The sequence below is a fragment of the Salinivibrio sp. AR640 genome (assembly GCF_001995405.1).
Lineage (GTDB): Bacteria > Pseudomonadota > Gammaproteobacteria > Enterobacterales > Vibrionaceae > Salinivibrio > Salinivibrio costicola.
Genome location: NZ_MUFD01000004.1, coordinates 115,343 through 172,001, shown reverse-complemented (window position 1 = coordinate 172,001; position 56,659 = coordinate 115,343). Strand labels below are relative to the sequence as shown.

The following is a 56,659-nucleotide window of genomic DNA, read 5'->3' as shown; positions in this document are numbered from 1 at the left end:
AATCCAGTCCATGAGTCCTCTTGGGGAAGAAAAGGTAGCCACGGATGGTGGCTAGGCATTCACATTATGATCACTAAGCCTGATAATAGCGGCTACGAGCCCCAAAAGGCGACCTCAGTCAGCAGAGAATCATGGATAGAACAGCTAATGCGATTAAAGTCAGCGGAATGAAGCTGACCAACCGACTCGTTGCATTTGTCACCTTAATCGTGGTGTGCGCCATTTTCGTCTTATTTATTGGTGGCGCTATCAGTTTTCGCCAGCTGGGGATCGACTTTATCTCGCATTACGTCGATGGCATGGTCGAGGTGATTGATCAAGAGATGGCGAGCGAGCAACGAGACAATCAGTATTTTTCACGCTGGTTGCCCAAAATGCTCAAAGCCAGTGACGTGACCTCTTTGACCATCTATTCAGAAACCGGGATCTTGTATCAATACGAACAAATCCAATATCAAACGATCGCCACACAACAAGTTATCACGCGAGATATTCCGCTCGACAGTCATCCTGGTTATGCCGTGAAACTCACATTTGTCCCGCCTTATGCCGAGTTTGCGTATTCGATTGGCCCCCTCTTTTCGTTGTCGGCGGCGATTTTGGTGATTGTCCTTGGTTTAGCGTGGGGGATCGGATGGTTGCGGCGGCAACTGTATGGCAGTGAAGTATTGGAACAGCGTGGCCGATTAGTTTTGGCGGGCCGCCTGGATGAGGCACAGCAAGGCGACCCTCGAGAATGGCCTATTCCCGCGAGTGCTGCGTTGAGTCAGCTCATTGAGGAGCTTAAAGAGGCTCGGCAAGAGCGGAGTCGTTTTGACACCTTTATCCGCACTAATACCTTTCTCGATCAGCTGACGGGAGCCGCGAACCGCGTGATGTTTGATAACCGGCTGCATACACTGGCGACCGATGATGCGAGTCAAGGCAGTGTTATTTTAGTCCGTGTCGCCGACTGGGATGAGTTGGTCGCGCAACATGGTCAAGAGGCCGCGGATCACTTGATTCAAGCTATCGGTAACGTGCTCTCTAATGCGACTCAGCGTTTTCCCGATGCCGTGCTTGCGCGTTACTTTGCGTCTGATTTTGCCATCTTATTGGTCAACCAGGCAGGGGATGAAGTGCATCCTTTCTTGGCGCAAATCACCAACGCTTTAGATAAACTGACACCGTCAGAGGCGTTGGATAAAGATAACTGGTTTCATTTGGGCATGACTTCTTTTGGCGCGGGGGAGCGGCGTGGCCGATTAATGGATGAAGCTGAGCGAGCGCTAAAAGCGGCGGAGCTAACAGGACAAAATGGCTGGTCACAGTTTGATAAACAACTCAGCCGTTTGGATAAACGCGGCAGTGTACGTTGGCGAACCTTACTCGAGTCGGTAATGGCGGGTGAAGGCCCCATGCTCTACCGCCAACCCGTGTTTGCACGAGATGGCAAAACCCGTCTCCATTATGAACTTTTGGGTCGAATTAAAGACGAAAAAGGTAAAGTGTTAAAAGCATCGCGCTTTTGGCCCGGGGTCGAGTGGGTCGGCATGGATGTTACTTTCGACAAGGCTACCGTAGGACGTGCGTTATGGTGGCTAAAAACGCGTGATTATATTGATAACTATGCAGTGAATGTTAGTGCATACTCACTATGTCAGCGCGAATTTGTGATTTGGCTGCGTGATGCCTTGCTACAAACTCCACGCAGTACATTAAATCGACTGCTGGTGGAAGTCTCGGAGGGCGCTTTAGTCTCGCACTTTGATGCCGCGCGACCTTGCTTACGAATGATTGCCGCGTTAGGGTGCCGACTTGTCGTTGACCAAGCAGGTAGAACGATAGTGAGCACTCACTACGTAAAAGATATTCAACCGGCTTATATCAAGCTGCATCGTAGCCTGGTCCGCAATATTCACCAACGCCCTGAAAACCAGCTGTATTTGCGCAGTGTGTTGGGCGCTTGTGAAGCAACCAGCACGGAGGTGCTTGCCGTCGGTGTGGAAACGAATGAGGAGTGGTCCGTGGTGAAAGATCTTGGTGTGGCAGGTGGGCAAGGGCGTTTGCTGGGTGCCGAAATGTCACCGCATCCTGCCCAGAAAAAGCGGCGCCGTTGGGGGAAACGATGACGCTTAGGGAAAAAAAAGCACTTCAACAGGGACGTGGATGGTTAGAAGCCGTATTATTAGTCAGTATTTTGTCAGTTCTTGTCGTCATTGCGGTACCTAAGTTCTATGATTATGAAGCCGATGCGAATGTGTCAGCGCTGAAAGGGTTAAAAAGTGGTATTGATAGTGCCTCGACACGGACGTATTCCTTGGCGAAAGCTGAGAAAATCACCGATCAGCCTGCTCAATCACTGACCGTCGACGGTATCGACATAGGCGTAACATATGGCTATCCCCAAATCAGTGCGCTGCCTAAGTTAGTGAGCGCGCTGCAGGACACCACACGTTGGCAGATACGACGGTACCCTGAACAAAACCGCGTTGACTTTATTTGGTTGTTCCATGAGCAGCCAGCGCCCGCGTGTTATTTGATGTATCAGGAGGCAACGGCTTCACAACAAGCGTCCACGACGTTGGTGATCGGTGAATCATGCCAGTCACCCGCGGCAGAAAAACAAAGGGAATGATGCGTTTTTGATGGAAAAATCATCAAAATGACAGCGCATTGAAAAAAAACACAGATCTCATTCAGGTTTAAAGCACCGTATCTTGCTGCTTACCGTGCGCGTTGATACATTTAGCTCAATTTGTCTGATTTCACAGCTTGCAGGATTAACTGACCATCATGTTTAAGAAACTTCGCGGGATGTTTTCCAACGATCTATCGATTGATTTGGGAACCGCCAATACACTGATTTATGTAAAAGAACAGGGCATTGTTCTGGATGAGCCGTCTGTTGTCGCTATTCGTCAAGACCGCGCGGGTTCTGCTAAGAGTGTGGCTGCTGTGGGTCATGATGCGAAGCAAATGCTGGGTAGAACGCCAGGTAATATTGCCGCGATCCGCCCGATGAAAGACGGCGTCATTGCTGACTTTTATGTCACCGAAAAAATGTTACAGCACTTTATTAAGTCTGTGCATGATCATAGCTACATGCGTCCGAGCCCACGAGTGCTAGTGGCGGTGCCTTGTGGTTCTACCCAAGTTGAACGCCGTGCTATTCGCGAATCAGCCGTGGGCGCGGGTGCGCGTGAAGTTTATCTGATTGACGAACCGATGGCCGCGGCGATTGGCGCTGGCCTGCCGGTTTCCGAGGCGACCGGTTCGATGGTGATTGATATCGGTGGTGGTACCACCGAAGTGGCGGTCATCTCGCTTAATGGTGTGGTTTATTCCTCATCAGTGCGTATTGGTGGTGACCGTTTTGACGAGTCCATTATCAATTATGTTCGCCGTAACTATGGCAGCTTGATTGGTGAAGCGACGGCAGAGCGCATTAAGCACGAGATTGGTTCAGCCTATCCGGGCGATGAAGTGCGCGAAATTGAAGTTCGCGGTCGTAACCTTGCTGAAGGTGTGCCACGTAGCTTTACGCTTAACTCCAACGAAATCTTGGAAGCGCTACAAGAGCCGCTGAGCGGTATCGTTTCGGCAGTGATGGTGGCGTTAGAGCAGTGCCCACCAGAGCTTGCGTCCGATATCTCCGAGCGCGGCATGGTGATTACCGGCGGCGGCGCTCTTCTGCGCGATCTCGATCGTTTACTGACCGAAGAAACGGGGATTCCGGTGGTTGTGGCGGAAGATCCACTGACCTGTGTTGCACGTGGTGGGGGTAAAGCGCTTGAGATGATCGATATGCATGGCGGCGATCTTTTTAGCGAAGATTAACGTGACTGTGCCAACAAACAGGTTGTTTTCATTATGAAACCTATGTTTGGCAGAGGACCGTCTCTGCAATTACGCCTGTTTTTCGCGCTTCTACTATCAGTCAGCCTTATGCTGGCTGATAGTCGTCTTGATGCTTTTGCCGGGGTCCGCTATTTCCTCAACACCTTGGTTGCACCGCTTCAGTATGCATCGAATGTGCCTCGTGACACCCTTGATGAATTAGTGATGCAGTTTCGCGCTCATCAACGTGTAGTGGCTGAAAATCGCGCCTTACGCAAACAAGTGTTGCAGCTCGAAAGTGATCAGCTTCTATTGGCACAGACAGAGCGCGAAAATCAACGCTTACGTGAGCTACTCGGATCGTCGTTTATTCGTGATGAACGAAAAATGGTCGCTGAAGTGATGGCGGTCGATTCTGATCCCTATAAACACCAAGTGATGCTCGATAAAGGACGCACCAATGGTGTGTATGAAGGGCAGCCAGTGATCAATGAACACGGGGTCGTCGGACAGGTTGCTTATGTCGGTGCGCATAATAGCCGTGTCTTGTTACTCACTGATCCTACTCATGCGGTGCCAGTTCAAGTGATGCGCAATGATATTCGCGTGATAGCGTCTGGCCGTGGGACCACCGCCTATATCGGTTTGGATAATATTCCGAGTAGCACGGATATTAAAGTGGGCGATAAATTAGTGACATCCGGGCTTGGCGGCGTCTTTCCTGAAGGCTATCCAGTGGGCACGGTGACAGAATTCTCGTTTGATAATAAACGTCCCTTTGCGCAAGTCACCGCGACAACCGCAGTAAAATTCGATCGGTTACGTTATCTTCTTTTAGTCTGGCCAACCCCAGAAAAAGCCGATAATGCGCCCTCCGATCGGCCTATGAGTCAATCGTCATCTGAGCAAGAAAACCCGTCATCTGACTCTGCGCCGTCGTCAGGTAGCGAGGGAGAATCACCATAATGGCAAATGTGACATTTCGTGGCCAATTGGTTATTTGGCTCTCCTTCATGGTTGCGTTGATTTTGCAGGCCGCTCCTTGGCCCGGTGAACTGGCGCCTTTTCGTCCTTCTTGGGTCTTGCTCGTCGCATTTTACTGGGTTCTGGCGTTGCCACATCGAGTGAATGTCGGGACAGCGTTAGTAGTCGGGCTGTTATGGGATCTGATGTTGGGCTCCACCTTGGGCGTTCGGGGAATGACCATGGCCATTTTGATATATATTGTCGCGCTTAATTTTCAATTACTGCGCAATATGTCCTATTGGCACCAAGCGCTTTTACTGTCTTTACTGACCTTAGCTGGAAAATTGATCGAGTTCTGGGCGGAGTATTTAGTCTCTAACGTACAGTTTAATCCTGAACAGCTTTGGGCGGGTGTGCTTAACTTCATACTGTGGCCCTGGGTGTTCTTACTATTGCGCCGGTTACGCCGTCGGTTTGCCATTCGTTAGCGAGGGACTATGCATTGTGATTTATACCTGGCCTCGGGATCGCCTCGACGCCATGAACTGCTCACCGAAATGGGCGTCAACTTTTCCCGTGTCGTCATCGATGTAGAGGAAAAACAAAACGCGAGCGAATCGCCCTATGCCTATGTCTCACGCTTGTCGCAAGATAAAGCGCGAGCCGGCGTGATACAAACAGGTGGGCACATCCCGGTACTTGGCGCGGATACCATTGTGGTTGATGGTGACCAAGTACTGGAAAAGCCGATAGATCAAGCCGATGCAACCCGGATGCTTAAACAGCTGTCTGGGCGAGAGCATCAAGTGATGACGGCCGTGACAGTGGCAAATGCCATCAAGCAAGTCACCACCGTTGTCACCACCAAAGTCTGGTTTTGTTCACTGACGGATAAGATGATTGATGCTTATTGGCAGTCGGGGGAACCCGCGGATAAAGCCGGTGCATACGCGATTCAAGGATTGGGCGGTAAGTTTGTGACCCGTATCGATGGAAGCTATCACGCCGTCGTTGGTTTGCCACTGTATGAAACCGAGCAACTGCTCAAACAATTTTCGGTCTGAGCGCACCAACGAGTGGCGCTAGGCCCCACTTTTGAGACATCGGGGAAACCATGAGTGCGGAACTGTTAATAAACGTCACACCCAGTGAAACGAGGGTGGCGATGGTAGAGGGGGGCAACCTCCAAGAAATTCACATAGAACGTGAAGCGAAACGCGGAATTGTAGGCAATATCTACAAAGGTAAGGTCAGTCGTGTTTTGCCTGGAATGCAGGCAGCCTTTGTCGATATTGGCTTAGAGAAGGCCGCGTTTTTACACGCCTCTGATATTGTTCCTCATACCGAATGCGTATCAGAAAACGAGAAACAGCAATTTCAAGTTCGCGATATCTCCGAACTTGTCCGTCAAGGGCAAGATATTGTGGTGCAGGTGGTGAAAGATCCGCTAGGCACAAAAGGCGCGCGTTTAACCACTGACATTACCTTGCCCTCGCGCTATCTGGTTTTCATGCCTGGCGCTGCCCATGTGGGCGTATCGCAACGGATCGAGAGCGAATATGAGCGCAAACGCCTAAAAAGCATCGTCAGTGAGTATTGTGACGAGCTGGGTGGCTTTATTATTCGCACGGCCGCTGAGGGCGCAACAGATAATGAAATGGCGCAAGATGCCGCCTTTTTAAAGCGATTATGGAACAAGGTATTAGAGCGACGCGCCCGATATAAAACCAAGTCCATGCTGTATGGCGAGCTTGCGTTGGCGCAGCGCATTGTCCGTGACTTTGTTGGCACTGAGTTAGACTTGATTCGGGTCGATTCCAAACAGGCCTATGAAAAGCTACAAGAGTTTACCTCCGAATTTGTGCCTGAATTAGCCGATAAGTTGGCGTATTACGACGGACAAGCGCCCATCTTTGATATGTATGACACGGAAAACGAAATTCAACGATCGTTAGAGCGTAAAGTACAGCTAAAATCGGGCGGCTACCTGATCATCGACCAGACGGAAGCGATGACCACCATCGACATTAATACCGGCGCCTTTGTTGGACGCCGCAACCTCGATGAAACCATTTTTAATACCAACATTGAAGCCACTCGCGCTATTGCACGCCAGCTTCGGATGAGAAATCTGGGCGGGATCATCATTATCGACTTTATCGATATGAGCACGGATGAGCATCGCCGTCGGGTGCTGCACTCGCTTGAGCAGGCATTGAGCCAAGACAGAGTAAAAACCAACATTAATGGCTTTACTCAGTTAGGCTTGGTCGAAATGACCCGTAAGCGGACACGAGAAAGTATCGAACACGTGCTGTGTGGTGGATGTCCAACGTGTGATGGGCGTGGCTCGGTCAAAACCGTGGAAACCGTCTGTTATGAGGTGTTGCGAGAAATCACTCGGGTCAATCGTACCTATGATGCGGATAAGTTTGTTGTCTATGCCGCGCCGGCAGTCATTGAAGCCCTTGCCGGCGAAGACTCTCACCTTGTGGCTGAATTGGAAATATTTATTAGTAAGCAAGTCAAAGTGAAGTCAGAGCCTTTGTATACACAAGAACAGTTTGACGTAGTAATGATGTAAGTCATGGCTTGGGTGAGAAAAAGTGTCAGCTGGTTAATGACCAGCGTGATCAGCATGATAGTCATCACCGCCTTATTGATAGGCGGTTTGCGCTTTCTATTGCCCAATGTTGAGCTTTTGCAAGCGCCGTTGCGGCAATGGGTGTCTGAGCAGACGGGGTTCAGTGCGCAACTTGAGGGCATTGCCGGGCAGTGGCGTAATTTGACCCCTTCACTGACATTAAAAAATGTCTCTCTAGCGACGAGCGATAATGGTTCGGCGCTTTTGACGGCTCAGCATATTGATTTACAGCTTGATGTCTCCGCGACACTGATGCGTTGGCAACCGGTTTTTTCTCATGTAACACTCGATGGCCTGGTGCTGGATACCGGTCAGTTGCCAGAAAAAGACACGGGTACCAATGTGCGTGCCCGGCTTGAAGATCTCTTCCTTGCCCGTTTGGGCCAATTCTCGATACCGAACGCCAAAGTCATCCTGGTGACCCCATCGCTTGAAACAGAAGTATTAACTATCAAGGATCTCTTTTGGCGTAATCAAGCAGGACAACATCAGGTACAAGCGCGAATTGGGGTGAAAGGCACCCAGCTAGAAGCCGTACGTGTTAAAGCCGCTTTTACTGAAACCCAAGGCGTCGACACCCTGACTGGCGATTTTTATCTTGCCAGTGAAGCGATGGATCTCGCGCCGTGGCTCACGCAAACATTGACGCCCTCAGTGACCATTGATGCGGCGCGTTTAGATGCCCAAGCCTGGGTGCGCGTGGAACGCGGCCAACCCCGTGATGCGTTGTTATCGATTGATGATCTCGCGCTCAAATGGCATGACAGCACGGAAGAGGCAAAAACCTGGGCGGTGAAAGATAGCCAAGTCCAACTGACCGCAGAAGGCAAACGTGCGTGGCGCGTGGATACGGACGGAATATGGGTGAAGCAAAATGCCACCACAGCCCCTGCGATTTCTCGGCTGTCATGGCAAGGAACGAACGAGCGTTGGCGTCTCAATGCGGCCGACCTGGATATTGCCTTATTACAGCCTTTACTCGGCTTGGTCAGTCAGTCGGAACAACAGCACCGTATAGCGGCCGCGCTGGCACCGGCGGGCCAGGTTGAATCCCTCGCATTGAGCAAACAACCGACAACGCCGCTACGCTATCAAGCGACACTGACCGAGGTGTCGGCCGAACGCTGGGGGTATTTTCCGGCGTTTCATGGCTTAAATGCTACCCTATCTGGCGAGGGAGGACGTGGTCAGGCACAGCTTGAACTTGGCGCGCAGTCGCTGCCATATGGCGACTTTTTTCAAGCGCCTTTGCCACTTGAACAAGGTCAGCTCACCCTCAATTGGCAACCGACGAGCCAAGGCGTCTCGATTTGGAGCGAAAAGGCAGCGGTCACCGGTGCAGATGTTCACGGAACCGGCGCCTTTCGTCTTGATATTCCCAAGCAGGGGGCGCCATTTCTTGCGCTTTACGCCCATGCCGATGTGACCGATGCCGGACAAACGTGGCGTTATTTGCCAACGCGCGCCCTGCCTGAATCACTGACCGGATATTTATCACGTGCCATTCAAGGAGGCCAAGCCGAGGGTAGTGAAATCCTTTGGTTTGGTGCCCTGGATAGTTTTCCATACCGTGAGCATGATGGCATTTTTCAAGCCAAAGTGCCGCTGCGCAATGGGGCATTTAGCTTTGATACCGCCTGGCCGACGCTGACAGAGCTTGATGCGACACTCTTGTTCGACAACGCAGGCCTGACGATTGAGGGTGATCATGTTCGCTTAAACGATGCCGTCAGTCGTCAGGTTCAGGCAAACATTGTCGACATGACCGAGGCAGACAGTCGCCTTGAACTCAAGGCCTCGCTCTCGGCGACAGGAGACGCGGTGCACCGCTATATGCTGGCCACCCCATTAGTGGATACGGTCGGTGCCGCCTTAACTCATATCAACGTCGACGGATTAGTCAATGCGCAGTTAGGTTTATCGATCCCGCTTGATGGTGAGCAACCTCATGCAAGCGGCAAGGTGGACTTTGCGGGCAATCAAGTCAGGATTCAAACGCCTGCTATGGCCTTGGACAATGTCTCGGGGGCACTGTCGTTTGACGACGATGGCATCACGGCCCAATCGATGAGTGCTCAGTGGCTGGGGCAAGCTATCAACCTAGATCTTACGGGCGAAGCTGCCTCTGCCGGCTATCAGTTGGATGTAGGTATCGAGGCGGATTGGGATATAGTGCCATTGCTGAACCAGTTATCGCTGCCGCTCAAGCCTTACCTTTCTGGAGGCGCACGTTGGCAGGCTGGGCTCGATCTTACCCTTCATGATACGGGGTTTGACTACCAGCTCGGCATTGATGTCGATACGACACCACTGCAATCAACGCTGCCTGCGCCGCTTCACAAACCGCGCTGGCAAAAAGGGCAGGCGCATATAGAAGCAAGCGGTAACCGTGAAGGGTTAACGGGGCGCGTACAGTTGCCAAATGTGAATTATCAAGCACGAATTAATACCCAAGGTGCGACCCCAGAATTTGTGTCCAGTCAGTGGCAAGTTGGCGATAAACAACCCACACTCCTCGCCACTCGCGGTCATCGCTTTGATCTGGCACTTGCACGCTTGGATGTAGACGCGTGGCACGCAGTGTGGAAACACGTGCGGCAAGCATGGCCGGATCGGCAACATCAATACCCTGGCTTACCGATACCGCAACGTGTGAATGTCAAAGTCGATCAACTCTCGGCCGGGAAGCTCGCTTTTCATGACTTATCAGTGGCCGCGCGTCAAAAAGCGAAGGGATGGCATGTGCTGGTCGGCAGTCAAGAGCTCAGCGGACAAGCAAACTGGCCAATAGAAGGTCGTTTAGCGGTCGATATTGATCACTGGCATATCAATCGACAGCCGTCCGACCAGACCCAACCTACCGACGCACCACTCTTTCAGCCTGTGGATCCCCAAGCCACGGCTGCAGACAAAGCCTTACTGGCCGCCATTCCACCATCACGCCTTACGATTGATGATCTTTGGTTAGAAGGGTATCGACTGGGACGTGTCGAGGCCGTTGTCAATAAACACGATCAGCAGCTAACACTGTCGTCACTGACGGTAAAAAGCGGCAATAACCATGCAGCGGTCAATGGGCATTGGCGGATAGATAAACAAGGGCGCCATCAAACCGCATTGACGTTAGCACTGGGTGGCGAAAGTACCTCGGATCTCATGGGACGATTTGGCGTCAGTGGTGGGATCCAAGATGCAAGCTTTACCACCCAAGCCGCACTGAATTATGCCGGTTTACCTTGGCAAGCTGATATATCCAGCCTCAATGGCGAGGTAAATGCGGATATCCAAGACGGTTATATCAGTGGTGTTGGTGGCGCGGGCAAACTGTTAGGGTTATTTAGCTTAGATTCTATTTTGCGTAAAATTCAGCTCGATTTCTCGGGCGTGTTTGACGATGGGCTGGCGTTTGATGACATCACGGGGCGGGCCGTGATCACAAATGGCGTCTTGGTCACCGATAATATCCGCATGGATGGCATTGCCGGTGATATGGTTATCAAAGGTATTGCCAATTTAGTGGAAAACCAAGTCAATGCGGATGTGCGTTTTACGCCGGATATTACCTCAGGGATCCCGGTATTAAGTGCCTTTGCGGTTACGCCGCAAACCGCGCTGTATGTACTCGCGGTGACGACAGCAATTTCTCCGGTGATGGATGTGTTTACCCAAGTACGCTACCAAGTGACAGGTTCGATTGGCACACCAGATATTCGGGAAGTGTCGCGTAACCAAGAAGCGTTAGCCCTTCCCCCCGAAGCGACTGAACGATTGCGCGAGCAGGCAGAAAAAGCCAAGGAGTGAGCATGATGAAAGCCGGTGTTATCCAAATGACATCCAGTGCCGATCCCGCCCATAACATGAAGACACTGCAAGCCAGTTTGCACCGACTTAGTGATCAAGGCGTGAAACTGGTGCTGACCCCAGAAAATGCGTTAGTGTTTGGCGGGAAACATGATTATCAACGTCATGCTGAACGATTGGGCCATGGCCCGTTACAGCAACAGCTTGCCAAGTTGGCGCACCAGTACGACCTTTGGTTAGTGGTGGGCGCTTTTCCCATCCAAAATGACAACGGGCTGCTGAGCAGTACCAGTTTAGTGTTCGATAATGCCGGGCATCTTCGGGGCAGCTACGATAAATTACATTTGTTTGATGTCGAGGTGGCTGATGCGCATGGCCGGTATCGAGAATCAGATTACTTTGCTGCGGGCGACCAACTGTCGACGGTGAATACGCCCTTCGGTTGCCTAGGGTTGAGCATTTGTTACGATCTACGGTTCGCGCCTTTGTACCAAGCGCTACGCGCGCAAGGGGCCGATGTCATCACCGTGCCGGCAGCTTTTACCCGCGTGACCGGTCAAGCGCATTGGGAGCCCCTGCTACGCGCTCGGGCAATTGAAACCCAGTGTTGGATTATTGCCGCAGGCCAGTGTGGCGAGCACAGTAAAGGGCGGCAAACCTGGGGGCACTCGATGATTATTGATCCCTGGGGGCAAGTGGTCACATCCCTGGGGCGTGAACCCGGGGTGACGTGGGCAGAGCTTGATTTTAGTGTCAGTGAATCCATTCGGGGCAAGATGCCCGTACTGTCTCATACCCGGTTGCAAAGCCAACTGAAATAGCGCACCCTCGGCGCGTTATCTTTTTCTTTCGGCTGCCAGCTCGGCGGCCACAACCAAGAGTAAGCGAATGAGTCTGGAACAGGTCGAAGAAACCTTACTGCGCCCGGCGGGCGTGAGTGAGTCGCAGCTTCATGCGACGCTGGCGCACTTAAGCGGTCGCCAGATTGACTATGGCGATATTTTCTTCCAATCCACTTGGCATGAATCGTTAGCGCTGGAAGACAGCATTATTAAAGACGGCTCCTTTAATATCGACCGTGGCGTTGGTGTCAGAGCAATTAGCGGAGAAAAAACCGGCTTCGCGTATTCTGATCAACTTACCATTGATGCGCTGATGCAAAGTGCGACTGCGGCGCGGGGCATTGCACCTGTGGGTGGACACGGTAAGGTCAGCGCCTTTCGTGCCGTCCAAGCGACCCCTTACTATGGGCCCATCGATCCGCTGGGAAGCCTGACGCGTGAGCAGAAAATTGATTTATTAAAAGAAATCGATAGCTATATTCGTGCTAAAGAGCCACGCGTCAAAGAAGTGAATGCCAGTTTAAACGGCTTGTATGAGCAAGTGCTGATTGCAGCGACGGACGGTACCTATGGCGCCGACATTCGTCCTTTGGTGCGCTTATCGGTCTCAGTGTTAGTTGAGCAAGATGGTCGTCGTGAGCGCGGCAGTGCCGGTGGCGGTGGCCGTTATGGTTACGAGGTCTTTTTGCACGAGCAGGCAGGTAAGTCGCGCGCGTTGCAATTTGCTGATGAAGCTATCCGTCTCGCGCTGGTCAACCTTCGTGCAGACGCGGCACCAGCAGGGACGATGCCCGTGGTGTTGGGCGCAGGTTGGCCGGGCGTGTTGCTGCATGAAGCGGTCGGTCACGGGTTAGAAGGGGACTTTAACCGCAAAGAGTCATCGGTATTTACCGGTAGCCTTGGTGAGCAAGTAACCTCTCCTCTGTGTACCATCGTTGATGACGGCACCATGAATGATCGTCGCGGCTCGTTGAGCATCGATGATGAAGGGGTGCCAGGCCAGTACAATGTATTGGTCGAAAATGGCGTACTCAAAGGCTATATGCAAGATAAGCATAATGCCAAACTCATGGGTGTGGCGCCCACCGGGAATGGTCGTCGCGAGTCTTATGCACACTTGCCGATGCCACGCATGACCAATACCTATATGTTAGGTGGAGACAGTACCCCTGAATCGATCATTGCCAGTGTTGAGCGAGGCTTATATGCGCCGAACTTTGGCGGCGGGCAGGTCGATATCACCTCGGGGAAATTTGTATTCTCCACGTCAGAAGCTTATCTGATTGAAAAGGGTGAAATCACTACTCCGGTGAAAGGCGCGACCTTAATTGGCAGTGGTGTTGAAGCCATGCAGCAGGTATCGATGGTGGGCAATGATCTGGCGATTGATCCTGGCGTTGGGGTTTGCGGGAAAGCCGGGCAAAGCGTGCCTGTTGGTGTTGGGCAACCGACATTGAAATTAGATGCGATGACCGTCGGTGGCACCGAATCTTAACCAATCTACGCCAGTGCGAGGCACTGGCGTATTGTTTTATAGGCTTTGGTCGTAAAAGCCTTTGAGATATTGGAAGATCTCGCGATAGGCCTTGGGCGGCTTATTTTGCTGTTGCTCTTTTTGAGCCTGACGTGCCAACTGGCGTAAACGCTGACGGTCAGCATCAGGATACTGTAAGAGCGCATCACTAATCGCACTATCGCCCTGATCGATAATACGATCGCGTAGCTGCTCAATTTTTTGTAGCGCCATGCTATGTTGAGCATGTTTGTTCTGCAACTTATCGAGCGCCGCTTGTATCGGTTCAGGATCGCGCGATCGCATCAATTTGCCCACGTACTGGAGCTGGCGTCGACGGGCTTCGTTTTTTAAACGTTGTGCGTCGAGAATCGCAGAGAGCAAGTTGTTATCAAGCGGGAATTTTTCTAATACCGCGGGTTTGAGTTTAACCAGCGCTTCGCCGAGCGATTGTAAAGCAAGCATATCGCGCTTCATCTCGGACTTGCTAACCCAGATGATTTCTTCCTCTTCCTCCCAGGGAGCGGGTTTATTTTTACGGCCCATGTTCAACCTCAGTGAGAATGTGCAATGACACGTATGTTAACAAGAAACGCGCCCAAACGCGGGCTTTTTTATCATAGCCTCGCTGAGCTCACGATGTCGAACTCGAATGCGAATCAAAAAGGTCAACTATGAGTGTGAAACAACAGGTCGCTGAACAAGAGCAGCAGCTTCGCCAAGCGGTAAGTCGTGCGCTAGATATGGCGTCGGCGCGAAGTGATCAAGCCGAAGTCGCTATCACCAAAAGTACCGGCATCAGTGTAAGCTCGCGAATGGGCGAAGTCGAAAACGTTGAATTTAATCAAGATGGTGCGCTCGGCATCACCGTGTATCGCGATCAGCGTAAAGGCAGCGCCTCCACCACCGATTTATCTGAAAAAGCGATAGCTAAAACGGTCGAAGCCGCGTTAGAAATCGCGAGCTATACCTCGCCCGATCCCTTTGGTGGTCCGGCGCCGAAAGACTTGATGGCGTTCGACTACCCGGATTTGGACTTGTTTTATCCGGATGAGCCCGAACCGGATACCGCCGCGGCATTGGCGATTGAAGCTGAGCAAGCAGCCCTGAATCATGACAGCCGGATCAAGTTCAGTGATGGTGCCAGCTATGACAGTCACTATGGGATCCGAGTATATGGCAATAGCCACGGTATGCTCGGGAGCTATCCGTCAAGTCAACAGGCGCTAAGCTGCTCGGTGATTGCGCAAAGCGAGGGCGGCATGGAGCGTGACATGAGCTACACAGTGGCGCGTGACAAAGCCGATTTATGGACCCCTGCATTTGTCGGGGTTGAAGCGGCCAAACATGCGGTTGCCCGTTTGAACCCGCGCAGTGTTTCGACATGCCAAGTGCCCGTGATGTTCGATCGTAGTGTCGCAACGGGGTTGTTTGGTCATTTGGTCATGGCGATTAGCGGATCGGCACTGTACCGCAAATCCTCGTTCTTATTAGACAAAAAGGACGAGCAGATATTTCCGCATTGGCTCACTATTAATGAATTGCCCCATGTGCGTAAAGGGGCCGCCAGTGCGCCGTTTGATAGCGAAGGGGTGATCACACAAGACAGACGCATTATTGAGCAAGGGATCTTGAAAACCTACCTAGCGACCAGTTATGCCGCCCGTAAGCTAGATATGGCACCCACAGGTCATGCCGGCGGGATTCATAACTGGTACGTGAGCCACACGGGCCAAGATACGGATACCATGCTTAAAACATTAGGAACCGGATTGCTGGTTACCGAACTGATGGGGCAAGGTGTTAACCCAGTCACCGGCGATTACTCACGCGGTGCCGCTGGTTTTTGGGTGGAAAAGGGCGAAATACAGTACCCAGTCAGTGGGATCACCATTGCTGGTAACTTGAATGACATGTTTGCCAATATCGTCGCCATCGGCACTGACATTGAAACCCGTAGTCAGATTCAAACCGGGTCGATCATTATTGATTCAATGAAGGTGGCTGGCGAGTAAGGTGTTTTAGCCACTCGACCACGACCCTCTGCAATCAGGACGTAGCGCTGCAATTAGGACGAGGTAAAAAAGCCGAGGCAAAAAAATAAACCAAGCACGAGCGCTCTCGTGCTTGGTTTTTTTTACTCAGCAGTGCCGCCTATTTTACTCAGCGGTGCCTGTTTTATCCGGCGATAAAAGCGATTAAGACCGCGCCGAGTACCAGACGATAGATAACAAAAGGAAGCATTCCCACGCGCGTGACCAATTTCAAAAACGCGTGGATACAGGCATATGCACTGACAAACGAAACCAACACGCCCACACCGATTGGCGCTAACGCAACCGGCTCAGGACTCGTTGCCAGTTGCAAACCAAGGTAGGAACCCGCCAGAGTGATGATCGGAATCGACATCAAAAACGAGAATCGTGCCGCGGCTTCGCGTGTGTAGCCCAGCATTAAGGCGGCGGTGATGGTCGCGCCAGAGCGAGAGGTCCCTGGGATTAATGCCAGCGCTTGTGCGATACCAATCAACCATGCCCGCGACTGGGTGGTTTGGTATTCGTCATTGGCAAGCCGCGCGTGACGATCGGCCCACCACAATAGGGCGCCAAATATCAAGGTAGTGGCTGCGATCACCCATACCGAGCGTAAGTACAACTCTATCAAGTCTTTTAGGAACAGCCCGGCAAGACAAGCTGGGATAGTCGCTAAGACGATCATCCAAGCTAATTGACTATCGCGGCTGTGTTTTCCTGCTAAGGATGCGAAAAACGCGCCGAGCAAATTCCGGACTTCACGGCGAAAATAGCCGATGACTGCCGCCAACGTGCCCACATGCACGGCCACATCAAACGCTAACCCTTGATCGGCCCAACCAAATAACTGGGAAGGGAGGATCAGGTGCGCGGAGCTGGAAATGGGAAGAAACTCAGTCAGTCCCTGAATCAAGGCTAAAAAGAAGGCTTCGAATAGGCTCATGATGATGATTGATCCTTCAAATAGGCCGGCGTATCAATAGGCCATAGTGGTTGGTGCTGGTCAAATGCCTGCCAAAGTTGAGCGAAGGTACGACCATCTCCCGGCACCGCTTGTGTTGGACACAGTTCGGCGAGCGGCCAAAGGGTAAAAGCAAATTTATAGATATCGTTGCGGGGTAAGGTAGGGCCACTGGGTTGACAGTGATCACCAAAGATGAGTAAGTCGATATCCAAGGTACGATCGCGATACTTAATGTCATCACGCTGACGGCCATGCTGCCGTTCGATATCGCGGATGGCCTGCCAAAAGGTCTCTAATGGCTGGGCGGTATGAAGTTCGGCAATGAGATTATAAAAGTTAGGGCCTTCAAACCCGACCGGCTCGGCTTCAAAAATGCGAGAAAACCGACACTGTGGATCGAGCTGACGCAGAGCGTGAACGGCCGCTTCAATATGAAAATCGCGCTCAATGTTCGAGCCGATACTGACTAATGCTTGTGTCACCGTGTGCCTCGCTCTATAACAACGCCTACAGACTGTGCGGGCGCCACAGCGCCGGGTTTGGCGACGCGGATTTTCACCCAAGGCACGCCAAATTGAGATTGGATCAGGCTCGCAACCTCTTCGGCGACGCGCTCGATGAGCGCGCAGCGGCTGGCTTGAACGTGGGCAATAACGGCGTCACTGACGCTAGCATAATCAAGCGCAAGGGTGACGTCATCCTGTTGGGCCGCAGGGCGATTGTCGTGCGCCATTTCAATATCGAACACCAACTTTTGCTGGATGGTTTGTTCCCAATCGTAAACACCGATAGTGGTGTACACGTCGAGTTGTTCTATGAATACGGAATCCATGTTTTTTCACACTCCGTGACAGGTCGGATACCACTGTGGTAAGAAAGTTCGTATCATTGGATGTGTCCATTGACAGATGGATACGTGATACGTTCCGATCCATGATAGGTTTATCGATGAACGTGGGCGCACTATAGCAACGAATGCGGCACAAACTCTAGGGATTTCACATGACTGCACTGGCCATTGCCATCATCATCGCTGCCTACTTACTCGGCTCTGTTTCTAGTGCCGTCTTGGTTTGTCGTGCCTTTGGCTTACCCGATCCCAGAGATCAGGGGTCTAAAAATCCAGGCGCGACCAATGTCTATCGGCTCGGTGGACGGTTTGCGGCGGTACTGGTGCTGTTATGCGACATGCTCAAAGGCACGATCCCGGTGTGGCTTAGTTACTTAATCGGGATCAATCCTTTTTTACTGGGGCTAATCGCGATTGCTGCATGCCTTGGTCATATTTATCCGGTGTTTTTTCATTTTCGAGGCGGGAAAGGGGTGGCTACCGCGCTCGGCGCAATGGCACCGATCGGGTTAAGTCTCACTGGATTGCTGGTCGCCACCTGGGGGCTAGTCTTGGTCTTAACCGGCTATTCGTCATTAAGCGCGATCGTCACTGCGATTGTCGCCCCGCTGTTTACCTGGTGGATTAAGCCGCAATTTACCATGCCGGTGGCCATGCTTTCTTGCCTGATTTTATTTCGCCATTACGACAATATCCGACGGTTATTGGATGGAGAAGAAAAGCCTGTTTTACTTCGTTGGTGGCGGCGAGAGCGATAGAGCGTGAGACACTGAGCGAGGTACCACCGTGCCTAAATCAAAAAAGACAGCCGATGGCTGCCTTTTGGGGATGATTGCACTATTTTCGCGATGGTGCGACGTATTAGGGTGCGACGTATTGATACGCCACGGGTTATCGCGTCATGTCATGAGTCTGTCTGTTCACTATCAACAGCCGCGAGTGTGTCTAGTGGCCAACGAGGCTGAGCTTTAACTCCGAGCCCCATATGCTCACCGTTTTTAAGTCGCTGCATGCCCGCGTAGGCGATCATCGCGCCATTATCGGTGCAAAATTCAGGGCGAGGATAGAATACATCGCCGCCACGTTTTTTGGTCAGCACATCGAGTTTTTCACGTAGATAACGATTAGCACTGACTCCACCGGCAACCACCAAACGATTCAAGCCACATTGGTCTAAGGCGCGTTTACACTTAATTGCCAGCGTATCGACGACTGCATCTTGGAATGCATAGGCAATGTCTGCCCGTGTTTGATCATCGGTGTCGTTGGCCGCAATGGTGTTGGCCGCAAAGGTCTTGAGGCCGGAAAAGCTGAAATCTAACCCTGGGCGGTCAGTCATCGGACGCGGAAAGGTAAAGCGGCCATGGGTGCCTTTTTCGGCGAGTTTCGACAGCAAGGGCCCTCCCGGATAGTCAAGGCCCATTAGCTTGGCGGTTTTATCAAACGCCTCACCGGCAGCATCATCAATCGATTCACCTAAAATACGGTATTGGCCAATGCCTTTCACCTCTACCAATAAGGTGTGGCCGCCTGACACCAGCAAGGCGACAAAAGGAAAAGCGGGCGGATTGTCTTCAAGCATGGGCGCGAGTAGATGACCTTCCATATGGTGGACACCCACCGCGGGCACTTGCCATGCATACGCAAGACTACGGCCAATGGTGGATCCTACCAGTAACGCACCCACTAAACCTGGGCCGGCAGTATAGGCGATGCCATCGAGTTGGTCGGGCGTAAGGTTCGCTTGCGCCATGGCCGCTTTAATTAAGGGCAAGGTCTTTTTGACATGATCGCGTGAGGCCAGCTCGGGAACAACGCCGCCATAATCGGCATGCAGTTTTACCTGACTGTAAAGTTGGTGTGACAAAAGCCCTGCCTGATCGTCGTAGATCGCAACGCCGGTTTCGTCACAAGATGTCTCTATGCCTAAAATGCGCATCATAACCTCAGGTTAACAGCCGATAGATTGTGTATTTAAGATCATTGCCCACATGATATAATGTGATGACCGAAGCGGAGAAGAGAGGGTCAGAATAGACTGACCGTGCGCGCAATCTTACATGGCTTAGAAGTAATTCGCTAGATGCGCTTTACATTCACCCCTTCTTCGGATTAGAATTTCGCACCATTTTTAATCAAGGCTGGCCAATTGTTCGCCAGCAGTAACTGACAACCCCCGAGGTGAAAGGCACATGCCAGTAGTTAAAGTACGTGAAAACGAACCATTTGACGTAGCACTGCGTCGCTTTAAGCGCTCTTGTGAAAAAGCAGGTATTCTTTCTGAAGTTCGCCGTCGTGAGAACTATGAAAAGCCAACTACCGTTCGCAAACGCGCTAAAGCCGCTGCTCAAAAGCGTCACCTGAAAAAGTTGGCACGCGAAAACCAACGCCGCGTACGTATGTACTAATAACGATAGATTCAGGAAAATGCTATGGAATTGCTTGAACGTCTAAAAGACGCGCAAAAAACGGCGATGAAACAAAAAGACAAAGCGCGCCTCGGTACGCTTCGTCTGGTAATGGCAGCAATTAAGCAGCAAGAAGTGGATACGCGTCAGTCGCTAAGCGATGATGAAATCCTGGCTGTGTTGACCAAAAATGTAAAGCAGCGCCGTGATTCCGTAGCCCAGTACCAAGCAGCCGGTCGTGACGACCTTGCCGATGTAGAGCTTGCTGAGATCGCGGTGATAGAAGAATTTCTACCCCAGCCTCTGAGCGATGACGACGTCGACGCATTGGTGAAAGCAGCCGTTGAAACAACGGGTGCCTCGTCAATGCAAGACATGGGCAACGTCATGGGGGTATTAAAACCCCAAGTACAGGGCCGTGCTGATATGGGGAAAGTAAGCCAGCGTGTCAAAGCACACCTAGGCTAGATGTTCCTCACTTTATAACAAGCCGTGCTTTCCATTATGGACGGCGCGGCTTGTTTGCTTCTCTCCTTATAAATTTCAGGTTATGGCAGGCAGAATCCCGCGCGCATTCATTGATGACTTGCTTTCACGTCTCGACATCGTTGAGATCATAGATGCACGGGTCAAGCTCAAGAAAAAAGGCAAAAACTATAGTGCCTGTTGCCCGTTCCATAACGAGAAAACCCCCTCATTCAGTGTGAGCCAGGATAAGCAGTTTTATCACTGCTTCGGATGTGGTGTGCACGGCAATGCTATTGACTTTATGATGGAATTCGAACGGCTCGAATTTCCGGAAGCGATCGAAGAGCTAGCCAGTGGTCTGGGTTTAGAGGTACCTCGCGAGCAGTCGTCGGGTAGTTCCGCACGGCCCAGCATGCCAAGTGATGATAAGCGCCAAATCTACGAGATGATGGAAGCCATTGCGCGTACCTACAGCGGTGAATTACGCACCGATGCTGGGCAAGCGGCCATCGATTATCTCAAACAGCGCGGATTATCCGGAGAAGTGGTAAAACAGTTTGGTGTCGGGTTCGTTCCTGACCAATGGGATACGATTAAGCGACGTTTTGGGCGCAGCCAAGCCGATCAGCAGCAACTGTTAACGGCAGGGATGCTGATTGAAAATGACAATGGCCATACTTATGACCGTTTTCGTGGCCGCATTATGTTCCCGATTCGCGATCGACGTGGTCGTGTGATTGGTTTTGGTGGCCGGGTGTTGGGAGATGGCACGCCTAAATACCTTAACTCACCTGAAACCCCGATCTTTCATAAAGGTCGTGAGTTGTATGGTTTGTATGAGGTGATGCAGTCTTACCGCCACCCCGAACGTATTTTGGTGGTTGAAGGCTACATGGATGTGGTGGCGTTGGCGCAATTTGGCGTTGACTATGCGGTTGCCTCATTGGGGACCTCTACCACAGGTGAACATATTCAAACCCTGTTCCGGCAAACCAGTACTATACTGTGTTGCTACGATGGTGATCGTGCCGGTCGTGATGCGGCATGGCGTGCGATGGAGCAAGCCCTGCCTTATATTCATGATGGTCGGCAGCTGAAGTTTATGTTTTTGCCCGATGGCGATGATCCTGACTCCATGATCCGCCAAGAAGGGAAAGAAGGTTTTGAGCAGCGCTTAAGCGAGGCGCAAAGCTTATCGACCTTTATGTTTAATACCTTGCTCAAGCAGGTGGATACCAGTAGCCGAGAGGGCAAAGCCAAGCTAGCTAACTTAGCCGTGCCACTGATTGAGAAAGTGCCGGGTGATACGTTACGTCTTTATTTACGTAATACGTTAGGGCAAAAGCTCGGTATTATGGATGATCACCAGTTGGATACGCTAATCAGCCGGCAAGGACAACCTGTTAAGGTCCATGGTCAGCCTGACATTAAGCGTACACCCATGCGTGAGGTGATTGCCTTATTGGTGCAGTACCCCATGCTTGGTCAAGAAGTGCCGCCGTTACCCTCGGCAGACACCATTGATTTACCCGGGTTAGCGTTGTTAAACCCGATCCTTGAGATCTGTCGACAGCGCCCCCATATCACTACCGGTCAGTTGCTAGAGCACTGGCGGGGAACCAAACAAGAAGCCTTGTTAGCCCGTTTGGCTGGCTGGGACCTACATGTTGACGATGAAAATGCGTCAGAACTTTTTTGCGATTCACTGGATAGAATACTCGCCCAGTGTGTCGAACAACAAATAGCCAAGTTGCAAGCGAAGTCAAATACCGTCGGCTTATCAGTCGAAGAGAAGCGGGAACTGATGCTCCTTATACAGAGCCAGTCCGTTTAGAAAGTAGCCAGCAAAGGTGACATTTGTTAAAATTGGCGGTTTGCGTTTCCGCATACTAAATTCTTCACTCAGACCCGAAGTTGGATATCGTCTATGGATCAAAATCCGCAGTCACAGCTAAAGTTGCTTGTCGCAAAAGGCAAGGAGCAAGGCTATCTGACCTATGCCGAAGTTAATGACCACCTCCCGGAAGACATTGTCGATTCCGACCAAATAGAAGACATCATTCAGATGATTAATGACATGGGCATTCAAGTGGTGGAAGCCGCGCCAGATGCCGATGAGTTAATGATGTCAGAAACCGTGGCCGACGAAGATGCAGCAGAAGCCGCGGCGGCAGCTCTATCGAGTGTGGAGAGCGAGATTGGTCGCACCACGGATCCCGTTCGCATGTACATGCGTGAAATGGGGACGGTCGAGCTGTTGACCCGTGAGGGCGAGATCGATATTGCCAAGCGTATCGAAGATGGCATCAATCAGGTGCAGTGTTCGGTGGCGGAATATCCGGCCTCGATTGCTTCACTGCTTGATCAATTCGACAAAGTTGAAGCCGAAGAGCTTCGCTTAACCGACATCATTTCGGGATTTATCGATCCCGAACAGGACAATGTCGCCCCGACCGCGACCCATATCGGCTCCGAGCTCAGTGAAAAAGAGCTGGATGACGAAGATGAAGACGACGACAAAGACGATAGCGACGAAGACGATGAGAGTGAGGAAGATGTCGGTATCGATCCTGAGCTCGCACGTGAAAAGTTCAGCGAATTGCGTCGTACTTATTCGGCAATGGAAACCGCGATTCAGAAGTACGGGCGTTATGACGATCGCACTAAATCATCGATCGAAGAATTGTCTGAGACATTTAAACAGTTCCGTCTGATCCCCAAACAGTTTGATCGTTTGGTAAAAGACATGCGCCAGACCATGGACAAGGTTCGCACCCAAGAGCGTTTGGTGATGCGTCTTTGTGTCGATCAGGCGAAAATGCCGAAGAAAACCTTTGTGCAACTGTTTGGCGGTAACGAGTCGTCAGATGCATGGATTGACCAAGCACTTAATTCAGGCAAGCCTTACGCAGAGCGTGTCGCACGTTACGAAGAAGACCTACGCCGTTGTGTGCAGAAGCTAAAAATTATCGAAGACGAAACCGGCCTGTCGGTTGAGCGTATCAAAGATATTAGCCGTCGCATGTCCATTGGTGAAGCGAAAGCACGCCGTGCCAAGAAAGAAATGGTTGAGGCGAACTTGCGTTTGGTGATTTCGATTGCGAAAAAATACACCAACCGTGGCTTACAATTCTTGGATCTGATTCAAGAAGGTAACATTGGCTTGATGAAAGCGGTGGATAAGTTCGAATACCGCCGTGGTTATAAATTCTCAACCTATGCTACTTGGTGGATTCGTCAGGCGATCACACGCTCGATTGCAGACCAAGCACGGACCATTCGTATTCCGGTGCATATGATTGAGACCATCAACAAGCTCAACCGTATTTCGCGCCAAATGCTGCAGGAAATGGGCCGCGAGCCGTTACCGGAAGAATTGGCAGAGCGGATGCTGATGCCAGAAGATAAAATCCGCAAAGTGCTGAAAATTGCCAAAGAGCCGATCTCGATGGAAACACCGATTGGTGATGATGAAGATTCACACTTAGGTGATTTTATCGAAGACACCACGTTGGAACTGCCTATGGATTCGGCGACGTCGAACAACCTTAAGATGGCAACCAATGATGTCTTAGCCGGTCTTACGCCACGCGAAGCGAAAGTACTGCGTATGCGCTTTGGTATTGAAATGAATACTGACCATACGCTGGAAGAAGTGGGTAAACAGTTTGATGTGACTCGTGAGCGTATTCGTCAGATTGAAGCGAAAGCGCTACGTAAACTTCGTCATCCAAGCCGCTCAGAAACACTGCGCAGCTTCTTGGACGAATAAAGTGATATCTGTTTAGCGGAAAGCGGTTAAGCGTAACAGCTGTTTAGCACAGCAGCGGTTTAGTGTAATAACAAAAAGGCGAGCCAGTGGCTCGCCTTTTTTTGGGTTTATTGTCGTGATTTTTCTCGTGGACCAACCCCACACATCGTGGCCGATTAACCTTATCTGCGTTAAGTAATAAACAGCGTCGCCAAGCCTAAAAAGGCAAGCAAGCCGACCACATCGGTGATGGTGGTGAGCGCCATGCCGCCCGCTAACGCCGGATCGATATTGTATTTTTTCAGCAATGTCGGTATTGCGACCCCAGCAATGCCCGCGATAAATAGGTTGACCAGCATTGCACCGGAAATAATTACCCCTAACTCAATACTGCCTTTCCAAACCACCACAATGCCACCAATAATAGCGGACCAAATCAGCCCGTTCATCAACCCCACGGTGGCTTCTTTGGCCAGTAACCAGCGGGTGTTGGAATCACCGATATGGCCGACGGCAAGCCCTCGGATCACCAGTGCGACCGTTTGGTTACCCGCTACACCACCCATAGAAGGGACGATGGTCATTAAAACGGCGATTGCCGCCATTTTATCCAGGGTGCCTTCAAACATATTAGAGACGGACGCCGCGGTTAGGGCGGCGAGCACATTGATCCCAAGCCAAATGCTACGACGACGTGCACTTTTAAAAGCCGGTGCAAAGGTGTCTTCCTCGTCATCCAAGCCTGCCATACTCATCATCGAATGCTCGGCATCTTCACGAATAATATCGACGACATCATCAATGGTAATCCGACCGACGAGGTGATTACGCTCGTCGACAACAGGGGCGGAAACCCAGTTACGACGCTCAAACAAATGGGCGACATCGCCATCATCCATGGTGACGCTGATCGCTTCATCAGGATCCTCCATGATGTCAGCAATGGCGACATCCGGCTGATTCACCAAGAGGGCACTGATAGGCAAATTACCGATTAATCGGCCATTGGGATCAATCACGTACAAGGTATCGGTGGTATCGGGTAACTCACCGCGCATGCGCAAATAGCGTAAGACCACGTCCACGGTGACATCATCACGAATAGTGACGACGTCGGTGTTCATGATCCCGCCTGCAGACTCCTCAGGATAGGAAAGGGCTTGTTGCACCCGCGTCCTATCTTGGGCATCCATTTGCGCTAGCACATCTTGAGAAACGTCCTGAGGCAAGCTACGCAGCAAGTAGGCGACATCATCGGTCTCCATGCCCTCAGTGGCTGCCGCAAGCTGATCGGGCGCCATCCGCACCATGATACCGTCTTTAACGTCCTCCGAGAGCTCATCAAGGATTTCCCCCTGATCCTCTGGATCGGTTAATTGCCACAGAACAAGACGCCCTTTTGGCGGCGATGCTTCTAGCAGGTGGGCGGTATCTTCCGGCTCCATGTCCTCAAGCATGCGACGTACGCGTACGAACATCCCTTGCTCAAGGAGTTGAGTGACTTCTTGGAGACGTTGGTGGGTTTGGTTACTTTGTTCTTGTTCTGTTGACTCTGCCATCGGTCACTCCCCCAAATGCAATGACTAAAATTCTAACCCAATCAGGGGTGTCTGTCTCATGACAAATCGGTTGAAGGCGGGAATTGTGGGCAATGAACGCACAGGCTTACGTCGTGGCGTGAGAGGTGACCGTGTCTTCGTCAAATCCCGCATCAAATAACGCTTTGACTGCATCTAGGGCTAACGCTGACTGAGGGCCATCGGCCGACACTGTGATCGTTTCGCCTTGTGCTGATTCGAGCATCAGCATCGCCATCACACTGTCTGCATTAGCGGACTTAGTGTCGGTTTGTAGGGTGACTTGCGCATCATAGTCTTGCACTAACTCAACCAGCTTTATCGCGGCGCGGGCATGGAGGCCAAGGCGATTACGGACACAGACCTGTGCTGACAAGGCGGTCATCCTTGTTGCTCCAACGTGCGATGACGGATTTGCACCTGTTCGCCTAACTCATGAAAATAATCAGATAAGTACTGGGCAACATAGACAGAGCGATGTTTACCACCGGTACAGCCGATTGCTACGGTCACATAACTGCGGTTGTTATTTTTAAGCGCCGGGAGCCAAGACTCTAAAAAGCCCTTAATTTGCGCGATCACCATTGCGACATCTGGCTGAGCGGCAAGAAACATGCGGACGGGTTTTTCTAAGCCAGTATGGGGTCGTAACGTGGGCTCCCAATGCGGGTTGGGTAAAAAGCGAACATCAAACACATAATCGGCATCGGCGGGCAAGCCATGCTTGAAGCCGAACGATTCAAATACCATGACAAGATCGCTGCTGGTGCGGCCAAGCACCAAGGCACGCACAGATTCACTCAAATCGTGGATAGAGAGCCCGGATGTGTTGATAACGCGATCGGCATGAGCTTTTATCGGTGCCATCTGTTGCTTTTCGGCTTGGATCGCTTGCTCAAGTGACAAATTATGTCGCGATAACGGATGCAAACGCCGTGTTTCACTGAATCGTTTGATCAGATCCTTGTCATCCGCATCCAAATAATAAAGTGTCACATCGCAGACTTGTCGTAATGCCTCTAAGGTATCCGCGATCGGCTCTTTCGCATTCGGAAGGTTACGAATATCTAAACTCACCGCGATTTTGGCGTCGGCGTCATCTTGTGACACGACAAAGTCACGCAGTAAGTTAACGGGTAAATTGTCGACGCAATAGTAGCCAAGATCCTCGAGTACCCTTAGCGCCACTGACTTGCCTGAGCCAGAGCGGCCACTGACAATTTTTAGCATCATAATGTTCCCCGTTAGCCTGATGGCTTATTGCGTAATAATGTTGTAGAGCTCTTGGTCTGAGTCAGCACTGCGAAGTTGACGACATAGCTGTTTATTGTTCAGCTTCTCCGCAATACTCGAAAGGGTTTGTAAGTGCACCTTACATTGCTCATCGGGTACCAGTAACGCGAATAGCAAATCCACCGGACGTTTATCGACTGCATCAAACTCGATAGGTTCCGCACATTGCAACAACACCCCGATAGCCTGTTGGCTCTCAAGTGTTCGCCCATGTGGGATAGCAATCCCCGCGCCAATGCCTGTGGTGCCGAGTTTTTCACGGCTTAGCATGCATTCAAACAATTTTTGCGCGTTAGTGCCCAGTTTATTCGCAGCAACCTGACTAATAATTTCCAGGGCGCGTTTTTTGCTGGAGCAGTGGACAGCACTACGCGTGCAGTCCACTGAAAGTACATCTTTAAGTTCCATAGCCTAATGCTGTTTGAGCTTTTCTTTGTGTTTACTCAGTTGTTTAACCAGTTTATCGGTCAACCCGTCAATGGCCGCATACATGTCTTGCGACTGTGCTTTCGCATGGAGCTCGCCGTTATTTACATGGAGCGTTGCCTCTGCGATTTGGTCAAGCTTTTGAACATTCAGTACAACATGGACATTGTTAATGTGCTCGAAAAAGCGCTCGAGTTTAGCAAATTTGGTTTCCACATACTCGCGCAATGGTGGCGTGATGTCGACAGACTGTCCAGTCAGGTTGATTTGCATACACATTTTCCTTCTGTTGAGGCGTCTACAATAGACGCTTGCGCTGGTTTGACGGCGCAATACCAAGTGACTCTCGGTACTTGGCAATGGTCCGTCTTGCAACTTTAATGCCTTGCTCGGCCAGCAATGCGGCAATCTTGCTATCACTGAGTGGCTTGTTTGCCGGCTCGTCAGCGACCAATTTTTTTATGAAGGCGCGAATCGCCGTCGATGAGCATTCACCGCCATTGTCGGTGCTCACATGGCTGGAGAAAAAGTATTTCAGCTCGAAAATACCGCGAGGCGTATGCATATACTTTTGTGTGGTGACACGGGAAATGGTCGACTCGTGCATATCCACATCAAGGGCAATATCATTCAAGACCATGGGCTTCATGGCCTCCTCGCCGTATTCAAAAAAATCATGTTGGTGCTCAACGATACAGCGCGTCACCTTAAGTAAGGTGTCATTGCGGCTTTCCAAGCTCTTAATCAGCCATTTTGCTTCTTGTAAGTGTGAACGAATGAATTGGCCATCAGATGCACTGCAGCCATTGCGTCCGTAGGCGGCATATTGTTCGTTCACTTTCAGTTTGGGCACACTGTCTGGGTTGATTTGTACCACCCATTGGCCTTGGTGTTTAAACACGGATACATCAGGGACCACGTACTCAGCTTCGTTGGTGACAATTAAGTTACCCGGGCGAGGCTCTAAACTGTGGATGAGCTGCATCACCGCTTTAAGCTCCGGCTCTTTTAGACGGGTTTCTCGCATGAGTTGGCGATAATCGCGATTGGCAAGTAAGTCCATATGCTCGGTCAAGACCTTGCGCGCGTCTGCCAGCCAGGGCGTATTGTCATCATAGGTGGCCAGTTGCAGCATTAAACATTCTTGCAGTGAACGCGCCGCAATCCCCAGAGGATCAAAGTGCTGGACGCGTTTAAGCACCGCTTCAACTTCATCCAGTTCAATATCATCACTGCCGAGGCTATCTAAAATATCCTCGGTACTGACTGAGAGATAGCCTTGGTCATCCACCGCATCAATGATAGCCATGGCAATCACGTGATCGTTTTCGGAAAATGGCGTGAGCTCAAGCTGCCATTTTAAATAGTCATATAGCGTCTGCGTGGTTTCGCCTTGATAAACGGGCTGATCATCATATCCACCCACACCGGTACTGCCGGTGCCAGCAGAGTATAAGTGGTCCCACGTCGTATCAACTGGGAGATCATCCGGCATTTCGTTTTTTTCGAGCGCATCGGATGTTTCCATGGTATCGGCACTGGCGGTTGCCGTTTCTTGTGAGGCCGCATGCTGATCGTGCTGACTATCACTTTGATCCGTGTCTTGCTCTTGGCCTTCGTCATGTTCCAATAGAGGGTTGGATTCCAACGCTTCTTGGATCTCTTGTTGCAAATCCAACGTCGACAGCTGCAACAGACGAATTGCCTGTTGCAGTTGTGGTGTCATTGCGAGTTGTTGTCCAAGCTTAAGCTGAAGCGTGGGTTTCATAGAGGCTTTACACCTTTCCTTTTTCAACGACCAAAGAGGTTAAAAACGCTTGCTCTGGTCGACAGAGCAAGCGCTTTATTTAACTATAGCCTTGATTGGCATTTTTTAGCGTGAGCCGATCCTACAATTTGAACTGATCGCCCAAGTAAACCCGTTTAACGTGATCATCATTGAGCACCTCATCAGGCGTGCCGTGTGCAATCAAGTGACCTTGGCTGACAATGTAAGCGTGCTCACAGACACTGAGCGTCTCGCGTACATTGTGATCAGTGATAAGCACACCGAGACCACGGTCACGTAAGTGTTCAATGATTTTTTTTATATCGATAACCGAAATCGGGTCAACCCCAGCGAAGGGCTCATCAAGCAAAATAAATTTAGGGTTCGCGGCGAGGGCGCGCGCAATTTCAACCCGTCGGCGTTCGCCCCCAGAAAGCGCCATGCCTAAGCTGTCACGAATATGTTGGATATTAAACTCGTCTAACAAGTCTTCGGCTTTGTCCTGACGCTCTTCTTTAGTCAAGGATTTACGCGTTTGTAGCACCGCCATGAGATTATCGTAGACGCTGAGTTTACGAAATATCGACGCTTCTTGCGGTAAGTAACCGATCCCCAAGCGAGAGCGATTGTGCATGGGTTGAATGCTGATGTCTTTATCATCGATATAAATCGCCCCCTCATCACGGGCCACTAAACCCACAATCATATAAAATGAGGTGGTTTTGCCTGCACCATTCGGGCCAAGCAGACCGACGATTTCACCGGATTTCACTTCCAAGCTTACATCGGCGACGACCTTTCGCCCTTTATAACTTTTTGCCAAGTTGGCCGCTGTCAGTGTTGCCATGTGGCCTCTTATTCCGCGTCTGACTCAGATGAATCGTTATTGGATGAATTTTTTTTACTTGTCGGCTGTAAAATCGTGGTGACCCGTTTGTTGCTATCACTCTCGGCAACCAATTGTTGTTTGTCGATTTCGTAGGTGATCACATTGCCCTCTACCTGGTTGCCACTTTGCTCGAGCATCGCATTGGTCGACATTTTGAGATATTCATTACCGACTTCATAACGCAGTTTGTTCGCTTCGCCATGAATCTGTTTGCCGTCATCCATGGTTTGCTCAAAGGTTGCCGGTTTACCATAGGCTTCGATGGTTTCACTGCCATCTTTCCCCTCCGGGCGGATAACGATCAGTTTATCGGCCAAGATTTTAATGCTGCCTTGGGTGAGCACGACATCTTGTGTGAAGGTCACCGTATTGGTGGCCATGTCCAAATGCTGACTTTCAGATTGAATGTGAATAGGTTGCTCGGTGTCGCTACTCAGCGCTAGTGAGTAGTGCGAAAATAGCAACATCGCACCTGCTAGTGCTTTAACGAGGGGTCGTTTCATATCGGCCTTTAACATCGTCTAACAATTCCATCTGGTGGCTACCGAAGTTGCCCTTCACGCGTTTTCCTGTGGTTTGAAAACGGGTGCCCGTGATGGTGGTAGGACTATCGGACCAAAAATCTCGTGTTGTGAGGTTTAAGGTCACAGAGTCGGTGGTTACCGAATCAATTTGTGCATTCGGCAGTAAATTAAAAATACGGACATTGCCCGTCATAGTGAGCAGGTGCTCGTCCGATAAAACGGCGTAGTTTGCGCTCACACGCCACTCTTCATCTTGGCCGTCTTGGTAGGTCCAAAGTACAGGCTCATTAAAATGGGTCTCATCGATTTTGGCGTAGTGCTCAAGATGCTTGGCTTCAACGGTATAACTACGCACACCGTCGGCAGTATACTGCACCGTTTCAATGTCTTCGCCGGTAAACAAAGGCTTTTCTGCATCAGGGGTGACCTGTTGCACCTTTTGCCAACGGTGCTGGGCCAATAGGTAATAGCCGCTGAGTGCACAAAGCACGATCAGCAGAAGCAGGCCTAGCCGCCGAGTCATACACTCAAACCTTTGTGTTGATCGAGCTCGCCACGGGCTTCTAGCAGCAAATCACAGACCTCTCTCACCGCGCCAAACCCACCACCAATGTGGGTGACATGATCAGCACGCGATTTTAGCAGTGGGTGGCCATCTGCGACGCAACAAGACAGCCCCACTTTTTCCATCACTGGCCAGTCAATCAAATCGTCACCAATATAAGCTGTGTGTGCGGGAAGTACATCACAGTGCGAACACAAATCTTGGTACGCGGCTAACTTGTCGCTTTGGCCTTGATACACATGTTTGACACCCAGTGCGCGCATTCGGTTCTCAACGATCTGAGATTGGCGGCCTGTAATGACAGCAACTTCAATCCCGGCGTTCATCAATGATTTTATGCCGTAGCCGTCGCGGGTATGGAATGCTTTGAGCTCTTCGCCTTGATTGCCCATATAGACGCGACCATCAGAAAAAACCCCATCAATATCACAGATGAGTAATTGAATGGCAGCGGCACGCTGGAATACATCGGCGGCGATAGGGCCGTACAGCGTTTCAATTACGGTAGAGGCCATTAGATCACTCCGGCTTTTAAAAGGTCATGCATGTTAAGGGCGCCAAGCAGCTGGCCGTCTTTGGCAACCAACAGCCCGTTAATTTTTCGCTCTTCCATGAGTTTAAGTCCTTCTGCCGCGAGCAACTCCGGCTCAATCGTCACCGGGCCTTTTGACATCACCGAGCCAATGGTGGTGGTATGCAAATCAATCCGCATATCTAACAAGCGGCGTAAGTCACCATCGGTAAAAATGCCGGTCAGCTGTTGTCCAGCATCGACAATAGCGGTCATTCCCAAGCCCTTTTCAGACACTTCTAATAAGGCATCGCGCACGGTGGCTGTTTCGGGCACCACGGGTAAACGCGCGCCTTGATGCATCAAATCACTAATGCGCAGTAACAGCTTGCGTCCTAATGCACCGCCCGGGTGCGAAAGCGCAAAGTCATTCGCGGTAAAGCCCCTTGCTTGCATCAAGGCCATGGCAAGGGCATCGCCCATTACTAAGGTGGCAGTGGTGCTCGAGGTAGGAGCTAATGCCAGTGGGCAGGCTTCTTGCGGGACATGAATGTTGAGATTCACTTTTGCTAACTGCCCCATGCTAGATTGCGCATTGCCCGTCATACAGACCAACGGAATGCCCAAGCGTTTAATCACGGGTAGCAAGGTTAATATCTCACCGGCCTCGCCGGAATTAGAGATCGCGAGCACCACATCGCCTTGGTTGATCATACCTAAATCACCATGGCTTGCTTCGCCAGGATGGACAAAAAACGCAGGCGTTCCAGTGCTGGCGAGGGTGGCGGCAATTTTTTTGCCAATATGGCCTGACTTACCCATTCCCATCACCACCACTTTGCCGGTGGCGTTTAGCATCAGCTGGCAAGCCGCCTCAAAACGATCATCAATGGCGGCTTTTAATTGTGCAATCGCGTCTTGCTCAATGTTAAGGACATCCAGCCCGGCGCGGCGAAAGTCAAAACTGTATTCACTCATTGTACTGTGTCCGTTTAGGCGGCAGCGTTAATAAATAGGTAACTTTGGTAACCGATATAACAAAGTAAGAAAACGGCGCCTTCGATGCGATTAATACTGCGTGATTTGCCCAACGCAAACACCAGCAACATAATAGACAGCACCAGCATAATATAATAATCACGACTCATGGCATATTCGCTGATCGCTGAGGGGTTGAGTAACCCAGGAATGGCCATGACCGCGAGAATATTAAACACATTCGAGCCGATGATATTACCCACCGCCAAATCATCTTCACCCTTCATGACGCCGGCAATCGAAGCGGCAAGCTCAGGAAGGCTGGTGCCAATGGCGATAATGGTCAAGCCAATCACCAGATCACTCATGCCAAAATACTGAGCGATGGTAACCGCGGAGTCGACCACTTGATCCGATGACAGCAACAGTAAAGGCAAGCCGATAATAATCCATATCGCCGCTTTCAGGTTGCTAACATCATTAGGAATGTCAGACTGCTGATCGGCCAATATTGGGTCGGAATCACCTGAATCTTTACCAATTTTAATCATCATTAAAATAAAGATCACAAACAGTGTGATCAGTCCCACCCCTTCGAAAAACCCTAGATGATTATTCCAAAGCAAGGCCCCCGCGAGGACGGTGACCCCAAGCATCAGTGGCAGTTCACGGCGAATAATGGTCGACCCAATCGACAGCGGCTTGATCAGCGCGGTAAAACCAATAATAAGCGCTATGTTGGCGATATTTGAGCCTAAAACGTTCCCCACTGCGGTATCGGTTTTATCGGCGAGGGCAGCGTTGGCAGATACCATCATTTCCGGTGCCGACGATCCCATGGCGAGAATCGTCATGCCGATGATTAAAGGCGAAACGCCGTAGTTTTTCGCGATTGCAGCCGCGCCAAAGACCAGTCGATCGGCACTCCATACCAGCACGATGAGTCCAACAATGAGTATGGCAACCGCTATAACCATGACACCTATCCTTTGCGTTGTGAATTTGGTTCAAATGAGGGGCAATTCTGACGGTTAAAGGGGGAAATGTGAAGCAAAAAGCCCCCATGTGAGTTATCAATTCCGGCATTTTCCACCCACTGACTTACGGATACGATAAAGATGGTTCACCATGAAGCGGGTTGCTGTGACAGGATCATCTTGATGTTGCCGCCGTGGAACGGCCACCGATAAACGGCCGCCTGCTCGCGATTAACGATTGCGCCTCGGTTAAGGTTTGTATTGCAGCTAAGGCTGGTATCGTCGCCAAGGCTTATATCGCGGCTAAGGCGCGTCACAGGGCAAGGGGCGCACATTGACCTCGTCTTGACATATAAACCGTTTCTTGGCTGCTATTATCAGGGGTGGGTCACGTCCTGCTTGGCCCGATACGCAGGCTGGCTTGTGTTAGGCGGGGTGACACCTTATTATCAGCCACTTCATTTTGTTCCTTTCCAACCATGAGATGCGGCCATGGCAGCAAAGAGCCTGATAGATATCAATGGGATGACATTCTCACGGGGTGACCGATGCATTTTTGATCATGTCGACTTGCAGGTACCACGTGGGCAAATCACCGCGATTATGGGGCCCTCAGGTATCGGTAAAACCACGTTACTACGCTTGATCGCCGGCCAGCTAAAGCCAGACGCCGGTGATATTATTTTTGATGGCCACTCCATTCCCTCGCTAGGGCGTCGCCAATTATTCGATGTCCGCCAGCGCATGAGTATGCTCTTCCAATCAGGCGCCCTGTTTACCGATATGTCGGTATTCGATAATGTTGCCTTCCCGCTGCGCGAACACACAGACTTGGATGAATCCATGATTCATACCATTGTAATGCTAAAGCTTGAGGCGGTGGGATTAAGAGGGGCTGCCGCATTAATGCCCAGCGATCTCTCAGGCGGTATGGCCCGTCGAGCGGCTCTGGCCCGTTCAATTGCCCTTGATCCTGAGCTCATTTTGTTTGATGAACCCTTTGTAGGACAAGATCCCATTACCATGGGCGTGCTGGTGACCTTGATTCGTCAACTCAACCAAGCACTAGGACTAACGTGTGTGGTCGTTTCACATGACGTGCCTGAAGTGATGAGCATTGCCGATAAAGTGTATCTTTTGGCCGATAGCCGTATTATCGCCAGTGGATCGCCGCAATCGTTGCGAGATAATCCAGACCCTTGGGTGCAGCAGTTTTTAGAAGGGCATGCCGATGGACCCGTGCCATTTCGTTATCCCGCGGGTGAGTTAAAGCAGGAGATTTTCGGTGATTAAAACACAAATCGCGGACATGGGTCGTCGAACCATGCGTGTGGCTGAGTCAATGGGCCGCGCCACCTTTGTGATGACCGGTGCGCTGGTGGGGCGTCCTCAACCGAGTAAAACCTTCCCACTGCTTATTCAACAACTCTATTCTGTCGGAGTACGCTCACTCGCGATCATTATTGTCTCCGGGTTATTTATCGGCATGGTATTAAGCCTGCAAGGGTATTTAGTCTTGTCGGACTTTGGTGCCGAGACCAGCCTTGGGCAAATGGTTGCTTTATCGTTACTGCGCGAGCTTGGCCCTGTGGTCACAGCGCTGCTATTTGCTGGGCGGGCGGGATCCGCGCTGACCGCTGAAATTGGCTTGATGAAAGCCACCGAGCAGCTATCGAGTTTAGAAATGATGGCGGTTGATCCGCTGCGTCGTGTTATTGCGCCCCGGTTTTGGGCCGGCGTCATCGCCATGCCCTTACTGGCGGTGATCTTTATGCTGGTCGGGATTTGGGGCGGCGAGCTGGTCGGGGTAGACTGGAAAGGCATTGATCATGGCAGCTTTTGGTCGGTGATGCAGGCATCGGTCGACCTTGGCTACGATGTGGGTAACGCGCTGATCAAAAGCCTCGTTTTTGCTATCGCCGTGACCTGGATTGCACTTTTTAACGGTTATGATGCCACGCCAACCTCGGAAGGGATCAGCCGCGCGACCACACGTACTGTGGTACATTCATCGCTGGCCGTACTCGGCCTAGACTTTGTCCTTACTGCACTCATGTTTGGGAATTAATCATGCAACAGAGTCGTAAAACAGAATTTTGGGTAGGCTGCTTTGTGATCGCAGGGATTGCAGCGCTATTAGCCCTTGCGTTTCAAGTCGCCGATGTTCAGCGTTGGGGGCGGGCAGACACCTACACCCTCACCGCTGAGTTTGACAATATTGGTGGGTTAAAAGTGCGCTCCCCTGTCAAAGTGGGGGGCGTTACTGTTGGCCAGGTAACGGATATTTCGCTCAATCCAGACACCTATGTCCCACAAGTGACACTGCAAATCAGTGAAGAAGCGGGACGTTTCCCGGAATCGAGCTCGGCGTCGATCTACACTGCAGGGCTGCTGGGCGAGCAATATATCGGTATTACCCCAGGGTTTGTCGATGAAGCGCTCGGCATTGGCTATTTAGAGGCGGGAGAAAAAATCCAAGACACCAAGTCGGCCCTTGTCTTAGAAGATTTGATTGGTCAGTTCCTCTACAGCATGGGTGACAAGGAGTAAATGGCATGAGAAAGACACTTATCGCATTTGGCTCGGCGCTGAGCTTAATGTTAGTCAGCCTTGGACAGACGGTACAGGCCAGTGAGCCGGTCGACCAATCCAACCCATATCAGCTGATCGAACAAGTCGCAGAGAATACGTTTTCGCGCATACGCAAAGATCGCACCCTGCTCCGTGCTGATCCCGATTTATTACGTGATGTCGTCAAAGACGAACTCCTACCTTATATCCATACGCGCTATGCGGCGTCGCTGATATTAGGCGCCCAGTATTATCGCAAGGCAACGCCTGAACAGCGCGATGCATTTACCGAGGCCTTCACCGAGTACATGATTGCCTCCTATGCACAGATTTTACTCGAATATGACGACCAAACCATTGAGGTTCAAAAGGATAAACCGATTGATCCGAATGATAAAATTGTCAAAGTTCGCGTCGATATGACTGACGCATCACGTCCGCCTATTCGTCTGGATTTTAGCTTACGTAAAAATACGCGGACAGGAAATTGGCAAGCGTATGACGTGACGGCTGAAGGGGTCAGTATGATCCAATCGAAGCAGTCTGAGTGGAAGACACCACTGCGTCGTGATGGTATTGATGCCGTGGTCGAACAATTAAAAGAGATCGCCAAGCGGCCCATCCGTCGTGAAGATAAACAAAAACAGGATGCATCATGAGCGTCAACTTGACGGCTGGCAGCGAGCAGCACTATCACTTGTCAGGACGGCTTGATCGTGACACAGTGCCTGCCTTTTGGCGTCAGCGTCACCAATGGATCCCAACCGATAACGCCTTAACGTTAGACTTAAGTGCGTTATCACGTGTGGATTCAGCAGGAATGGCGATGTTGCTCCACCTTGATCGTACGCTGCGTCATCAAGGACAGCAGGTACGGTATCAAGGGATGCCTGAACAGCTAAAACTATTGTTAACGCTGAGTAATTTAGACACATTTTTTGACGATGCGGAGCATCAACAAGGAGTTTAAACGTGGAAGCAAGCGACGTTAAAGCCATTTTAGAGGCCGCTTTTTCAGAACAGGCTCAGTCAGTGGACGAGCTGCATGTGAAAGGTGATGGCAGCCACTTTGAGGTCATCGCTGTTGCAGAGATGTTTGACGGTATGTCACGCGTAAAAAAGCAACAAACGATCTATGGTCCGCTAACGGATCACATTGCGCGTAATGATATTCATGCGGTCAGCATTAAAGCGATGACACCGGCTGAGTGGGCACGCGATAAAAAGCTGATGCAGTTGTAAGAGGATATGATGCAAAAGTTTCGAGTGACGGGCAATGGCCCGCTTAAAGGTGATGTGGCCATTTCTGGCGCAAAAAATGCCGCCCTCCCGATTTTATTTGCTTCATTACTGGCTGAAGAGCCAGTCGAAGTCGCGAATGTCCCTAAGTTACGCGATATTGACACAACGATGGCCCTGTTATCACGCTTAGGGGCCAAGGTGAGTCGCAACGGGTCAGTGCATGTTGATGCCAGTGAGATTACTGAGCTCTGTGCGCCTTATGATCTCGTGAAAACCATGCGTGCGTCTATTTGGGCACTTGGGCCGTTAGTCGCTCGCTTCGGTAAAGGCGAAGTGTCTTTGCCTGGCGGTTGTGCGATTGGCGCGCGGCCCGTGGATTTGCACATTAACGGCCTTGAACAGCTCGGTGCCACCATCACGTTGGATGAGGGCTATGTGCGTGCAACCGTCGATGGTCGCTTGCAAGGCGCGCATATCGTGATGGACAAAGTCAGCGTCGGTGCGACAGTCACCATCATGAGTGCGGCGACGTTAGCGCAAGGCACTACGGTGATTGAAAATGCGGCGCGTGAGCCAGAAATTGTCGATACGGCCAAGTTCCTCAACATGTTGGGGGCAAACGTCACGGGGGCAGGCACCGATCGCATTGAGATTGAAGGCGTAGAGCGTCTTGGCGGCGGTAAGCACACCGTGGTGGCAGATCGCATTGAAACCGGCACCTTCTTGGTCGCGGCCGCGGTGTCTGGTGGGCATATTGTGTGTCGCCATACTTCGCCAGAGTTACTCGAAGCGGTCCTTCATAAATTGGAAGAAGCCGGTGCCAAGGTGGTGACGGGTGATGACTTTATCGAATTAGACATGACAGACCGCGAGCTCAAAGCCGTGAACGTGCGTACCGCGCCACATCCGGGCTTTCCAACCGATATGCAAGCTCAGTTTAGCTTGCTGAACTTGGTGGCCAAAGGCACTGGAATAATCACCGAAACCATCTTTGAAAACCGCTTTATGCATGTGCCGGAATTACAACGTATGGGCGCTCATGCAGAGATTGAAGGCAATACCGTGATCTGTGGTGACACCGATAGCCTAAGCGGGGCACAAGTGATGGCGACGGATCTGCGCGCCTCTGCCAGCTTGGTAATTGCCGGCTGTATTGCAAAGGGCGAAACCTTGGTGGATCGTATTTATCATATCGATAGAGGCTATGAGCGTATCGAAGATAAACTGCAGGCTTTAGGAGCTAAAATAGAGCGCATTGACGCCGATGAAGCGAACGAGTCCAGTGATATCGCAGGCTAATTGGCCTTCATGCCTTAACACAAAAAACGCCAGCCCTCACAGGCTGGCGTTTTTTTATGGGCGCCTATTTTCGCTATGCGTTGATTAACGCTGCTGGCGTTCATCGCCCACTTTGACCGGCAAGGTCAGGGTTTCACCGTCTCTGATCAGCGTAATGTTAAGCGTTGAGCCAGGACGTGTATCGGTCACCATATCCATCGCACCGCGTGCACCGCGCACGGGCTTGTCGTTAATTTGAATAATCAAATCTTGAGGCTGAATCCCCGCTTTTTCTGCAGGTCCGTCTTTATCAAGCCCAGCGACCATGACCCCACGTTGCTGCTCGGCATCTAATAATCGGGCCATCACCGGGTTTACATCACGGCCATCAATACCAATATAGCCGCGGATCACTCGGCCATCGGCAATCAGTTTATTCATGATTTTTGCGGTTAAACGGTAAGGGATCGCAAAGGAAATGCCATAGGTTTCAAGGTCGGTTGCTTGTTGAAAAGAGGCGGTATTGATGCCGACGAGCTCACCGCGACTGTTTACCAGTGCCCCGCCAGAGTTTCCTCTGTTAATGGCCGCGTCGGTTTGGAGAAAATCCTGGCGACCATAAAAGCTCATCCCGGTCCGGCCGGTAGCGGAAATGATGCCATAGGTGGTGGTTTGCCCTAAATTATACGGATTGCCGATGGCGAGTACGGTATCGCCCACCGTGGGTTGATAGTTTTGATTGACCGGGATCACGGGGAGATTGTCTGCTTGAATTTTAAGCACGGCTAAGTCCGTACGCTGATCTTTACCCACTGTTTGTGCCGTGAAAATGCGCCCATCTTGCAAGGCGACGATCACTTGGTCGGCTTCGGCGACAACATGATAGTTGGTGACGATATAGCCTTTAGCGCTCATGAGCACCCCTGAGCCTAATCCTTGGGTATTAAGCTCTAATTTATCGTTACCGGTATAATTACGGGTGTAGATATTGACGACCGCCGGTGAGGCGCGCTTGACCGCATAGCTAAATGACACCAGTTCTGCCGTGTCTTGGTCGTCGCTTTCAATAAAAGACAGTTCGGATAACACGCCCGAGCGCAAATCAGGCACCGCGACTAATAGCAAGGCAGCCGTGACTAGGCCAATAACCACGGAACGAACAAGTAAAGCCAGCATAAACAATGCCATCCTCAAGCAAAACAAAGCGAGGCTAGAGAATAGCATTGTGAGGTCGGGTTGTGGAAATCATCACCGTCCTGGGCGGATAAAAAAACCATGAGCCAATAAAAATGCCTGCCGACGTGGCAGGCATCAAAATGAAGGTGTGAATAGACGCCGGTTTATCGAATCACGAGATAAAGCGAGCTGTTATCACGCACAATATTAAGGGCGAGCACACCCGGTTTATCCTCGAGCAGCTTGCGCAGATCGCCCAAGCTCTCTACTTTGTGTCGATTGACGCCAATAATAACATCGCCCGCGCGTAATCCATATCGAGCGGCAAGCGAGCCTTCTTCAATCGTGGCAACTTCGACACCTGCTGGTTTCGCATCATGGTTTTTCAACTCTGCGCCAGCCAAAGCTTTGTGCAGGTTATCCGCTTTGGTTTGCGTTTGAGCCGCTTCTTTAAGGGTTGTTTCCATCTCGAGGGTTTCACCGTCACGGATCACGCCGAGCGCAACGGTTTTACCTGCCCCTAACGTCGCAATTTTGGCGCGTAACTCACTAAAGCTGCGAATACTCTTACCGTTGACAGAGACAATAATGTCACCGGCTTTGAGCCCGGCATCGTCAGCGGCAGAGTCAGGCATTACCTGACTAACAAAGGCGCCGTGCTGGGTGGCGAGCCCAAAGGCATCGGCTAACTCGGCGGTCAATTCCCGGCCGGTCACGCCAAGCATGCCGCGTCGTACCGAGCCATATTCGATGATTTGGTCGACCAAGCTTTTCGCCATATTCACCGGTATCGCAAAGCCAATCCCGACATTGCCGCCGTTCGGGCCCAAAATCGCGGTGTTGATCCCCATCAGTTCACCATTGAGATTGACCAGCGCGCCGCCGGAGTTGCCACTATTGATCGCCGCATCGGTTTGAATAAAGTTCTCGAAGTTTTCTAGGTTCAAACCACTGCGCCCCAGTGCTGAGATGATCCCCGAGGTGACAGTTTGTCCGAGCCCGAATGGGTTACCAATCGCAACGGCAAAGTCACCAACACGTAAACGATCCGAATCAGCGAGTGGAATTTGCGTCAGATCTTTCGCATCTTCATCGAGCTGCAACAAGGCAATATCAGACATTTCGTCGCTGCCGATCAGGGTCGCATCGTATTCGCGGCCATCTTTGAGTTGGACACGGATCTCATCCGCATCATCAATCACATGATGGTTGGTCACGATATAACCTTTATCGGCATCAATAATCACCCCTGATCCCAAACCACGAAAAGGACGCTCTTGGACTTGCTCAGACGGAACGTTGGGACCAAAGAAAAACCGAAATGCATCAGGAATACGTTGCTTAGACACCTTGTTGCCTTCCACCGCAATACTGACCACGGCTGGTGAGACTTTTTCCAACATTGGCGCCAAACTGGGCATGGCTTCACCGCTAACCGCTTGAGGCAAGGCGGCATAGCTCGGTAGAGGAGAAAAGGCCGCGCCAAGAGTCAGCGCGGCGACGCTAATTGCGAGTAAAGACTTTTTCATCATGGGTTAACTCCAATTGTCGACGTACCAATTGAGAGTGGGGGCAATCTGAAAAAGTTCAATCCTCGATCAGCTGGCGCGCGAGCCTTCGTCGCTTTTTAACAAGCCCGAGGCGCTGCCAGAATAGTCACGAGGTGGATGACTGGCGGTGTCTACTTCCAGGTTGGTGATTTTCCCTAGACGCTTGGCAAAGGGATTATCTTGGTCGGGCAAGTCAGGCATCAGATCCGACGATGTCTTGGCCATATGTTGATAGAGCTTATTGTAGTCTTTCGATAAGGTATCAAGCAGTTCAGCACTTTGCGCAAAGTGATCCACCAACTCTTGGCGGTATTGCTCGAGCTCGTAACGTGACTTTTCTAGCTCCCTTTTCATATTTTTTTGTTGTTTGAGATCGCGCGTGGTCATACGGGCAATAAAAAAGCCCACCGCGATACCGATGACGAGAAAGATCAGGCTATTAATCCAGGCCATAACTGCTCCTTGTGCTCTCACATTGACTGAACACCCTGGGTATACGGGAGTCAGTCAGGGCAAGCGAAATCACTTGCCTACGTATAATAATATCGTACATCTGCTGGTGGCTTAGCAAGATGAAACGTGTGTTCACTATACATGCCAGATCGCGAACGTGGTACTCCTATGCGCGCGTATTTCTCTTTCTCGCTCGCGTGTTACTATGAAAACGATGGCGATAACCAACGAGGCTTTCAAGGAATGACGCCCTTAGAACATTATAATAACGATCTGACTCACCACCATTTTATCGAAGACCCCGCGCAACGTATGGCGGTCGAGAAACTTGATGAGCTCTACCACCGTTTACTCGCTCATCCTATAACCCCCACTACGCCGGAAAAGCGCAGCTGGTTGCCTTGGCGAAAGCGCGAACCGGCCTCTGTGACCCCAGTAAAAGGCCTATACTTTTGGGGCGGTGTGGGACGCGGGAAAACCTATTTAATGGATACGTTTTTTCATGCACTCCCTTTTGATAACAAAATGCGCATGCACTTTCATCGCTTTATGCATCGGGTACATCAAGAGCTAAGAATACTGGATGGCGAAGCGGATCCATTGCTGCAAATCGCCGATAAGTTTGCACAAGAAACCCGCGTGCTGTGTTTTGACGAATTCTTTGTCTCGGACATTACCGATGCCATGATCTTAGGGACCCTGATGGAAGCGCTATTTGCCCGCGGGATCACCTTGGTCGCGACCTCAAATATCGTTCCTGATGAACTGTATTGGAACGGGTTACAGCGCGCACGCTTTATGCCCGCCATTGATTTAATCAACCAGCACTGTGAGGTAGTCAATGTTGACTCAGGCGTTGATTATCGCCTGCGTACTCTGACCCAAGCGGCTATTTTTTATCACCCGCTTGGCGATACCGCTACCGAGACGATGCAGGCGTATTTCAAAAAACTCAATGGGGAAGGGGGGCAGCGCGACCAAGTGATAGACGTAAATAACCGCCCGCTACAGACCATTGAAAATGGCGATGGCGTGGCGCATTTTAGTTTTGCTGAGCTGTGTCAGTCCGCCCGCAGTCAAACCGACTACATGGAAATTGCGCAGCTTTATCACACGGTATTAGTCGCTGACATGCCGCAATTACACAGTACACAAGACGATGCTGCGCGTCGGTTTATTGCGCTGGTAGACGAGTTTTATGAGCGTAGCGTCAAACTCATTATTTCAGCGGCGGTGCCACTCGATAGCCTCTATGATGGCGACCGTTTAGCGTTTGAGTTTAAGCGTTGCCAGTCACGCCTGATTGAAATGCAAAGCCATGACTATCTCGCATTACCTCATTTGCCCTAAGGCTGTCTGCTGGCGAACAGTCAAACAATAACCAACTGAGAAAAACGGCGGAATTTTTTTGCGAAAAGGAGGTGATTTTTTCTCCACTCTTCCCTATAATCTCGCGACCCACCGTTACTGTTGAAAGGCTTTGGCCGGGTGTACCACCACTCGAAGGGGTGATGTATGGACGCTTAACAGTGGGAGCTTAGGCTCCTGAAGTGAAACTTATTAATCGGGTAATTATTAGCATGAAAACTTTCGTTGCTAAACCAGAAACTGTAAAACGCGACTGGTTCGTTGTAGACGCTGAAGGCAAAACGCTAGGCCGTCTGGCCACTGAAATTGCAACGCGTCTGCGTGGCAAGCACAAGCCAGAGTACACGCCTCACGTTGACACTGGTGACTACATTGTTGTTATCAACGCTGAAAAAGTGGCTGTAACTGGCCGCAAAAAATCTGACAAGATGTACTACAGCCACACTGGCTACATTGGTGGCATCAAGTCAATCAGCTTTGAAAAACTGATCGCGCAAAAACCTGAGCTGGTGATTGAAAAAGCCGTTAAAGGTATGTTGCCACGCGGTCCTCTAGGTCGTGCTATGTACCGTAAACTGAAAGTTTACGCAGGTTCTGAGCACAAGCACGCGGCACAACAACCGCAAGTACTAGACATCTAAGAGGAATAAAGCAATGGCAGAACAATACTACGGCACCGGCCGTCGCAAAAGCTCCGCAGCTCGTGTCTTCATCAAGCCGGGTAGCGGCAACATCGAGATCAACAAGCGTTCTCTCGACACTTACTTCGGTCGTGAAACCGCTCGCATGGTTGTTCGTCAGCCACTTGAGCTGGTAGAAATGACTGAGAAGCTTGACCTGTACATCACCGTTTCTGGTGGTGGTATCTCTGGTCAAGCAGGCGCAATCCGTCACGGCATTACTCGTGCCTTGATGGAGTATGACGAGTCACTACGTCCTGCACTACGTGCAGCTGGCTTTGTGACGCGTGATGCGCGTAAAGTTGAGCGTAAGAAAGTGGGTCTTCGTAAAGCACGTCGTAGCCCGCAGTTCTCGAAGCGTTAATCGACGTTATCGTCAGATTTGCTACAAAAAGCCTGGTGTTCACGCCAGGCTTTTTTTATGCAATTTTTTCTGATGTAACAAGGTAGGGCATTACCTCTTTATTCCCTTTTAAAACAGTGTATAAGCGCGCACTTTCCAACATTTTTATTACCCTTTACATAATTCTGTGCACACCGCTCACATTTGTTACAAAAAGGTAGCTTTATCTTGTCAAAAAGTAGGGTTTTCTCTATCATCTAGCCGACGTAATAGCAGCTAAGATTTAATCGAACTGATCCCAGTCAGCCGTTATTACATATTCGTTTTTAAGTAAGCCGTACGCTCCATGGACGCAAAGGACAAAATAAAAATCCAAGCGGGAGCACATGGGAGAATGTTGGATGAGCAATGCGCCAGTGAATACCGGCCGACGCCGCTTCCTGACTGCGACGACGTCAGTTGTTGGCGGTTTAGGGGCCGTAGCAGTTGCCGTGCCTTTTATTAAGTCATGGAACCCAAGCGCGAAAGCCAAAGCGGCGGGCGCGCCGGTCGAAGTCGATATCAGTAAGCTGCAAGACGGACAAATGATCCGTGTCGAGTGGCGAGGAAAACCTGTGTGGATTGTGCGCCGTAGCGACGCCGTGGTTGAGGAGCTTTCAAGCTTTGAAGACCAATTGCGCGATCCGCAATCAGCACAGCCGCAACAACCGGAATATGCAACCAACCAGCTCCGCTCTATTAAACCTGAAATTTTTGTCGCGGTTGGTATCTGCACCCATCTTGGTTGTTCACCAACCTATCTACCAGACAGCTTCAGTGAGCAAGTGAGTGGAGTGAAAGCCGGGTTCTTTTGTCCGTGTCATGGGTCAAAATTTGACATGGCTGGACGTGTCTTTCAAGGCGTACCTGCACCACTTAACCTGGTCGTTCCACCTTATATGTACTTGGACGACAAGCGAGTGCTGGTGGGACAAGATGAGGGGGCTGCGTAATGGAAAGTTTTGCTAACTGGATTGAGAAACGCCTTCCCGCGATGAATGCGTATCGCAAGCACATGACCGAGTACCCAATGCCGAAGAACTTTAACTTCTGGTATATGTTTGGTGTGCTCGCGATGATTGTTCTGGTTAACCAAATTGTTACCGGGATTTGGCTAACCATGAACTACAACCCTTCAGCGGAAGGTGCGTTTGCCTCTGTTGAATACATCATGCGTGATGTCGAGTACGGTTGGCTGCTCCGATATATGCACTCCACTGGGGCCTCGGCGTTCTTCGTGGTGGTGTACCTGCACATGTTCCGCGGCCTCATTTATGGCTCGTACCAGAAGCCGCGTGAGCTACTGTGGCTGTTTGGGATGCTGATCTTCTTGGTGTTAATGGCAGAAGCGTTTATGGGCTACCTGCTGCCATGGGGACAGATGTCTTACTGGGGGGCACAGGTTATCATCTCCTTGTTTGGTGCGATTCCTGTGATTGGTGATGACTTAACGCTTTGGATCCGCGGTGATTACGTGGTATCAGGCGCAACCTTGAACCGCTTCTTTGCGCTTCACGTGGTAGCCTTGCCGATTGTCTTGCTGTTGTTAGTCGCGTTGCACGTGCTAGCGTTGCACGAAGTGGGCTCTAACAACCCAGATGGTATCGACACCAAACTGCCTAAAGGCGAAGCGGATGACGATGGCCAGCAGTCACAGTTTACGTTCCACCCTGATTACACCAAAAAATACAAGATCATCGACTCGATTCCTTTCCATCCATACGGCACGGTGAAAGATCTCATTGGCGTGGGTGTGTTTGGTATCTTGTTCGCGTATGTGATTTTCTTTAACCCTGAGATGGGCGGTTACTTCCTTGAGCCACCGAACTTTGAGGCCGCGAACCCGCTGAAGACCCCTGAGCATATTGCTCCGGTTTGGTACTTCACGCCCTTCTATGCAATTTTGCGTGCGATTCCTGACAAGCTGATTGGTGTTATCGCCATGGGTGCGTCGATTGTGGTGCTGTTCTTGTTGCCATGGTTAGATCGTTGTCGCGTGCGTTCGTATCGCTACCGTAGCAAACTGCACTTGGCAAACATTGTGCAATTTGTGATTGCGTTTGTAGCTCTCGGCATTCTGGGCGCGTTGCCAGCGACTCCAACGTACACCTTGCTGGCGCAGATCTTCAGCTTCTGTTACTTCATGTTCTTTGTGCTGTTGTTCTTCTACAGCAAAAATGAGGCAACAAAACCGCTACCAGAGAGGGTGACATTCAAATGAGAAAATGGATTGTAATCTTGTGCGCGCTGTTGCCCTCTTTGGCAATGGCCGCGGGCGGTAACGTTCACTTGGACGACGCCAACAACGATTTAACGGACAAAGCCTCATTGCAACGTGGCGCAAAAATGTTCATGAACTACTGCTTCGGCTGTCATGCCACGCAGTATCAGCGCTATCAGCGTGTCGCAGAAGATCTGAACATTCCACAAGACTTGATGGAAGAACACCTGATTGTCGACAAGAATGCGGACTATGGTGAGTTAATGACTAACGCCATGAGTCAAGAGTCGGGTGCACAGTACTTCGGTGCGCCAGCGCCTGACTTGACGCTGGTCGCGCGTGTACGTGGTACTGACTGGCTCTATACCTATCTGCGTTCATTCTATGTTGACCCATCGCGTCCGTTTGGCGTGAACAATACGGTATTCCCTAACGTGGGCATGCCGCATGTGCTTGAAGAGCTTCAAGGCACCCCACGTAAAGTGTACGAAACACGCATGGTGGATGGTGAGCCGGTTGAGGAATTTGTCGGCCTGCAGTCTGACGGCAATGGCGAGCTGAGTGAGGGCGAGTATGATAATGCCGTCCGAGACTTGGTCAATTTCCTCGAGTATTCCGGTGAGCCGGTGAAGCTTGAGCGCCAGCAACTCGGTTGGTGGGTGATCGGTTTCTTCGTGGTATTCTTGATTTTGGCTTACTTCCTCAAGAAAGAATATTGGCGCGATGTGCACTGATCGGTTAATCTAGTGTGTTGCTAATCCGCAATGGGGGCTTTGAGTCCCCATTGCTTTCTATTGATATTGAACATCCTGGAGGGGTTGATGGCTGTTGCTGCCAATAAACGCTCGGTGATGACGTTATTCTCTGACGCATCTGATTTATATAGTCATCAGGTACGCATCGTCCTCGCAGAGAAAGGTGTCAGTGTAGAAATCGAGCTGGTGGATCCGAATAATCTGCCAGAAGATCTGGTTGACTTAAATCCTTATAACTCTGTTCCAACCTTGATTGACCGTGAGTTAGCGCTGTATAACGCAGACATCATCATGGAATACTTGGATGAGCGTTTCCCTCACCCGCCATTGATGCCGGTTTATCCTGTCGCGCGTGCACAAAGCCGCTTGATGATGTATCGCATTAAGCGTAACTGGTATACCTTGGTGGATCAGATCATGCAGGGCAGTGCGGATGAGGCGGATAAAGCCCGTAAGCAATTACGTGAAGAGCTCCTGGCTCTGGCGCCTGTCTTTGCCGAAGATCCTTACTTCTTAAGTGAAGAATTTAGCCTTGTTGATTGCTACTTAGCGCCACTTTTATGGCGTTTACCTGCACTGGGTATCGAACTGACCGGTCAGGGCTCGAAGCAAGTCAAAGACTACATGACGCGTCTGTTTGAGCGTGATTCGTTTCTCGCCTCACTGACAGAAGCTGAACGTGAAATGCGACTAACAGGTCAATAATGTCTACATCTGAATTTGCCATGACACCGCGCCGTCCTTATTTGGTTCGGGCGTTTTACGACTGGTTACTGGACAACGATCTCACGCCACACATTGTGGTCGATGCGACCTTACCAGGAACGCAAGTACCGTTTGATTACGTTAAAGACGGGCAAATTGTACTGAACATCGCCCCGCGAGCAGTCGGTAATCTTGAACTCAGTAACGAGCATGTGTGTTTTAACGCGCGCTTTGGCGGTAAACCGCAGCAAGTGATGGTGCCAATGGCAGCCGTGCTTGCACTGTATGCGCGTGAAAATGGCGCCGGGACCATGTTTGAAATGGAGCCTGCCTACGCCAACGCTGATGACGAGATGTTCGAGGACGAGACGTTCGAGCCGGCACCGACCGAAGAGGACGAGCCATCGCTTGTCTCTGTTGACAGTGTTGACGATCCAGACGCACTGCCGCAGGCCGATGACGAACCAGAAGCGCCAGCGGCGCCGAGTAAAAAAGGCAAGCCGACGCTTACCGTGGTGAAATAACCACTTGGCAGGTTAAACGATGACAAAAACCAGCACCTCGATGCTGGTTTTTTATGTGTTACGCGCGCGGCAGGCGCAGTGCAAGCGCGCCCGCAACCGAGCACCCTCGCACTAGGGTTAGACAGCGAAGACTAGTGACGCTCGGTCATGATCTCGCGTGAGAATACCTTCTCACAGTACTTGCAGCAGAGCTTCACATCGTCGGCCTCCGTGAGCACTCGGAATGAGCTATCGACAGCCGGCTCGCCATGGGTAATGCAGTTAGAGTTTGGGCAGCTAAACACCCCTTGAATCACCTCAGGCAATGTCAGCGGCAGCTTGGCGACCACTTGATAATCTTCAATTTGATTCACCGTTGCCTGTGGCGCGTACAGGGCAAGCTGACTGGCTTGATCTTCGCTGATCACCACGTTCTCGATTTTGATCAAATCTTTACTGCCGAGCGCCGACGAAGGCAGATTCAAACCAATAGTGATCCGCTGATCGCTACCATGCATTTGAAACAGGTTTAAGATCTTAAAGCCAATGTGCGCGGGGATATGATCAATCACAGTGCCGTGGCAGATCGCTTCGACTTGTAGTTTATTATCCGTGCTCATATTGCAACTCCTTCAACCTGTTCATTTAACACCAGCGCGAGTAGAGCCTCTCGGGCATACACCCCATTTTCTGCTTGCTCAAAGTAATACGCGTGCGGGGTTTTATCGACATCAACGGTAATTTCATCCACGCGTGGCAGCGGATGCATCACCTTCATATTCGGCTTGGCATCACGCAGCATGCCGGCACTTAAAATAAACGCTGATTTAATGTGGGCGTATTCTGACTCATCAAAGCGCTCTTTTTGCACCCGTGTCATGTAAAGTACATCTAACTCAGGCACCACATCGCTAATGCTACTGTGTAGGCTATACGGGTGGCCGCCCGCGGCAAGCTCATCAAGCAGGTGCTCTGGCATGGCGAGTGCATCCGGGGCGATGTAAAAGAAGCGGTTGCCCTCGAACTTTGATAACGCCTGGGTCAGCGAATGCACGGTACGGCCGTATTTGAGATCTCCCACCATGGCGATATTTAAGTTATCCAAGCGGCCCTGGGTTTCGTAAATCGAGAACAAATCGAGCAAGGTTTGGGTCGGGTGCTGATTTGCGCCGTCGCCACCATTCACCACCGGCACGCCTTCAGAAAACTCCGACGCTAATCGCGCAGCGCCTTCTTTTGGGTGACGCATGACAAAGCCATCAACGTAAGAAGAAATCACACGGACCGAATCAGCCAAGGTTTCGCCTTTTTTGCCTGACGAGGTATTGCCGCCGTCGGGAAAGCCAATTACCGAGCCGCCAAGGCGCTGAATCGCGGTTTCAAAGGACAACCGAGTGCGGGTTGACGCTTCAAAAAAGCAGCTAGCAATCACTTTATTTTTTAACAGCGTCGGGTTCGGGCGGGCTTTAAGTTCGCCCGCCGTGGCAACGATTAACTCTAGCTCGTCGCGGCTGAGCTCGGGAATGGAAATAATATGTTTGTGATAAAGCGTATTGGCCATAACGCGAGTCCCTTTCTTTGCAGTGTGCTACAGGCAAAAAAAAACCTCCGAAACGGAGGCTTTTACGATCACGACCAATGCGAATGCCGTCCCGCGATGGGGCGGATAAATCGCTGTTTGTGGGTGGAATAACCAACATAACTTCTGGCCGTGTAGTGAAATCTGGCCGAATTATACGCCCCTATTTGTGCTGTGCAAGCAAAAGTGCAATCGTTTACGCGCTTGCTTTGACGAGTGTGGCAATCATCACAGCCTTGATGGTATGGAGGCGGTTCTCGGCTTGATCAAAGACGATCGATTGCGCTGATTCAAATACCGCGTCGGTCACTTCCAGGCCATTGAGCCCGTATTGATCGGCAATTTGTTTACCCACGCCGGTCTCGTCATTATGAAACGCGGGCAAGCAGTGCATGAACTTGGCATCTGAGTTCTCGGTAGCGGCCATCAAACCGGGGTTGACTTGATAAGGCGTGAGATCTGCCACCCGCTGCACCCAAACCGATTCTGGCTCGCCCATCGACACCCAGATGTCGGTATAAATAAAATCACAGCCTTTCACCGCCGCCGTATCTTCCGTGAGTGTGATCGTTGCTCCAGTACTGGCGGCAATATCTTGGCAGGTGGCAATCAAATCCGCCTCAGGCCAATAGGCTTTAGGACCAATCAAGCGTAAATCCATCCCCATTTTGGCCGCGCCCACCATCAACGAATTGCCCATGTTATTGCGCGCATCACCCAAATACGCAAAGGCGATTTGATTGAGCGGCTTGTCACTGTGCGCTTGCATGGTGAGTAAATCCGCCAGCACTTGAGTGGGGTGAAAGTCATCGGTAAGGCCATTCCACACCGGCACACCAGCATGGGCGGCTAAGGTTTCCACCACCTCTTGACCAAACCCACGATACTGAATGCCATCGTACATTCTCCCTAACACCCGCGCGGTGTCCTTCATGGTCTCTTTATGGCCAATTTGGCTGCCGCTGGGGCCGAGATACGTGACTTGTGCGCCTTGATCAAACGCCGCCACTTCAAACGCACAGCGGGTGCGGGTTGAGGTTTTCTCAAAAATCAGCGCAATGTTTTTGCCCGTCAGCTGTGGGGTTTCCTCACCACAGGCTTTGGCCGCTTTAAGGACGGCGGCATCATCAATCAGATCGTGGATTTGCTGAGGTGACAAGTCGAGTAAGGTGAGCAGTGATTGCTGGTAGAGGTCGCTTTTCATATTTATCCCTAAATAATGCGCTAAATTGAATATTAAATCGATATTTATGTTTAATTATTCTCTGATAGTAAAGTGCGTGTCAACAAGATGCAAGCGACAAAACCGAGCGTAAAGGCCATCAATTAACCATTAACACACCGTTTTGAAGGTTTTCTGACCGCAGGAGGGGGATTTAATCAAGGACTGACAATGCTGATAAATTGGCGACAAACGACACAATCCTTTTACCGCCTTATAGCGAGGGAATGACAGGCCAGTGCGACGAGTGCGAGATAGTGTTTCTGTCCTCAAGGGCAACGACACTATTAGGAAGGAGAACACCATGAAAACACACAACCAAGCACTGACTCTGAGCGCACTGATGATGATAGTTGGCCTAGCGGGCCCGGCAATGGCGAATGACGAGCCTATGCAGCCTGCAGACGGCCAGCCAGCGGTAACCTGCCCTGAAGGTGGCACGGATTGCGACACCCAGCCAATACCAGAAGACGACAACAGCGCCTGGCCACCGGAAGAAGAAACCTGGCCCGCCGATGACAACAGCGAAGACCCCGCCATGCAGTAAGTGGTGTCACAGAACTCAGTAAGCAAAGCATGAGTGCCGTCACACTGGCGGCGCTTGTTTTGCCACCACTGCGCTAAGTGCTCAAAAACCATACTGAATTGACCCCCCTTACAACTAGACACCCTGTTTGCCTTCCCCTATAATCCCAATCCATTCGGCCCCTTAGCTCAGTGGTTAGAGCAGTCGACTCATAATCGATTGGTCCCCAGTTCAAGTCTGGGAGGGGCCACCAGTCATAGCAAGGCGTAGCAGGTTAGTACCTACTACGCCTTTTTTGTGCCTGCTGATGTTGAGTCAAACAAGGAACGGGTACAACTTCCGTTACATCCGAACGACGAACCCGATCGAGTCAATGTTCGCGAGGGTGAGGTTGATAACCAATAAGACGAAGAGTTGTGGGAGCCGGGAAACTACGCTATTAATGGCCTGCAAACTGTTAGAACTGCCGAGGCAAATTGGCGAAGACTGAGAGGATTTACGCTGCTCGCGGACGTTATCAAAGGGGGGGGAATTCCGAGATGGTGTTCGCAAGCCTGAGGGAAATCAGCAGGGCACAACTTTGGATATCATACACCAGATTTGACCATAGCTCACTACTTGATGGTGAGCTTTCAAACGCCGATTAGAATGCTCGTCTTTTCGTATTCTCTCCTCAAGGTATTGACACTATAAAGAAATTCACTTAGGATTTTTTTGGACTAAACTGCAGTCGGCTACCGAGTACGTTACTCACTTTTCCGCTCCCCTCTATTGCACGGGAGGTTTCAGCTGCAAATCCGGACACTGCTCCGGTAAATTCTACATGTGAAACCTAACTCCCATTTTTATTGGAGAAAACTATGTGCAGGATAGATGCGCCATTTGGCAATCGTCCCCTCGATGAAAAAAAAGACCCCGTTGAACGTTTCTTGCAAGCACTAGATGAATTTGAAATTCAAGGAAATTACCGAACGTTATTGATTAAACACTTTTCAGAAAACTGGATTGATGTCTTTTATAACTCATCGAGCCTTGAAGATGCTTTGACTACCGCTAACGAGCAGAACTCCGAACCAGAAAAGTGCGTAGCGCTAGCGTTTTGCCAAAATATAAACATTCGTTTTCGGTTACAGCCATTTTCTGCTGACGATTCCTATAGAGAGTCATCACTATTCAAGTTTTTGACTGACGTAGCGAACACATATTTTCCAACCTCTCCTTACCGCTTCTATAAAGCGGGAATAGAAAAACGCGTTGGATCATATGGTTGGTTTGCTCGATATCTCTATGGAGATAAGTTTTTTTTCACCAAATCATTTTTCAATGATGATGCGTTTTGTTCCCTCAATAGAAGTGAGAGACTGGACACTCTTTGGGATTGTTTGTGCCTTATTGCTCCACCGTTTGATAGCTTAAGATACCGCTCAGACGACTCGAGCTTATTTAAAGGAATACTATCGCTAGCTTCATCAAAAGATGATTCTAGTATTACTTGCGAACATGCTCAATCAATTCGACTAGGCCTAGAATTCTTACACAAATGGCTAAAACATGATGTAGAAATGGGACGCATTTCTTGTGACTTATATAGTTCTTTTGGGGAGACGCCATGGGAACGGCTTGAGTTACTAATTTGGCAGAAAGACTTTGATGACGAAGAGGTCAAAAGGTCTCTAACTAACTGGCTCAACAATACAAAGCAGGAGCTTGAGAAGGTTTTGATTCTAAGTTTTAACTTAGATAATGCTTCTGGCTCAGAACTTGAACAATGGGCTCAGCAAGTTGACCGGTACTTTAACCATATATCCCATGATTTCTACAGAGAATTTGATTGGGAGACACTACGTCATGAAGAACTGGACATTCGTCGCAACAACGAGCTGGAAGCATTATGTTCTCAATTGAGCTCACAGCAATTAGAAACTTGGATAGGATGGTCGATCCAGCAAGACTTTGACCGCATTTTGGGCGACAAGCAAAGAGCGCCAGAATTATCTAGTAGCTCTGAAAAATGGGTATGCGAAACTTTTTTTGCTACCTGGAAAGATCTTTTCTTGGCGAATATAAATGAGTTAGAAATTGAGAAGCAACTTCGCATTTTATCGGCTCATGCCCCTGCAAGAAGGGGAGTCTCTTCTGAGTTCTATTCCGCCTGTTCTGAATGGTGGCGCGAACTGTTTCGAGGGCTTCCTGAAAAAGTTAATTTTCCAAAGAGGTTAATCCCTGAATGGACGACTACTGCTATTGATTATCTATATGGTGATGGTGAAAATCTAACTCCATATATTGATAAAAGTATTGGTGTTTTGAGAGGGGAGGTCTCTAAATCTGACGAGACAGAAGCACCTCTCAATTATAGTGACCTGCTCAGGGTTTTATTGGAAAGCCTAGACAAAGTACAGCCAAGCAAATCTTTTCGTCATCGTATGTTGTTAATGCGTTCTTATTCAAGCTCCTTTGCTGATGAGACGATTTCGTTACGAGGTCGTTCCTTCAATACGAGTACGAATCAGTGGTATGAGCCTATTAGCGACCTTGCTAAGAAAATTTTTGATAATAATCACGTCATCAATTTGGGCGAAGCGCCAGAAAACCATGAAAAAAAATTATCGCAGCCCTTTATAGCTTGTACCCACGAATTGGCTGAGTTTTGTCTGAGCCGTTTACGTCTTCGCAAAGGCGAAAAAGCGTGTGATAAACAATACGAAGTTGAACAAATAGTTGAACGATCTTCAGTTTGGCGGCAAGGGTACTTAAAGGCACTAACTGAGTTAGGGATTGATCTTGACGGCAAAGTTCATAAAGCAGTGTATTTCATCAAACAGTCAGATCCTGATCCGGATGTACGTGCAGTCGCAAATGAATGTTACAAAGCTGTCCGAAGAAACAAAAAAAAGAACTCTACTATCGCAGATTTGAAGCGAGGTATTATTGCAGCTGAATGGTGGTTACTTATCTGCCAGCGACAAAATCTCGGTATGAAAATAAATTATGAGGATGCCCTCAAAACCAGACGCAACTTAATGCGTAACCCATAAACTACATTAAATTTATCCCATCTTGGTGTACTGGAGCCCGATGCTCCTACCTCGACGCTTGCCGTCCGCCATGTAAAAACTTTACGGCCTACGATTGTAGGCCCGTCAAGGAGTATACGTATGCCAAAAGTAACTCACGGTGTTGCTAACGCCAACACAATAAATAGAATAACCTCTAGGCAGTTAAACGAACTCGTAATTAACTGGCACATAACAGAGGCTTGCAACTATAACTGTACCTATTGCTTTGCTAAGTGGGGAAAACCCAATGAGATTCATCGCTCATTGAGCTCTATTGAACAACTGCTCGACAAACTAGCTAACTATTTCATTCATGGTAACCCAGAGATCAAAAGAATGCTTGGTTACCAGGATGTACGTTTAAATTTTGCTGGTGGTGAGCCAATGATGCTAGGTAGCGCGTTCTCTACTGCTTTAGTAATGGCTAAACAGAAAGGATTCCAAACTTCAATCATTACTAACGGTAGCTACCTGTTAAGGCAGCGTTTCGAATTACCCGTTAATACACTGGATATGATTGGTATCAGCTTCGATAGTCAACAATCCTCCGTTAGAAGAGAGTTAGGTCGCATTGACAGAAGAGGCAATTCACTAAACGAATATGAACTTCAGCTTGCACTACAACTTCTATCGCACACCCAAAAAGGATTGAAGACGAAAATTAACACCGTTGTAAACGCTCTAAACTGTGAAGAAGACTTTACTCATCTAATTTCCAGCATAGCAGTAGACAAATGGAAAGTGCTTCAGGTGATGCCTACATATAAGCACGAACTGTTAATTTCAGATGATCAGTTTCGTCGGTTTGTTGAGAAACATTTAGGTAAGGGCTTACCAATCTCTCCTGAGTCAAACAACACAATGACTGAGTCATACTTGATGATTGACCCAAACGGACGTTTTTATCAAAACAATAGTGGTATGTCTGGCTATATTTACAGTGAACGTATTACCGATGTAGGTGTAGAGACGGCATTGAACCAAGTAAACTTCAATTGTAATCGTTTTAAGTCTCGTTACCATGCTAAAAACATGTTCAACGTCTCTGATGAGGTGCTGATATGAAAAGTGAGACGTGCCTAGGGAAAGTGTCCGGAAAGCCTCTAAGTGTTTACTATACGGAATTTGAGGCACAAGTTGCCGCTAAATACTCTAGAAATGTATATGGGAATGATCTAGCACCCTATAAATGCGAGAAGTAGTGCAGGCAATGGCATTTATCTCCAAAGTCTAGGCTTACTCCTAGTAAAAAGTGCTCCAGATGCACTTCCGCTATCGGGGAGTACAAAAATTCATACCCTACAAGTAAAGAAGCCAGGCTAAGAGCCAATATCATTTACGAAGAGCAAGGCATTGAGTTAGAAATTTATAAGTGCAAGCACGGTGAAGGTTGGCATTTGACCAAAGCCAAAAGACACTAATTGCTTGGGGTAAATGTAAACATGAAGTAATGTGACGATAGAGAGAGGGCTGTACCGTAGCACGGCCCTTTTTTCATTTCCTGTTGGTTTACCTCTTAGCCGATAGCCTTTAAGGGCACTACCCTTGTCAACGCCAGTTATAGATAGTGAACCAACTGCCGCATCATCGATATTAGGAGGCGTAATTCAGTAAACGGTTAATAAACCGGTGAGCGCCTACTCGACATCACTGAGAGCCACACACCATGGTATCAGATCTGGTATATCATCCGATGGTGACTGCTTGGATAATTCAGCGAAAAGGTGTCGGAAGTAATAGTAGGGATGGATGTCATTGGTACGGCATGTTTGGACGTCGCTAATGTTGAGTTAACTCGCATTGGGAAGACGAGGACACTGAT

The 56,659-nt window shown here is 50.2% G+C and carries 58 protein-coding genes, 1 tRNA gene and 3 pseudogenes (2 of these 62 cut by a window edge); 37 read left to right on the top strand and 25 right to left on the bottom strand.

Features of this window, described 5'->3' with window-relative positions; all coding sequences use genetic code 11:
* Positions 1-12, bottom strand: the 5' end (the start) of a protein-coding gene (locus tag BZG75_RS04210) for a LysR family transcriptional regulator (RefSeq protein WP_077459909.1). The gene continues 876 nt to the left of window position 1, outside the view; 12 of the gene's 888 nt are visible here — the first part of the coding sequence; its start codon is at positions 10-12; the stop codon falls past the left edge of the window.
* Between the two features lie 119 nt (positions 13-131).
* On the opposite strand from BZG75_RS04210, the gene csrD reads away from it, so the two are divergent.
* The 10 genes from csrD (at position 132) to tldD (ending at position 13,567) form a co-directional block, all read left to right on the top strand.
* Positions 132-2,111, top strand: a complete 1,980-nt coding sequence (csrD, locus tag BZG75_RS04205; RefSeq protein WP_021022702.1) for an RNase E specificity factor CsrD — start codon at positions 132-134, stop codon at positions 2,109-2,111.
* The gene (locus BZG75_RS04200; protein WP_021022701.1) at positions 2,108-2,617 is read left to right on the top strand and encodes a hypothetical protein; all 510 of its coding nucleotides are present in this window, start codon (positions 2,108-2,110) and stop codon (positions 2,615-2,617) included. Before csrD ends, BZG75_RS04200 begins: the two co-directional genes overlap by 4 nt.
* 158 nt (positions 2,618-2,775) lie before the next feature.
* Positions 2,776-3,819: a rod shape-determining protein gene (locus BZG75_RS04195; RefSeq protein WP_077459908.1), complete on the top strand. Its 1,044-nt coding sequence runs from the start codon at positions 2,776-2,778 to the stop codon at positions 3,817-3,819.
* Between the two features lie 33 nt (positions 3,820-3,852).
* Positions 3,853-4,785, top strand: a complete 933-nt coding sequence (gene mreC, locus BZG75_RS04190) for a rod shape-determining protein MreC (RefSeq protein WP_077576252.1) — start codon at positions 3,853-3,855, stop codon at positions 4,783-4,785.
* Entirely contained in the window at positions 4,785-5,273 is a 489-nt protein-coding gene (gene mreD / locus BZG75_RS04185; RefSeq protein ID WP_021022698.1) for a rod shape-determining protein MreD, read from the top strand. The genes mreC and mreD overlap by 1 nt, the downstream gene beginning before the upstream one ends.
* Before the next feature lie 9 nt (positions 5,274-5,282).
* Positions 5,283-5,849 carry a Maf family protein gene (locus BZG75_RS04180; protein ID WP_021022697.1) on the top strand — a complete coding sequence of 189 codons (567 nt, stop codon included), beginning with the start codon at positions 5,283-5,285 and terminating at the stop codon, positions 5,847-5,849.
* 50 nt (positions 5,850-5,899) lie between these two features.
* Complete coding sequence (gene rng / locus BZG75_RS04175) at positions 5,900-7,369, top strand: ribonuclease G (protein ID WP_021022696.1); 1,470 nt, start codon at positions 5,900-5,902, stop codon at positions 7,367-7,369.
* Between the two features lie 3 nt (positions 7,370-7,372).
* Positions 7,373-11,230, top strand: a complete 3,858-nt coding sequence (locus tag BZG75_RS04170) for a YhdP family protein (protein WP_077576251.1) — start codon at positions 7,373-7,375, stop codon at positions 11,228-11,230.
* A gap of 2 nt (positions 11,231-11,232) precedes the next feature.
* Entirely contained in the window at positions 11,233-12,051 is an 819-nt protein-coding gene (locus BZG75_RS04165) for a carbon-nitrogen hydrolase family protein (protein WP_077576249.1), read from the top strand.
* A 67-nt stretch (positions 12,052-12,118) separates the two neighbouring features.
* Positions 12,119-13,567, top strand: a complete 1,449-nt coding sequence (gene tldD / locus BZG75_RS04160) for a metalloprotease TldD (protein ID WP_021022693.1) — start codon at positions 12,119-12,121, stop codon at positions 13,565-13,567.
* Between the two features lie 36 nt (positions 13,568-13,603).
* Here the strand turns inward: tldD and yjgA are convergent, their stop codons facing one another.
* Positions 13,604-14,131, bottom strand: a complete 528-nt coding sequence (yjgA, locus tag BZG75_RS04155; protein ID WP_077576248.1) for a ribosome biogenesis factor YjgA — start codon at positions 14,129-14,131, stop codon at positions 13,604-13,606.
* Positions 14,132-14,259: 128 nt separating this feature from the next.
* On the opposite strand from yjgA, the gene pmbA reads away from it, so the two are divergent.
* The gene (pmbA, locus tag BZG75_RS04150) at positions 14,260-15,600 is read left to right on the top strand and encodes a metalloprotease PmbA (RefSeq protein ID WP_077576246.1); all 1,341 of its coding nucleotides are present in this window, start codon (positions 14,260-14,262) and stop codon (positions 15,598-15,600) included.
* A gap of 163 nt (positions 15,601-15,763) precedes the next feature.
* Here pmbA and BZG75_RS04145 read toward each other — a convergent pair whose 3' ends face one another.
* Genes BZG75_RS04145 through folB form a run of 3 tightly spaced genes read right to left on the bottom strand, consistent with a single transcriptional unit; the run spans position 15,764 to position 17,414 of the window.
* The gene (locus BZG75_RS04145) at positions 15,764-16,561 is read right to left on the bottom strand and encodes an undecaprenyl-diphosphate phosphatase (protein ID WP_077576245.1); all 798 of its coding nucleotides are present in this window, start codon (positions 16,559-16,561) and stop codon (positions 15,764-15,766) included.
* A complete protein-coding gene (gene folK / locus BZG75_RS04140; protein WP_021022689.1) occupies positions 16,558-17,064 on the bottom strand; it encodes a 2-amino-4-hydroxy-6-hydroxymethyldihydropteridine diphosphokinase in 507 nt (168 codons plus the stop codon). Before folK ends, BZG75_RS04145 begins: the two co-directional genes overlap by 4 nt.
* A complete protein-coding gene (gene folB / locus BZG75_RS04135) occupies positions 17,061-17,414 on the bottom strand; it encodes a dihydroneopterin aldolase (protein ID WP_021022688.1) in 354 nt (117 codons plus the stop codon). Before folB ends, folK begins: the two co-directional genes overlap by 4 nt.
* Positions 17,415-17,584: 170 nt before the next feature.
* Here folB and plsY point away from each other — a divergent pair, with 170 nt between their 5' ends.
* Entirely contained in the window at positions 17,585-18,190 is a 606-nt protein-coding gene (plsY, locus tag BZG75_RS04130) for a glycerol-3-phosphate 1-O-acyltransferase PlsY (protein ID WP_077576244.1), read from the top strand.
* A gap of 146 nt (positions 18,191-18,336) precedes the next feature.
* Here plsY and tsaD read toward each other — a convergent pair whose 3' ends face one another.
* Positions 18,337-19,371, bottom strand: a complete 1,035-nt coding sequence (gene tsaD / locus BZG75_RS04125) for a tRNA (adenosine(37)-N6)-threonylcarbamoyltransferase complex transferase subunit TsaD (protein ID WP_077576242.1) — start codon at positions 19,369-19,371, stop codon at positions 18,337-18,339.
* A gap of 253 nt (positions 19,372-19,624) precedes the next feature.
* Here tsaD and rpsU point away from each other — a divergent pair, with 253 nt between their 5' ends.
* The 4 genes from rpsU (at position 19,625) to rpoD (ending at position 24,080) form a co-directional block, all read left to right on the top strand.
* Complete coding sequence (gene rpsU / locus BZG75_RS04120) at positions 19,625-19,840, top strand: 30S ribosomal protein S21 (protein ID WP_021022685.1); 216 nt, start codon at positions 19,625-19,627, stop codon at positions 19,838-19,840.
* Between the two features lie 24 nt (positions 19,841-19,864).
* Positions 19,865-20,308 (top strand): GatB/YqeY domain-containing protein, encoded by a 444-nt coding sequence (locus BZG75_RS04115; protein ID WP_021022684.1) that lies wholly within the window; start codon positions 19,865-19,867, stop codon positions 20,306-20,308.
* An 82-nt stretch (positions 20,309-20,390) separates the two neighbouring features.
* Entirely contained in the window at positions 20,391-22,142 is a 1,752-nt protein-coding gene (gene dnaG, locus BZG75_RS04110) for a DNA primase (protein ID WP_077576241.1), read from the top strand.
* 93 nt (positions 22,143-22,235) lie between these two features.
* Positions 22,236-24,080 (top strand): RNA polymerase sigma factor RpoD, encoded by a 1,845-nt coding sequence (gene rpoD, locus BZG75_RS04105; RefSeq protein WP_077576240.1) that lies wholly within the window; start codon positions 22,236-22,238, stop codon positions 24,078-24,080.
* Positions 24,081-24,250: 170 nt separating this feature from the next.
* Here the strand turns inward: rpoD and mgtE are convergent, their stop codons facing one another.
* From mgtE to BZG75_RS04045, 12 genes are all read right to left on the bottom strand, one after another.
* Positions 24,251-25,618 carry a magnesium transporter gene (mgtE, locus tag BZG75_RS04100; RefSeq protein ID WP_077576238.1) on the bottom strand — a complete coding sequence of 456 codons (1,368 nt, stop codon included), beginning with the start codon at positions 25,616-25,618 and terminating at the stop codon, positions 24,251-24,253.
* Positions 25,619-25,724: 106 nt separating this feature from the next.
* The gene (locus BZG75_RS04095) at positions 25,725-26,021 is read right to left on the bottom strand and encodes an HPr family phosphocarrier protein (protein WP_077459902.1); all 297 of its coding nucleotides are present in this window, start codon (positions 26,019-26,021) and stop codon (positions 25,725-25,727) included.
* Complete coding sequence (gene rapZ, locus BZG75_RS04090) at positions 26,018-26,869, bottom strand: RNase adapter RapZ (protein ID WP_077459901.1); 852 nt, start codon at positions 26,867-26,869, stop codon at positions 26,018-26,020. The genes BZG75_RS04095 and rapZ overlap by 4 nt, the downstream gene beginning before the upstream one ends.
* A gap of 24 nt (positions 26,870-26,893) precedes the next feature.
* Positions 26,894-27,337, bottom strand: coding sequence for a PTS IIA-like nitrogen regulatory protein PtsN (gene ptsN / locus BZG75_RS04085; RefSeq protein WP_077459900.1), 444 nt, complete (start codon positions 27,335-27,337; stop codon positions 26,894-26,896).
* 3 nt (positions 27,338-27,340) lie between these two features.
* Positions 27,341-27,628, bottom strand: a complete 288-nt coding sequence (gene hpf / locus BZG75_RS04080) for a ribosome hibernation promoting factor (protein ID WP_021022677.1) — start codon at positions 27,626-27,628, stop codon at positions 27,341-27,343.
* Between the two features lie 25 nt (positions 27,629-27,653).
* The gene (locus BZG75_RS04075; protein ID WP_077459899.1) at positions 27,654-29,123 is read right to left on the bottom strand and encodes an RNA polymerase factor sigma-54; all 1,470 of its coding nucleotides are present in this window, start codon (positions 29,121-29,123) and stop codon (positions 27,654-27,656) included.
* Positions 29,124-29,244: 121 nt separating this feature from the next.
* Positions 29,245-29,970 (bottom strand): LPS export ABC transporter ATP-binding protein, encoded by a 726-nt coding sequence (gene lptB, locus BZG75_RS04070; RefSeq protein WP_021022675.1) that lies wholly within the window; start codon positions 29,968-29,970, stop codon positions 29,245-29,247.
* A gap of 8 nt (positions 29,971-29,978) precedes the next feature.
* Positions 29,979-30,515 carry a lipopolysaccharide transport periplasmic protein LptA gene (gene lptA, locus BZG75_RS04065; RefSeq protein WP_077460037.1) on the bottom strand — a complete coding sequence of 179 codons (537 nt, stop codon included), beginning with the start codon at positions 30,513-30,515 and terminating at the stop codon, positions 29,979-29,981.
* The gene (lptC, locus tag BZG75_RS04060) at positions 30,496-31,059 is read right to left on the bottom strand and encodes an LPS export ABC transporter periplasmic protein LptC (protein WP_077459898.1); all 564 of its coding nucleotides are present in this window, start codon (positions 31,057-31,059) and stop codon (positions 30,496-30,498) included. The genes lptA and lptC overlap by 20 nt, the downstream gene beginning before the upstream one ends.
* Positions 31,056-31,616, bottom strand: a complete 561-nt coding sequence (kdsC, locus tag BZG75_RS04055) for a 3-deoxy-manno-octulosonate-8-phosphatase KdsC (RefSeq protein WP_077576237.1) — start codon at positions 31,614-31,616, stop codon at positions 31,056-31,058. The genes lptC and kdsC overlap by 4 nt, the downstream gene beginning before the upstream one ends.
* On the bottom strand, positions 31,616-32,590 hold the full coding sequence (locus BZG75_RS04050) for a KpsF/GutQ family sugar-phosphate isomerase (RefSeq protein WP_077576235.1): 975 nt from the start codon (positions 32,588-32,590) through the stop codon (positions 31,616-31,618). The genes kdsC and BZG75_RS04050 overlap by 1 nt, the downstream gene beginning before the upstream one ends.
* A gap of 14 nt (positions 32,591-32,604) precedes the next feature.
* Entirely contained in the window at positions 32,605-33,567 is a 963-nt protein-coding gene (locus BZG75_RS04045) for a calcium/sodium antiporter (protein WP_021022670.1), read from the bottom strand.
* A 492-nt stretch (positions 33,568-34,059) separates the two neighbouring features.
* Here BZG75_RS04045 and mlaF point away from each other — a divergent pair, with 492 nt between their 5' ends.
* Genes mlaF through murA form a run of 7 tightly spaced genes read left to right on the top strand, consistent with a single transcriptional unit; the run spans position 34,060 to position 38,679 of the window.
* A complete protein-coding gene (gene mlaF, locus BZG75_RS04040) occupies positions 34,060-34,860 on the top strand; it encodes a phospholipid ABC transporter ATP-binding protein MlaF (RefSeq protein WP_021022669.1) in 801 nt (266 codons plus the stop codon).
* Entirely contained in the window at positions 34,856-35,635 is a 780-nt protein-coding gene (gene mlaE / locus BZG75_RS04035) for a lipid asymmetry maintenance ABC transporter permease subunit MlaE (protein ID WP_269087438.1), read from the top strand. Before mlaF ends, mlaE begins: the two co-directional genes overlap by 5 nt.
* A 2-nt stretch (positions 35,636-35,637) precedes the next feature.
* On the top strand, positions 35,638-36,117 hold the full coding sequence (gene mlaD / locus BZG75_RS04030; RefSeq protein WP_021022667.1) for an outer membrane lipid asymmetry maintenance protein MlaD: 480 nt from the start codon (positions 35,638-35,640) through the stop codon (positions 36,115-36,117).
* 5 nt (positions 36,118-36,122) lie between these two features.
* A complete protein-coding gene (mlaC, locus tag BZG75_RS04025; RefSeq protein WP_077459895.1) occupies positions 36,123-36,797 on the top strand; it encodes a phospholipid-binding protein MlaC in 675 nt (224 codons plus the stop codon).
* Positions 36,794-37,108 carry an STAS domain-containing protein gene (locus BZG75_RS04020; protein WP_021022665.1) on the top strand — a complete coding sequence of 105 codons (315 nt, stop codon included), beginning with the start codon at positions 36,794-36,796 and terminating at the stop codon, positions 37,106-37,108. Before mlaC ends, BZG75_RS04020 begins: the two co-directional genes overlap by 4 nt.
* 26 nt (positions 37,109-37,134) lie before the next feature.
* Positions 37,135-37,380: a BolA family protein gene (locus BZG75_RS04015; RefSeq protein WP_425271618.1), complete on the top strand. Its 246-nt coding sequence runs from the start codon at positions 37,135-37,137 to the stop codon at positions 37,378-37,380.
* Between the two features lie 9 nt (positions 37,381-37,389).
* Positions 37,390-38,679 carry a UDP-N-acetylglucosamine 1-carboxyvinyltransferase gene (gene murA, locus BZG75_RS04010; protein WP_021022663.1) on the top strand — a complete coding sequence of 430 codons (1,290 nt, stop codon included), beginning with the start codon at positions 37,390-37,392 and terminating at the stop codon, positions 38,677-38,679.
* An 84-nt stretch (positions 38,680-38,763) separates the two neighbouring features.
* Here the strand turns inward: murA and degS are convergent, their stop codons facing one another.
* The 3 genes from degS to zapG all read right to left on the bottom strand — a co-directional run bounded on the left by degS (position 38,764) and on the right by zapG (position 41,837).
* Positions 38,764-39,834, bottom strand: coding sequence for an outer membrane-stress sensor serine endopeptidase DegS (gene degS, locus BZG75_RS04005; protein WP_077576234.1), 1,071 nt, complete (start codon positions 39,832-39,834; stop codon positions 38,764-38,766).
* A gap of 164 nt (positions 39,835-39,998) precedes the next feature.
* Positions 39,999-41,363 carry a Do family serine endopeptidase gene (locus BZG75_RS04000; protein ID WP_108742879.1) on the bottom strand — a complete coding sequence of 455 codons (1,365 nt, stop codon included), beginning with the start codon at positions 41,361-41,363 and terminating at the stop codon, positions 39,999-40,001.
* Between the two features lie 69 nt (positions 41,364-41,432).
* On the bottom strand, positions 41,433-41,837 hold the full coding sequence (zapG, locus tag BZG75_RS03995; RefSeq protein ID WP_077459892.1) for a Z-ring associated protein ZapG: 405 nt from the start codon (positions 41,835-41,837) through the stop codon (positions 41,433-41,435).
* A gap of 243 nt (positions 41,838-42,080) precedes the next feature.
* Between zapG and zapE the strand changes: the two genes are divergently transcribed.
* The 8 genes from zapE to sspB all read left to right on the top strand — a co-directional run bounded on the left by zapE (position 42,081) and on the right by sspB (position 48,472).
* The gene (gene zapE / locus BZG75_RS03990; protein ID WP_077576259.1) at positions 42,081-43,187 is read left to right on the top strand and encodes a cell division protein ZapE; all 1,107 of its coding nucleotides are present in this window, start codon (positions 42,081-42,083) and stop codon (positions 43,185-43,187) included.
* A 230-nt stretch (positions 43,188-43,417) separates the two neighbouring features.
* Entirely contained in the window at positions 43,418-43,846 is a 429-nt protein-coding gene (gene rplM / locus BZG75_RS03985) for a 50S ribosomal protein L13 (protein ID WP_025674468.1), read from the top strand.
* A gap of 13 nt (positions 43,847-43,859) precedes the next feature.
* Complete coding sequence (rpsI, locus tag BZG75_RS03980) at positions 43,860-44,249, top strand: 30S ribosomal protein S9 (protein ID WP_021022657.1); 390 nt, start codon at positions 43,860-43,862, stop codon at positions 44,247-44,249.
* A gap of 380 nt (positions 44,250-44,629) precedes the next feature.
* On the top strand, positions 44,630-45,220 hold the full coding sequence (gene petA, locus BZG75_RS03975; RefSeq protein ID WP_021022656.1) for a ubiquinol-cytochrome c reductase iron-sulfur subunit: 591 nt from the start codon (positions 44,630-44,632) through the stop codon (positions 45,218-45,220).
* The gene (locus BZG75_RS03970) at positions 45,220-46,488 is read left to right on the top strand and encodes a cytochrome b (protein ID WP_021022655.1); all 1,269 of its coding nucleotides are present in this window, start codon (positions 45,220-45,222) and stop codon (positions 46,486-46,488) included. The genes petA and BZG75_RS03970 overlap by 1 nt, the downstream gene beginning before the upstream one ends.
* The gene (locus BZG75_RS03965) at positions 46,485-47,222 is read left to right on the top strand and encodes a cytochrome c1 (RefSeq protein WP_077576231.1); all 738 of its coding nucleotides are present in this window, start codon (positions 46,485-46,487) and stop codon (positions 47,220-47,222) included. The genes BZG75_RS03970 and BZG75_RS03965 overlap by 4 nt, the downstream gene beginning before the upstream one ends.
* Before the next feature lie 87 nt (positions 47,223-47,309).
* Positions 47,310-47,948: a stringent starvation protein SspA gene (gene sspA, locus BZG75_RS03960; protein WP_021022653.1), complete on the top strand. Its 639-nt coding sequence runs from the start codon at positions 47,310-47,312 to the stop codon at positions 47,946-47,948.
* A complete protein-coding gene (gene sspB / locus BZG75_RS03955; RefSeq protein WP_077459889.1) occupies positions 47,948-48,472 on the top strand; it encodes a ClpXP protease specificity-enhancing factor in 525 nt (174 codons plus the stop codon). Before sspA ends, sspB begins: the two co-directional genes overlap by 1 nt.
* Before the next feature lie 131 nt (positions 48,473-48,603).
* On the opposite strand, the gene pyrI is transcribed toward sspB, so the two are convergent.
* The 3 genes from pyrI to argF all read right to left on the bottom strand — a co-directional run bounded on the left by pyrI (position 48,604) and on the right by argF (position 51,234).
* On the bottom strand, positions 48,604-49,071 hold the full coding sequence (pyrI, locus tag BZG75_RS03950) for an aspartate carbamoyltransferase regulatory subunit (protein ID WP_021022651.1): 468 nt from the start codon (positions 49,069-49,071) through the stop codon (positions 48,604-48,606).
* The gene (pyrB, locus tag BZG75_RS03945) at positions 49,068-50,012 is read right to left on the bottom strand and encodes an aspartate carbamoyltransferase (RefSeq protein WP_077576229.1); all 945 of its coding nucleotides are present in this window, start codon (positions 50,010-50,012) and stop codon (positions 49,068-49,070) included. Before pyrB ends, pyrI begins: the two co-directional genes overlap by 4 nt.
* Before the next feature lie 214 nt (positions 50,013-50,226).
* The gene (argF, locus tag BZG75_RS03940) at positions 50,227-51,234 is read right to left on the bottom strand and encodes an ornithine carbamoyltransferase (protein WP_077576227.1); all 1,008 of its coding nucleotides are present in this window, start codon (positions 51,232-51,234) and stop codon (positions 50,227-50,229) included.
* A 322-nt stretch (positions 51,235-51,556) separates the two neighbouring features.
* Here argF and BZG75_RS03935 point away from each other — a divergent pair, with 322 nt between their 5' ends.
* From BZG75_RS03935 to BZG75_RS03920, 5 genes and pseudogenes are all read left to right on the top strand, one after another.
* On the top strand, positions 51,557-51,799 hold the full coding sequence (locus tag BZG75_RS03935) for a hypothetical protein (protein ID WP_021022648.1): 243 nt from the start codon (positions 51,557-51,559) through the stop codon (positions 51,797-51,799).
* 156 nt (positions 51,800-51,955) lie between these two features.
* Positions 51,956-52,031, top strand: a tRNA-Ile gene (locus BZG75_RS03930).
* A gap of 90 nt (positions 52,032-52,121) precedes the next feature.
* Positions 52,122-52,382 (top strand): annotated as a pseudogene (locus BZG75_RS15520) (IS256 family transposase); the annotation flags it as partial.
* A 256-nt stretch (positions 52,383-52,638) separates the two neighbouring features.
* Positions 52,639-54,816: a hypothetical protein gene (locus BZG75_RS03925; RefSeq protein WP_077576225.1), complete on the top strand. Its 2,178-nt coding sequence runs from the start codon at positions 52,639-52,641 to the stop codon at positions 54,814-54,816.
* Positions 54,817-54,936: 120 nt separating this feature from the next.
* Positions 54,937-55,902, top strand: a complete 966-nt coding sequence (locus BZG75_RS03920; RefSeq protein WP_077576224.1) for a viperin family antiviral radical SAM protein — start codon at positions 54,937-54,939, stop codon at positions 55,900-55,902.
* 572 nt (positions 55,903-56,474) lie between these two features.
* Here BZG75_RS03920 and BZG75_RS03910 read toward each other — a convergent pair.
* Positions 56,475-56,612 (bottom strand): annotated as a pseudogene (locus tag BZG75_RS03910) (transposase domain-containing protein); the annotation flags it as partial.
* Here BZG75_RS03910 and BZG75_RS03905 point away from each other — a divergent pair.
* Positions 56,601-56,659: pseudogene (locus tag BZG75_RS03905) on the top strand (HipA domain-containing protein) (its annotated part continues 751 nt past the right edge of the window); the annotation flags it as partial. The pseudogenes BZG75_RS03910 and BZG75_RS03905 sit on opposite strands and share 12 nt — an antisense overlap.

Coding starts and splice junctions, on each gene's coding strand:
- csrD (WP_021022702.1), top strand. CDS start 132: ATGGATAGAACAGCTAATGCGATTAAAGTCAGCGGAATGAAGCTGACC.
- BZG75_RS04200 (WP_021022701.1), top strand. CDS start 2,108: ATGACGCTTAGGGAAAAAAAAGCACTTCAACAGGGACGTGGATGGTTA.
- BZG75_RS04195 (WP_077459908.1), top strand. CDS start 2,776: ATGTTTAAGAAACTTCGCGGGATGTTTTCCAACGATCTATCGATTGAT.
- mreC (WP_077576252.1), top strand. CDS start 3,853: ATGAAACCTATGTTTGGCAGAGGACCGTCTCTGCAATTACGCCTGTTT.
- mreD (WP_021022698.1), top strand. CDS start 4,785: ATGGCAAATGTGACATTTCGTGGCCAATTGGTTATTTGGCTCTCCTTC.
- BZG75_RS04180 (WP_021022697.1), top strand. CDS start 5,283: ATGCATTGTGATTTATACCTGGCCTCGGGATCGCCTCGACGCCATGAA.
- rng (WP_021022696.1), top strand. CDS start 5,900: ATGAGTGCGGAACTGTTAATAAACGTCACACCCAGTGAAACGAGGGTG.
- BZG75_RS04170 (WP_077576251.1), top strand. CDS start 7,373: ATGGCTTGGGTGAGAAAAAGTGTCAGCTGGTTAATGACCAGCGTGATC.
- BZG75_RS04165 (WP_077576249.1), top strand. CDS start 11,233: ATGATGAAAGCCGGTGTTATCCAAATGACATCCAGTGCCGATCCCGCC.
- tldD (WP_021022693.1), top strand. CDS start 12,119: ATGAGTCTGGAACAGGTCGAAGAAACCTTACTGCGCCCGGCGGGCGTG.
- yjgA (WP_077576248.1), bottom strand. CDS start 14,131: ATGGGCCGTAAAAATAAACCCGCTCCCTGGGAGGAAGAGGAAGAAATC.
- pmbA (WP_077576246.1), top strand. CDS start 14,260: ATGAGTGTGAAACAACAGGTCGCTGAACAAGAGCAGCAGCTTCGCCAA.
- BZG75_RS04145 (WP_077576245.1), bottom strand. CDS start 16,561: ATGAGCCTATTCGAAGCCTTCTTTTTAGCCTTGATTCAGGGACTGACT.
- folB (WP_021022688.1), bottom strand. CDS start 17,414: ATGGATTCCGTATTCATAGAACAACTCGACGTGTACACCACTATCGGT.
- plsY (WP_077576244.1), top strand. CDS start 17,585: ATGACTGCACTGGCCATTGCCATCATCATCGCTGCCTACTTACTCGGC.
- tsaD (WP_077576242.1), bottom strand. CDS start 19,371: ATGCGCATTTTAGGCATAGAGACATCTTGTGACGAAACCGGCGTTGCG.
- rpsU (WP_021022685.1), top strand. CDS start 19,625: ATGCCAGTAGTTAAAGTACGTGAAAACGAACCATTTGACGTAGCACTG.
- BZG75_RS04115 (WP_021022684.1), top strand. CDS start 19,865: ATGGAATTGCTTGAACGTCTAAAAGACGCGCAAAAAACGGCGATGAAA.
- dnaG (WP_077576241.1), top strand. CDS start 20,391: ATGGCAGGCAGAATCCCGCGCGCATTCATTGATGACTTGCTTTCACGT.
- rpoD (WP_077576240.1), top strand. CDS start 22,236: ATGGATCAAAATCCGCAGTCACAGCTAAAGTTGCTTGTCGCAAAAGGC.
- mgtE (WP_077576238.1), bottom strand. CDS start 25,618: ATGGCAGAGTCAACAGAACAAGAACAAAGTAACCAAACCCACCAACGT.
- BZG75_RS04095 (WP_077459902.1), bottom strand. CDS start 26,021: ATGACCGCCTTGTCAGCACAGGTCTGTGTCCGTAATCGCCTTGGCCTC.
- rapZ (WP_077459901.1), bottom strand. CDS start 26,869: ATGATGCTAAAAATTGTCAGTGGCCGCTCTGGCTCAGGCAAGTCAGTG.
- ptsN (WP_077459900.1), bottom strand. CDS start 27,337: ATGGAACTTAAAGATGTACTTTCAGTGGACTGCACGCGTAGTGCTGTC.
- hpf (WP_021022677.1), bottom strand. CDS start 27,628: ATGCAAATCAACCTGACTGGACAGTCTGTCGACATCACGCCACCATTG.
- BZG75_RS04075 (WP_077459899.1), bottom strand. CDS start 29,123: ATGAAACCCACGCTTCAGCTTAAGCTTGGACAACAACTCGCAATGACA.
- lptB (WP_021022675.1), bottom strand. CDS start 29,970: ATGGCAACACTGACAGCGGCCAACTTGGCAAAAAGTTATAAAGGGCGA.
- lptA (WP_077460037.1), bottom strand. CDS start 30,515: ATGAAACGACCCCTCGTTAAAGCACTAGCAGGTGCGATGTTGCTATTT.
- lptC (WP_077459898.1), bottom strand. CDS start 31,059: ATGACTCGGCGGCTAGGCCTGCTTCTGCTGATCGTGCTTTGTGCACTC.
- kdsC (WP_077576237.1), bottom strand. CDS start 31,616: ATGGCCTCTACCGTAATTGAAACGCTGTACGGCCCTATCGCCGCCGAT.
- BZG75_RS04050 (WP_077576235.1), bottom strand. CDS start 32,590: ATGAGTGAATACAGTTTTGACTTTCGCCGCGCCGGGCTGGATGTCCTT.
- BZG75_RS04045 (WP_021022670.1), bottom strand. CDS start 33,567: ATGGTTATAGCGGTTGCCATACTCATTGTTGGACTCATCGTGCTGGTA.
- mlaF (WP_021022669.1), top strand. CDS start 34,060: ATGGCAGCAAAGAGCCTGATAGATATCAATGGGATGACATTCTCACGG.
- mlaD (WP_021022667.1), top strand. CDS start 35,638: ATGCAACAGAGTCGTAAAACAGAATTTTGGGTAGGCTGCTTTGTGATC.
- mlaC (WP_077459895.1), top strand. CDS start 36,123: ATGAGAAAGACACTTATCGCATTTGGCTCGGCGCTGAGCTTAATGTTA.
- BZG75_RS04020 (WP_021022665.1), top strand. CDS start 36,794: ATGAGCGTCAACTTGACGGCTGGCAGCGAGCAGCACTATCACTTGTCA.
- murA (WP_021022663.1), top strand. CDS start 37,390: ATGCAAAAGTTTCGAGTGACGGGCAATGGCCCGCTTAAAGGTGATGTG.
- degS (WP_077576234.1), bottom strand. CDS start 39,834: ATGCTGGCTTTACTTGTTCGTTCCGTGGTTATTGGCCTAGTCACGGCT.
- BZG75_RS04000 (WP_108742879.1), bottom strand. CDS start 41,363: ATGAAAAAGTCTTTACTCGCAATTAGCGTCGCCGCGCTGACTCTTGGC.
- zapG (WP_077459892.1), bottom strand. CDS start 41,837: ATGGCCTGGATTAATAGCCTGATCTTTCTCGTCATCGGTATCGCGGTG.
- zapE (WP_077576259.1), top strand. CDS start 42,081: ATGACGCCCTTAGAACATTATAATAACGATCTGACTCACCACCATTTT.
- rplM (WP_025674468.1), top strand. CDS start 43,418: ATGAAAACTTTCGTTGCTAAACCAGAAACTGTAAAACGCGACTGGTTC.
- rpsI (WP_021022657.1), top strand. CDS start 43,860: ATGGCAGAACAATACTACGGCACCGGCCGTCGCAAAAGCTCCGCAGCT.
- petA (WP_021022656.1), top strand. CDS start 44,630: ATGAGCAATGCGCCAGTGAATACCGGCCGACGCCGCTTCCTGACTGCG.
- BZG75_RS03970 (WP_021022655.1), top strand. CDS start 45,220: ATGGAAAGTTTTGCTAACTGGATTGAGAAACGCCTTCCCGCGATGAAT.
- BZG75_RS03965 (WP_077576231.1), top strand. CDS start 46,485: ATGAGAAAATGGATTGTAATCTTGTGCGCGCTGTTGCCCTCTTTGGCA.
- sspA (WP_021022653.1), top strand. CDS start 47,310: ATGGCTGTTGCTGCCAATAAACGCTCGGTGATGACGTTATTCTCTGAC.
- sspB (WP_077459889.1), top strand. CDS start 47,948: ATGTCTACATCTGAATTTGCCATGACACCGCGCCGTCCTTATTTGGTT.
- pyrI (WP_021022651.1), bottom strand. CDS start 49,071: ATGAGCACGGATAATAAACTACAAGTCGAAGCGATCTGCCACGGCACT.
- pyrB (WP_077576229.1), bottom strand. CDS start 50,012: ATGGCCAATACGCTTTATCACAAACATATTATTTCCATTCCCGAGCTC.
- argF (WP_077576227.1), bottom strand. CDS start 51,234: ATGAAAAGCGACCTCTACCAGCAATCACTGCTCACCTTACTCGACTTG.
- BZG75_RS03935 (WP_021022648.1), top strand. CDS start 51,557: ATGAAAACACACAACCAAGCACTGACTCTGAGCGCACTGATGATGATA.
- BZG75_RS03925 (WP_077576225.1), top strand. CDS start 52,639: ATGTGCAGGATAGATGCGCCATTTGGCAATCGTCCCCTCGATGAAAAA.
- BZG75_RS03920 (WP_077576224.1), top strand. CDS start 54,937: ATGCCAAAAGTAACTCACGGTGTTGCTAACGCCAACACAATAAATAGA.